This is a genomic window from Acidovorax facilis, from assembly GCF_023913775.1.
Taxonomy (GTDB): domain Bacteria; phylum Pseudomonadota; class Gammaproteobacteria; order Burkholderiales; family Burkholderiaceae_C; genus Acidovorax; species Acidovorax facilis.
Window position 1 is genome coordinate 54270 of the sequence record NZ_JAMXAX010000004.1, and the last position, 55555, is coordinate 109824.

59 protein-coding genes, 1 tRNA gene and 5 pseudogenes (2 of these 65 only partly in view) are annotated in these 55555 nt (G+C 62.3%); 43 read left to right on the forward strand and 22 right to left on the reverse strand.

Annotated elements, in window-relative coordinates; genetic code table 11:
• Window positions 1–3385 carry the 5' portion of a response regulator gene (locus NFX52_RS02650; protein WP_055395647.1) on the reverse strand. It extends 59 nt beyond the left edge of the window, so the window shows 3385 of its 3444 coding nt (coding positions 1–3385); its start codon is at window positions 3383–3385; its stop codon lies beyond the left edge, outside the window.
• A 207-nt stretch (window positions 3386–3592) separates the two neighbouring features.
• Between NFX52_RS02650 and ubiA the strand changes: the two genes are divergently transcribed.
• Both ubiA and NFX52_RS02660 read left to right on the forward strand, forming a co-directional pair.
• Window positions 3593–4489: a 4-hydroxybenzoate octaprenyltransferase gene (gene ubiA / locus NFX52_RS02655; RefSeq protein WP_055395649.1), complete on the forward strand. Its 897-nt coding sequence runs from the start codon at window positions 3593–3595 to the stop codon at window positions 4487–4489.
• Between the two features lie 140 nt (window positions 4490–4629).
• Window positions 4630–4998 carry a DUF1801 domain-containing protein gene (locus tag NFX52_RS02660; RefSeq protein WP_055395651.1) on the forward strand — a complete coding sequence of 123 codons (369 nt, stop codon included), beginning with the start codon at window positions 4630–4632 and terminating at the stop codon, window positions 4996–4998.
• Here NFX52_RS02660 and NFX52_RS02665 read toward each other — a convergent pair.
• The 4 genes from NFX52_RS02665 to NFX52_RS02680 form a co-directional block, all read right to left on the reverse strand.
• On the reverse strand, window positions 4973–5620 hold the full coding sequence (locus NFX52_RS02665; RefSeq protein ID WP_055395653.1) for an AraC family transcriptional regulator: 648 nt from the start codon (window positions 5618–5620) through the stop codon (window positions 4973–4975). The two genes, NFX52_RS02660 and NFX52_RS02665, sit on opposite strands and share 26 nt — an antisense overlap.
• 167 nt (window positions 5621–5787) lie before the next feature.
• The gene (proC, locus tag NFX52_RS02670) at window positions 5788–6624 is read right to left on the reverse strand and encodes a pyrroline-5-carboxylate reductase (protein WP_055395655.1); all 837 of its coding nucleotides are present in this window, start codon (window positions 6622–6624) and stop codon (window positions 5788–5790) included.
• A gap of 72 nt (window positions 6625–6696) precedes the next feature.
• Entirely contained in the window at window positions 6697–8190 is a 1494-nt protein-coding gene (gene glpK, locus NFX52_RS02675) for a glycerol kinase GlpK (RefSeq protein ID WP_055395656.1), read from the reverse strand.
• Between the two features lie 16 nt (window positions 8191–8206).
• A complete protein-coding gene (locus NFX52_RS02680; RefSeq protein ID WP_055395745.1) occupies window positions 8207–8971 on the reverse strand; it encodes a DeoR/GlpR family DNA-binding transcription regulator in 765 nt (254 codons plus the stop codon).
• Between the two features lie 191 nt (window positions 8972–9162).
• On the opposite strand from NFX52_RS02680, the gene NFX52_RS02685 reads away from it, so the two are divergent.
• The 29 genes from NFX52_RS02685 to NFX52_RS02825 all read left to right on the forward strand — a co-directional run bounded on the left by NFX52_RS02685 (window position 9163) and on the right by NFX52_RS02825 (window position 29207).
• The gene (locus NFX52_RS02685) at window positions 9163–10254 is read left to right on the forward strand and encodes an ABC transporter ATP-binding protein (RefSeq protein WP_055395658.1); all 1092 of its coding nucleotides are present in this window, start codon (window positions 9163–9165) and stop codon (window positions 10252–10254) included.
• Between the two features lies 1 nt (window position 10255).
• Window positions 10256–11332: an ABC transporter ATP-binding protein gene (locus NFX52_RS02690; protein WP_055395747.1), complete on the forward strand. Its 1077-nt coding sequence runs from the start codon at window positions 10256–10258 to the stop codon at window positions 11330–11332.
• Window positions 11329–12225 carry a carbohydrate ABC transporter permease gene (locus tag NFX52_RS02695; protein ID WP_055395660.1) on the forward strand — a complete coding sequence of 299 codons (897 nt, stop codon included), beginning with the start codon at window positions 11329–11331 and terminating at the stop codon, window positions 12223–12225. Before NFX52_RS02690 ends, NFX52_RS02695 begins: the two co-directional genes overlap by 4 nt.
• Complete coding sequence (locus tag NFX52_RS02700) at window positions 12218–13030, forward strand: carbohydrate ABC transporter permease (protein WP_055395662.1); 813 nt, start codon at window positions 12218–12220, stop codon at window positions 13028–13030. The genes NFX52_RS02695 and NFX52_RS02700 overlap by 8 nt, the downstream gene beginning before the upstream one ends.
• Window positions 13031–13042: 12 nt before the next feature.
• Entirely contained in the window at window positions 13043–13351 is a 309-nt protein-coding gene (locus NFX52_RS02705; RefSeq protein ID WP_055395664.1) for a DUF2160 domain-containing protein, read from the forward strand.
• A gap of 135 nt (window positions 13352–13486) precedes the next feature.
• Window positions 13487–15220, forward strand: coding sequence for an ABC transporter substrate-binding protein (locus tag NFX52_RS02710; RefSeq protein ID WP_055395667.1), 1734 nt, complete (start codon window positions 13487–13489; stop codon window positions 15218–15220).
• A 191-nt stretch (window positions 15221–15411) separates the two neighbouring features.
• A complete protein-coding gene (locus NFX52_RS02715) occupies window positions 15412–17004 on the forward strand; it encodes a glycerol-3-phosphate dehydrogenase/oxidase (RefSeq protein ID WP_055395749.1) in 1593 nt (530 codons plus the stop codon).
• A 195-nt stretch (window positions 17005–17199) separates the two neighbouring features.
• Complete coding sequence (gene rplN / locus NFX52_RS02720) at window positions 17200–17568, forward strand: 50S ribosomal protein L14 (RefSeq protein ID WP_007861702.1); 369 nt, start codon at window positions 17200–17202, stop codon at window positions 17566–17568.
• 9 nt (window positions 17569–17577) lie between these two features.
• Complete coding sequence (gene rplX, locus NFX52_RS02725) at window positions 17578–17898, forward strand: 50S ribosomal protein L24 (protein ID WP_055395669.1); 321 nt, start codon at window positions 17578–17580, stop codon at window positions 17896–17898.
• Window positions 17899–17907: 9 nt separating this feature from the next.
• A complete protein-coding gene (gene rplE, locus NFX52_RS02730) occupies window positions 17908–18447 on the forward strand; it encodes a 50S ribosomal protein L5 (RefSeq protein ID WP_055395671.1) in 540 nt (179 codons plus the stop codon).
• Between the two features lie 8 nt (window positions 18448–18455).
• The gene (gene rpsN, locus NFX52_RS02735) at window positions 18456–18761 is read left to right on the forward strand and encodes a 30S ribosomal protein S14 (protein WP_055395673.1); all 306 of its coding nucleotides are present in this window, start codon (window positions 18456–18458) and stop codon (window positions 18759–18761) included.
• A gap of 20 nt (window positions 18762–18781) precedes the next feature.
• Complete coding sequence (rpsH, locus tag NFX52_RS02740) at window positions 18782–19177, forward strand: 30S ribosomal protein S8 (RefSeq protein ID WP_008906523.1); 396 nt, start codon at window positions 18782–18784, stop codon at window positions 19175–19177.
• Window positions 19178–19202: 25 nt separating this feature from the next.
• Window positions 19203–19736: a 50S ribosomal protein L6 gene (gene rplF, locus NFX52_RS02745; RefSeq protein ID WP_055395675.1), complete on the forward strand. Its 534-nt coding sequence runs from the start codon at window positions 19203–19205 to the stop codon at window positions 19734–19736.
• Window positions 19737–19747: 11 nt separating this feature from the next.
• On the forward strand, window positions 19748–20113 hold the full coding sequence (rplR, locus tag NFX52_RS02750) for a 50S ribosomal protein L18 (RefSeq protein WP_005793639.1): 366 nt from the start codon (window positions 19748–19750) through the stop codon (window positions 20111–20113).
• 17 nt (window positions 20114–20130) lie between these two features.
• Window positions 20131–20649 (forward strand): 30S ribosomal protein S5, encoded by a 519-nt coding sequence (gene rpsE, locus NFX52_RS02755; protein ID WP_008906520.1) that lies wholly within the window; start codon window positions 20131–20133, stop codon window positions 20647–20649.
• A gap of 14 nt (window positions 20650–20663) precedes the next feature.
• Window positions 20664–20846, forward strand: coding sequence for a 50S ribosomal protein L30 (rpmD, locus tag NFX52_RS02760; protein WP_007861725.1), 183 nt, complete (start codon window positions 20664–20666; stop codon window positions 20844–20846).
• A gap of 10 nt (window positions 20847–20856) precedes the next feature.
• A complete protein-coding gene (gene rplO, locus NFX52_RS02765; RefSeq protein WP_055395677.1) occupies window positions 20857–21288 on the forward strand; it encodes a 50S ribosomal protein L15 in 432 nt (143 codons plus the stop codon).
• Between the two features lie 24 nt (window positions 21289–21312).
• On the forward strand, window positions 21313–22632 hold the full coding sequence (gene secY / locus NFX52_RS02770) for a preprotein translocase subunit SecY (protein ID WP_055395679.1): 1320 nt from the start codon (window positions 21313–21315) through the stop codon (window positions 22630–22632).
• A 145-nt stretch (window positions 22633–22777) separates the two neighbouring features.
• On the forward strand, window positions 22778–22891 hold the full coding sequence (gene rpmJ, locus NFX52_RS02775) for a 50S ribosomal protein L36 (protein ID WP_005793651.1): 114 nt from the start codon (window positions 22778–22780) through the stop codon (window positions 22889–22891).
• Window positions 22892–22914: 23 nt separating this feature from the next.
• On the forward strand, window positions 22915–23280 hold the full coding sequence (rpsM, locus tag NFX52_RS02780; RefSeq protein ID WP_008906516.1) for a 30S ribosomal protein S13: 366 nt from the start codon (window positions 22915–22917) through the stop codon (window positions 23278–23280).
• Between the two features lie 16 nt (window positions 23281–23296).
• Entirely contained in the window at window positions 23297–23701 is a 405-nt protein-coding gene (rpsK, locus tag NFX52_RS02785; RefSeq protein ID WP_005793662.1) for a 30S ribosomal protein S11, read from the forward strand.
• Between the two features lie 90 nt (window positions 23702–23791).
• Complete coding sequence (gene rpsD, locus NFX52_RS02790) at window positions 23792–24415, forward strand: 30S ribosomal protein S4 (RefSeq protein WP_055395681.1); 624 nt, start codon at window positions 23792–23794, stop codon at window positions 24413–24415.
• A 112-nt stretch (window positions 24416–24527) separates the two neighbouring features.
• Complete coding sequence (locus NFX52_RS02795; protein WP_008906514.1) at window positions 24528–25520, forward strand: DNA-directed RNA polymerase subunit alpha; 993 nt, start codon at window positions 24528–24530, stop codon at window positions 25518–25520.
• A gap of 87 nt (window positions 25521–25607) precedes the next feature.
• Window positions 25608–26000 carry a 50S ribosomal protein L17 gene (rplQ, locus tag NFX52_RS02800; RefSeq protein ID WP_008906513.1) on the forward strand — a complete coding sequence of 131 codons (393 nt, stop codon included), beginning with the start codon at window positions 25608–25610 and terminating at the stop codon, window positions 25998–26000.
• A 22-nt stretch (window positions 26001–26022) separates the two neighbouring features.
• Window positions 26023–26099 (forward strand) — tRNA-Met (locus NFX52_RS02805).
• A 360-nt stretch (window positions 26100–26459) separates the two neighbouring features.
• Window positions 26460–26816, forward strand: a complete 357-nt coding sequence (locus tag NFX52_RS02810; protein WP_055395683.1) for a hypothetical protein — start codon at window positions 26460–26462, stop codon at window positions 26814–26816.
• A gap of 150 nt (window positions 26817–26966) precedes the next feature.
• Window positions 26967–27752 carry a HupE/UreJ family protein gene (locus NFX52_RS02815; RefSeq protein ID WP_055395685.1) on the forward strand — a complete coding sequence of 262 codons (786 nt, stop codon included), beginning with the start codon at window positions 26967–26969 and terminating at the stop codon, window positions 27750–27752.
• Between the two features lie 48 nt (window positions 27753–27800).
• Window positions 27801–28151 carry a DUF6488 family protein gene (locus NFX52_RS02820; protein ID WP_055395687.1) on the forward strand — a complete coding sequence of 117 codons (351 nt, stop codon included), beginning with the start codon at window positions 27801–27803 and terminating at the stop codon, window positions 28149–28151.
• A gap of 3 nt (window positions 28152–28154) precedes the next feature.
• The gene (locus NFX52_RS02825) at window positions 28155–29207 is read left to right on the forward strand and encodes a DMT family transporter (protein WP_055395689.1); all 1053 of its coding nucleotides are present in this window, start codon (window positions 28155–28157) and stop codon (window positions 29205–29207) included.
• 125 nt (window positions 29208–29332) lie between these two features.
• Here NFX52_RS02825 and NFX52_RS02830 read toward each other — a convergent pair.
• A pseudogene (locus tag NFX52_RS02830) lies at window positions 29333–30202 on the reverse strand (HAD-IC family P-type ATPase); the annotation flags it as partial.
• 30 nt (window positions 30203–30232) lie between these two features.
• Window positions 30233–30442: pseudogene (locus NFX52_RS30825) on the reverse strand (cation transporter); the annotation flags it as partial.
• A gap of 15 nt (window positions 30443–30457) precedes the next feature.
• On the opposite strand from NFX52_RS30825, the pseudogene NFX52_RS02840 reads away from it, so the two are divergent.
• The 12 genes and pseudogenes from NFX52_RS02840 to NFX52_RS02895 form a co-directional block, all read left to right on the forward strand.
• A pseudogene (locus NFX52_RS02840) lies at window positions 30458–30634 on the forward strand (IS3 family transposase); the annotation flags it as partial.
• Window positions 30635–30698: 64 nt separating this feature from the next.
• Window positions 30699–31661, forward strand: a complete 963-nt coding sequence (locus NFX52_RS02845) for an IS5 family transposase (protein ID WP_055395751.1) — start codon at window positions 30699–30701, stop codon at window positions 31659–31661.
• 153 nt (window positions 31662–31814) lie between these two features.
• Window positions 31815–32599: pseudogene (locus NFX52_RS02850) on the forward strand (IS3 family transposase); the annotation flags it as partial.
• A gap of 265 nt (window positions 32600–32864) precedes the next feature.
• Entirely contained in the window at window positions 32865–33308 is a 444-nt protein-coding gene (locus NFX52_RS02855) for a hypothetical protein (protein WP_055395691.1), read from the forward strand.
• A gap of 160 nt (window positions 33309–33468) precedes the next feature.
• On the forward strand, window positions 33469–33909 hold the full coding sequence (locus NFX52_RS02860; RefSeq protein ID WP_055395693.1) for a hypothetical protein: 441 nt from the start codon (window positions 33469–33471) through the stop codon (window positions 33907–33909).
• Between the two features lie 90 nt (window positions 33910–33999).
• On the forward strand, window positions 34000–35640 hold the full coding sequence (locus tag NFX52_RS02865) for a multicopper oxidase family protein (protein ID WP_252635373.1): 1641 nt from the start codon (window positions 34000–34002) through the stop codon (window positions 35638–35640).
• A 56-nt stretch (window positions 35641–35696) separates the two neighbouring features.
• Window positions 35697–36341, forward strand: a complete 645-nt coding sequence (locus NFX52_RS02870; protein ID WP_055395697.1) for a LemA family protein — start codon at window positions 35697–35699, stop codon at window positions 36339–36341.
• Window positions 36338–37222: a TPM domain-containing protein gene (locus NFX52_RS02875; RefSeq protein WP_370541923.1), complete on the forward strand. Its 885-nt coding sequence runs from the start codon at window positions 36338–36340 to the stop codon at window positions 37220–37222. The genes NFX52_RS02870 and NFX52_RS02875 overlap by 4 nt, the downstream gene beginning before the upstream one ends.
• A 2-nt stretch (window positions 37223–37224) precedes the next feature.
• Window positions 37225–37725 carry a TPM domain-containing protein gene (locus NFX52_RS02880; protein ID WP_055395699.1) on the forward strand — a complete coding sequence of 167 codons (501 nt, stop codon included), beginning with the start codon at window positions 37225–37227 and terminating at the stop codon, window positions 37723–37725.
• Window positions 37726–37773: 48 nt separating this feature from the next.
• The gene (locus tag NFX52_RS02885; RefSeq protein ID WP_082437327.1) at window positions 37774–37962 is read left to right on the forward strand and encodes a DUF2933 domain-containing protein; all 189 of its coding nucleotides are present in this window, start codon (window positions 37774–37776) and stop codon (window positions 37960–37962) included.
• A gap of 21 nt (window positions 37963–37983) precedes the next feature.
• Window positions 37984–38268 (forward strand): DUF5676 family membrane protein, encoded by a 285-nt coding sequence (locus tag NFX52_RS02890; protein WP_055395701.1) that lies wholly within the window; start codon window positions 37984–37986, stop codon window positions 38266–38268.
• Entirely contained in the window at window positions 38268–39572 is a 1305-nt protein-coding gene (locus tag NFX52_RS02895) for an MFS transporter (RefSeq protein ID WP_082437328.1), read from the forward strand. The genes NFX52_RS02890 and NFX52_RS02895 overlap by 1 nt, the downstream gene beginning before the upstream one ends.
• A gap of 41 nt (window positions 39573–39613) precedes the next feature.
• Here the strand turns inward: NFX52_RS02895 and NFX52_RS02900 are convergent, their stop codons facing one another.
• From NFX52_RS02900 to NFX52_RS02970, 15 genes and pseudogenes are all read right to left on the reverse strand, one after another.
• A complete protein-coding gene (locus tag NFX52_RS02900; protein ID WP_055395707.1) occupies window positions 39614–40453 on the reverse strand; it encodes a universal stress protein in 840 nt (279 codons plus the stop codon).
• Entirely contained in the window at window positions 40450–41664 is a 1215-nt protein-coding gene (locus NFX52_RS02905; RefSeq protein ID WP_055395708.1) for an alpha/beta hydrolase family protein, read from the reverse strand. Before NFX52_RS02905 ends, NFX52_RS02900 begins: the two co-directional genes overlap by 4 nt.
• Window positions 41661–42581, reverse strand: a complete 921-nt coding sequence (locus NFX52_RS02910; protein WP_055395710.1) for a ribose-phosphate pyrophosphokinase — start codon at window positions 42579–42581, stop codon at window positions 41661–41663. Before NFX52_RS02910 ends, NFX52_RS02905 begins: the two co-directional genes overlap by 4 nt.
• Entirely contained in the window at window positions 42578–44086 is a 1509-nt protein-coding gene (locus NFX52_RS02915) for a thymidine phosphorylase family protein (protein WP_055395712.1), read from the reverse strand. The genes NFX52_RS02910 and NFX52_RS02915 overlap by 4 nt, the downstream gene beginning before the upstream one ends.
• Window positions 44083–45444 carry an MBL fold metallo-hydrolase RNA specificity domain-containing protein gene (locus tag NFX52_RS02920; RefSeq protein ID WP_207401884.1) on the reverse strand — a complete coding sequence of 454 codons (1362 nt, stop codon included), beginning with the start codon at window positions 45442–45444 and terminating at the stop codon, window positions 44083–44085. The genes NFX52_RS02915 and NFX52_RS02920 overlap by 4 nt, the downstream gene beginning before the upstream one ends.
• 40 nt (window positions 45445–45484) lie before the next feature.
• The gene (locus NFX52_RS02925; RefSeq protein WP_252635374.1) at window positions 45485–46537 is read right to left on the reverse strand and encodes a type II glyceraldehyde-3-phosphate dehydrogenase; all 1053 of its coding nucleotides are present in this window, start codon (window positions 46535–46537) and stop codon (window positions 45485–45487) included.
• A gap of 22 nt (window positions 46538–46559) precedes the next feature.
• The gene (locus tag NFX52_RS31050) at window positions 46560–47312 is read right to left on the reverse strand and encodes a lycopene cyclase domain-containing protein (RefSeq protein WP_055395718.1); all 753 of its coding nucleotides are present in this window, start codon (window positions 47310–47312) and stop codon (window positions 46560–46562) included.
• A 24-nt stretch (window positions 47313–47336) separates the two neighbouring features.
• Entirely contained in the window at window positions 47337–47807 is a 471-nt protein-coding gene (locus tag NFX52_RS02935; protein ID WP_055395720.1) for a hypothetical protein, read from the reverse strand.
• Between the two features lie 39 nt (window positions 47808–47846).
• Window positions 47847–48884 carry a zinc-dependent alcohol dehydrogenase family protein gene (locus NFX52_RS02940; RefSeq protein ID WP_055395722.1) on the reverse strand — a complete coding sequence of 346 codons (1038 nt, stop codon included), beginning with the start codon at window positions 48882–48884 and terminating at the stop codon, window positions 47847–47849.
• 19 nt (window positions 48885–48903) lie between these two features.
• Window positions 48904–51558, reverse strand: coding sequence for a bifunctional acetate--CoA ligase family protein/GNAT family N-acetyltransferase (locus NFX52_RS02945; RefSeq protein WP_252635376.1), 2655 nt, complete (start codon window positions 51556–51558; stop codon window positions 48904–48906).
• A pseudogene (locus NFX52_RS02950) lies at window positions 51555–52210 on the reverse strand (DUF6629 family protein). Before NFX52_RS02950 ends, NFX52_RS02945 begins: the two are co-directional and overlap by 4 nt.
• A gap of 5 nt (window positions 52211–52215) precedes the next feature.
• Window positions 52216–52674, reverse strand: a complete 459-nt coding sequence (locus NFX52_RS02955; RefSeq protein ID WP_082437329.1) for a hypothetical protein — start codon at window positions 52672–52674, stop codon at window positions 52216–52218.
• Window positions 52671–53699, reverse strand: a complete 1029-nt coding sequence (locus tag NFX52_RS02960; protein WP_055395728.1) for a YVTN family beta-propeller repeat protein — start codon at window positions 53697–53699, stop codon at window positions 52671–52673. Before NFX52_RS02960 ends, NFX52_RS02955 begins: the two co-directional genes overlap by 4 nt.
• A gap of 5 nt (window positions 53700–53704) precedes the next feature.
• Window positions 53705–55471 carry a DUF3141 domain-containing protein gene (locus tag NFX52_RS02965; protein ID WP_082437330.1) on the reverse strand — a complete coding sequence of 589 codons (1767 nt, stop codon included), beginning with the start codon at window positions 55469–55471 and terminating at the stop codon, window positions 53705–53707.
• Window positions 55468–55555 carry the 3' end of a heavy metal translocating P-type ATPase gene (locus NFX52_RS02970; RefSeq protein WP_055395730.1) on the reverse strand. 2315 nt of this gene lie beyond the right edge of the window, so 88 of the gene's 2403 nt are visible here — the last part of the coding sequence; its start codon lies beyond the right edge, outside the window; its stop codon occupies window positions 55468–55470. Before NFX52_RS02970 ends, NFX52_RS02965 begins: the two co-directional genes overlap by 4 nt.

Consider the following 55555-nt stretch of genomic DNA (forward strand, 5'->3'; position numbering starts at 1 on the left):
CGATGTAGTCATTGGCCCCGGCGGCCAGGCATTTTTCCTGGTCGTCCTTCATGGCCTTGGCGGTCAGCGCGATGATGGGCAGGCGGCGCCACTCGGGGCGGTTGCGGATCTCGCGCATGGCGGTGTAGCCGTCCATCTCCGGCATCATGATGTCCATCAGCACCAGGTCAATCGCAGGGTGGCCGCCGCTGCCGGCGCGCTCCAGCGCCTGCAGGGCCTCCAGGCCGTTGCGCGCGATCTCCACGCGGATGCCGGTGGGCTCCAGAATGCTGGAGAGCGCAAACACGTTGCGCACATCGTCTTCCACCACCAGCACGTTGCGGCCTTCCAGGGCAGTCTCGCGGTTGCGGGCCACCTGCAGCATCTGGCGGTGCTCTGCCGACAGCTCCGACTCCACCTGGTGCAGGAACAGCGTGACTTCGTCCAGCAGCCGCTCGGGCGAGCGGGCGTCCTTGATGATGATGGACTTGGAGAACCGGCGCAGCTGCTGCTCCTCATCGCGCGACAGGGCGCGGCCTGTGTACACGATGACGGGCGGGAAGGAGACGCCGTCCTGCTCCGTCATTTGCTGCAGCAGTTCGTAGCCGCTCAGGTCGGGCAGGTTCAGGTCCATCACCATGCAGTCAAACGTCGAGTTGCGCAGGTGCGCGAGCGCCTCGGCCGCCGTGCCGGCGCCCACGATCTCTACATCGTCGTTGGTGAGCAGGTGGCGCACGCTCTCGCGCTGGCGCTCGTCGTCTTCCACCACCAGCACGCGCCGCAGGTCCTGGGTGAACTTGGCTTCCAGCCGCTGCAGGGCATGCACCAGCTCGTCGCGCTTGACGGGTTTGAGGGCATAGCCCACGGCGCCCCGGCCCAGGGCCTCTTGCGAGTAGTCGGCCACCGAGACCACGTGCACCGGGATGTGGCGTGTGGCCGGGTTGCGCTTGAGCTGGTCGAGCACGCCCAGGCCCGAGAAGTCGGGCAGGTTCACGTCCAGCACGATGGCGCTGGGCAGGCTGTGCATTGCGTAGGCCAGGCCGTCCGCGGCGTTGTGGGCCAGGTGGCAGTCAAAGTCCATCTCCCGCGCCAGGTCGCTCAGGATTTGTGCAAAGCGCACGTCGTCCTCGATCACCAGGATGCTGCGCGCGCCCGCACGGCGCGGGGCTGCGGGGGCAACTGGGGCCGCCACGGGTGGCAATGCCGGGGCCGAAGGAACGGGTGCGACGACCGGTGCCGCCGCGCGGGCTGGAGCAGGCGCCGCCAGTGGCGCTGTGGGTTCTGCTTCCGGCGACGGTGGCACCAGCTTCTGGGGCAGCACCAGGGTGAAGACGCTGCCGTCGCCCGGTGTGCTCTGCACGTGGATGGACCCGCCCAGCAGATGCGCCAGGTCGCGCGAGATCGACAGGCCCAGGCCCGTGCCGCCGTATTTGCGGTGGGTGCTGCCATCGGCCTGGCGGAAGGCTTCGAAGATCAGTTCCTGCTGGTGCGCCGGGATGCCGATGCCTGTGTCCTTCACCGCGAACGACAGGGTGTCGTCCGGGTTGCGCGACACATGCAGCGCCACCGAGCCCTTTTCGGTGAACTTGAGCGCGTTGGACAGCAGGTTCTTGAGCACCTGCCCCAGGCGCTGCGGGTCGGTGTCCAGCGTGGCCGGTGCGTCGGGTGCGACGGTGGCCGTCAGCGTCAGGCCCTTCTCTTGTGCCAGCGGGCGCAGCGGGTCAATGAGGGTTTGCAGGGCCCTGGACAGCGTCACCGTTTCCACCGACACGGTGGCCTGGCCGGCCTCGATCTTGGACAGGTCGAGGATGTCGTTGATCAGGGCCAGCAGGTCGTTGCCCGCCGCGTAGATGGTCTGCGCGTACTTCACCTGGTCGGCGCTCAAGTTGCCCGGTTTGTTGTCTGCCAACAGCTTGGCCAGGATCAGGGTGGAGTTGAGTGGCGTGCGCAGCTCGTGGCTCATGTTGGCCAGAAACTCGCTCTTGTACTGGCTGGCCAGCTCCAGCTCGCGGGCCTTGTCCGTCATGGCGCTTTGGGCGCGCAGCAGTTGCTCGCGCTGGTATTCCAGTTGCTGGGTCTGCGCCTCCAAGTGGGCGTTAGTCTGCTCCAGCTCGGTCTGCTGCACCTCCATCTGGGCCTGCGACTCTTGCAGGATGCGGCTTTGCTGCTCCAGCTCTTCGTTGCTTACGCGCAGTTCTTCTTGCTGAGTCTGAAGCTCTTCGGACTGGCGCTGGGTTTCTTCCAGCAGGGCTTCCAGGCGGTTGCGGTCGATGCCCGCGCGCACGGCCACCGCCAGCATCTGCGAAGCGCGTTCCATCAGCGTGCGCTCAGGCTCCGTCACCGGGCGTTGAAAGCCCAGCTCGATCACGGCAAACACTTCGCCGTTCTCGATGGCGGGCGTCAGCAACAGTTCGGTGGGGGCGGATTGCCCCGTGCTGGACGACACCATCAGGTGCCCGGCGGGCACGTCGCGCAAATGCAGCATCTGGCGCGAACGCGCCACCTGGCCCACCAGGCCTTCGCCCGGCAGCAGGCGCTGCTCCAGCCGCTCGCGGGGCAGGGCGTAGCCACCAAACAGGGTGAGTGCGCCGTTGCAGTCGGCCACGTAGCCCGCCCCCACGGCGGCGCGCAGGTACTGCGCCAGGTATTCGAGCGTGAGCTGGCCCAGGTCTTCCAGCCGGTGGTCGCCCTGGATGCGCTGGCTCAGCCCGTTGAGACCGGCCGCCACCCACGACTGCTGGGCCTTGAGGCGATAGTCCCGCGCGTTGGCGGCGGCCGACAGGCAGATGAGCACCAGCAGCACCAGGGAGCCGCCCCAGGAGTAATAGGTGGACATGGCCGCCGCTTCCACCCATTGCTTGCGTTCGTTTTCCAGCTGCTGGTTCAGCAGCGTGGACAGGTCCGACGCCAGGTCGCGGATGCGGTCCATCAGCACCCGGCCGGCATCACTGCGGGTCACGGCCACGGCGGCTTCCTGGCCCTTCGAGCGGCGCAGTTCAATGGTCTCGCCCAGCTCGCGCAGCTTTTCGTGGCGCAGGTCGTCGATCTGCACGACGAGGCGGCGCTGCACGGCGCTGTCGTTCGTCAGCTCCTTGAGGCGCGCCATGTTGCGCTCCATGGCGCCCAGGGACAGGTTGTAGGGCTGCAGATAGGTGTCGTCCCCCGTCAGCAGATAGCCGCGTTGCCCGGTCTCGGCGTCTTTCAGCGAAGACACGAACAGGTTGAGGTGGCGCATGGTCACCGTGGTTTCGTCCATGGCTTCCACCGCTTGCGCGCGCACCTGGGCGGTGCGGAAGTTCACCAGCGCGATCAGCACCGTGGCCAGTGCGGCAATCACGAAACCCACCAGCATTCCGCGGGGGACAGCAAAACGCGTGGCGGTCTGGGACGTCGATGTGTGGGGCATGCGGTGGTGCCTCAAATGGGCAGGTGCGTTGCGAGAGGAGCGGAGACTGTAACGGGTTTTTTACGCGCCAGTAGGGCACTGTTACTTGGCCCGGGCACGGTGCAACATCGGTCGGTAGCGCTGCTGCTACATTCTGTGCGCCCGAGGTCTGCCCTGCAGCAGAGCCCTGCTGCAGGGCCTGCTTTTTCTGCTTTCGATCGTCCCGCCATGCCTTCGCAATCTGTTCCTGCCCGTAGCCGGTTTTCGCTCTACCTCGACCTCATCCGCTGGGACCGCCCCGCCGGCTGGCTGGTGTGCCTGTGGCCCACGTTGTCTGCGCTGTGGATTGCGGCCGACGGCTTTCCGGGCTGGCACCTGCTGGTGGTGTTTGTGCTGGGCACCTTCCTCATGCGCAGTGCAGGCTGCTGCGTGAACGACGTGGCCGACCGCGACTTTGACAAGCATGTCAAGCGCACGGCGCAGAGGCCCGTCACGACCGGTGCTGTGTCGGTGAAAGAGGCGTTGAGCCTGGGGGCAGTGCTGGCGCTGGTGTCGTTTGGCCTGGTGCTTACCACCAACGCGGCCGCCATCGCCTGGTCCGTGCCCGCCGTGCTGGTGGCCATTGCCTACCCGTTCACCAAACGCATCATTTCCATGCCCCAGGCGGTGCTGGGTATTGCGTTCAACTTCGGCATCGTGATCGCGTTTGCCGCCGTGCAAGGCCATGTGCCTGCCGTGGCGTGGTGGATGTGGCTCGGTAACCTGTTCTGGGTGCTGGCCTACGACACCGAATACGCCATGGTGGACCGGGATGATGACCTCCGAATCGGCATCAAGACCTCGGCCATCACCCTGGGCCGCTGGGATGTGCCGGGCATCGTGGTGTTCTACCTTCTTTTCTTGTCAATTTGGGCCCTGGCGCTTGATGGATATGCACTGGGCGCTATGTTTTATATAGCAACCGCCCTTGCGCTGGCGCAGGTGCTGTGGCACTTCACGCTGATCCGCACCCGCTCGCGCGAAGGGTGCTTCAAGGCGTTCCGCGTCAACCACTGGCTGGGCGCCACGGTGTTTGCGGGCATTGCGGGCAGCTATCTGCTGCGGTGGTTGGGGCTGACGGGCTGACTGCGGCGCGCGGCCGGGCTGGTCTGTGATGGTTGTGGCGGGTTTTTACAAGCCGGTTTCCACGCCATTCGCTACATTGACTGGGAGCCGCCAGCCCTCCTGCAGCTTTCATTCAGATCCCTCTTTGCACCCCTTCATCCATGACCGAAGACCGCGTCAACCAACTGCTGCAGGACATCCAGCAGCGCCATCCCGAGCAACACAGCGTGCTGCAGGGCGCCCGTGCCCTTGTTCTCGCTCTGGGGCCCGATGTGCGCGAGGAGGTCAAATACGGCGGCATCCTCTTTTCAGCTCCCCAGCCTTTTTGTGGCCTGTTCGCGTACACCCGGCATGTGTCGCTGGAGTTTGGCGATGGCGCCCAGCTGCCGGACGCATTCAAGGTGCTGGAGGGCGCTGGCAAACAGCGCAGGCATATCAAACTGCACACGGCAGAAGACCTGGCTGCCAAGCAGGTGGCCCACTACCTGGGATTGGCGTGCTCCCTCAGCAATAGCCCGAAGCGCCAATAGCCGCCTGCCACTGGGGCGAGGCCACCACTGCTGCGGGCGTGCGGCCCAACCAGCGCCCAAATTCGCGGGTCATGTGAGCCTGGTCGGTGTAGCCATGGTCCGCCGCGCATTCTGCGAGCGAGGCGGCGGCTGGCAGCGCCTGCGCAGCACGGCGGACGCGGGCCAGGCACTTCCAATAGGCCGGGGGGCGCCCGGTGGCGGCCTGTATCAGGCGCTGCAGGGTACGCTCCGACACGCCCAGTTGCCGCGCTGCCTGGGCCACCTCGCTGTGGCGCGCCAGGCTTTGCAGGGCGTCGGCCACCCGCGTATCCAGCACCACGCAGTCGTGCAGCAGGGGCAGGGCATCGTGGGCGTCGTTCATGGGCTGGTTCTGCAGCAGGGCCAGCAGGCGTTGCGAATCTATCTGTGTGCCCGGCTGCATGCGAAACCCCCAGTAGCGCTCGCCCACCGTGCCGGACACGGTGTAGGTGCTGTCTGCCAGATCGGTCACAAACCAGGTGGGTGGCTGGTGGGGGAGGGCGTGCAGGATCAGGTCACGGCATCCGTCCGGAACCACCACGGTGCTGTCGGCTGCGCACGAAGTGTGGTGCCAGGCTTCCCAGGGCTGCAGGAGCTGGGGCATACCTAGTGATGCTCTTCACGAACCATCGCGGCGTGCGCCTCTGCGGGCTCAGGCGGCCTGTCGCGTTGCAAACGCCTCGCGATAGCTACGGCTATCGCTGCGTTTTGCGCCTTGCAGTTCAATCCGATCCGCAGCGCACACAATCGCTCGATTCATGCAGAGCATCCCTAGCCCCCGAACTCATTGCCCAGTTCATCGGCGCGCTGGCGTGCGGCTTCCATGGCGCGTTCAAAGGCTGCGCCCACCCCGTCCGCTTCCATGGATTGCAAGGCCGCATAGGTGGTGCCGCCTTTGGACGTGACGCGTTGGCGCAGCACGGCAGGCGCTTCGTCAGAGCGGCGGGCCAGCTCGGAGGCCCCCACAAACGTGCCCACCGCCAGCTGGTGCGCCTGCTGCTCGCTCAGTCCCATGCTGGTGCCGGCGCGCGTCATGGCCTCAAGGAAATAGAAGACGTAGGCGGGGCCGGAGCCCGACAGGGCTGTGACGGCGTCGAGCTGCTTTTCGGTCTCGACCCACAGGTACTCGCCGGTGGACGCCATGATGGCCTCGACCTGTGCGCGTTCGGCTGCGTCCACGGCGGGGCGAGCGTATAGCGCGCTCATGCCCTTGCCCACCAGCGCCGGTGTATTGGGCATGGTGCGCACGATGCGCTCGGTGGAAAGCCACTGGGCGATGCTGTCCGAGCGGATGCCGGCGGCCACACTCAGGTGCAGGGCGTCCTGGGTGTGCGCCTTGGCCTGGGCGGCGGCGTCCTTGAAGGTCTGGGGCTTGATGGCCCAGACCACGATGCGCGCGCGCTGCAGGGCCGGGCCCGCTTCGGCCTGGGCCTCGATCCCGTAGTTCTTGCGCAGATCCTCCCGCGCATCGGCCCAGGGTTCGACCACCTCGATCTGGCTGGCCGGGTGGCCCTGGCGGATCAGCCCGCCGATGATGGCGCTGGCCATGTTGCCGCCGCCGATGAAGGCGATGGTGGGGAGGGCTGGGGATGCGGCGGTTTGGCTCATGGGACGACAAGGTGGCAACAACAGGGGCCACGATGGTAGCGCCGCTGCGCCGCAATCCGGCGCGCGGCGGGTTCAATCGGCTGTCGTTTGGCGAACGGCGTGTTCCCAGTTCGCCATCAGCTCCTGCGCACGCGCGCTGCTGAGCGTGGGCACAAAGCGGCGGTCGGCGCGCCACAGCCGCGAGAGTTCATCCGTGCTGCGGTACACGCCGCTCGACAGCCCGGCCAGGTACGCGGCCCCGAGCGCCGTGGTCTCGATGACGGCAGGCCGTACCACCGGAATGCCCAGCAGGTCGGCCTGGAACTGCATCAGCAGGTCGTTGATGCAGGCGCCGCCGTCCACGCGCAGTTCGCTCACGGGCGCACCGCCAGCGGCCACGGCGTCGCGGCTCATGGCCAGCAGCAGGGCGGCGCTCTGGTAGGCAATGCTCTCCAGCGCCGCGCGGGCGATGTGGCCCAGTGTGGTGCCGCGTGTGAGGCCCGTGATGGTGCCGCGCGAGTCGGGTTTCCAGTACGGAGCGCCCAGGCCGGTGAAGGCGGGCACCATCATCACCCCGCCCGAATCGGGCACGCTCTGCGCCAGCGATTCGACTTCGTTGCTGGTGGAGATGGCCCGCAGTCCGTCGCGCAGCCACTGCACCACGGCGCCACCCACAAAAACGCTGCCTTCCATGGCGAACTCCGGCTGCACCGTGGCCTGTGCGGCACTGGTGGTGAGCAGGCCGTTTTGCGATGTCTGGAACGTACCGCCTGTGTGCATGAGCATGAAGCAGCCCGTGCCGTAGGTGTTCTTGGCCATGCCGGCGGTGAAGCAGGCCTGGCCGAACAGCGCGCTTTGCTGGTCGCCCGCCACGCCGCCGATGCGGATGCTGTGGCCCAGCAGGTCGGCCGCGATGTCGCCAAAGTGGGCGCTGGACGGCAGCACCTCGGGCATCAGCGCCTTGGGAATGCGCAGCAGCGCCAGCAGCTCGTCGTCCCACTGGTTGGTGTGCACATTGAACAGCATGGTGCGCGAGGCGTTGCTTACATCCGTCACATGCACCTTGCCGTGGGTCAGCTTCCACATCAGCCAGCTGTCCACCGTGCCAAAGGCCAGCTCGCCGCGCTCCGCCGCGTCGCGCGCGCCGGGCACATGGTCCAGCAGCCACTGCAGCTTGGTGCCCGAAAAGTAGGCATCCACCAGCAGGCCGGTCTTGGCCTGGATGGTGGCGGCATGGCCTTGCTCGCGCAGCTGGGCGCAGGCGGGCTCGGCACGCCGGTCTTGCCACACGATGGCGTGGTGCACGGGCTGGCCGGTTTTGCGGTTCCACAGCACCGTGGTTTCGCGCTGGTTGGTGATGCCCACGGCCCGCACGGCGCTCGCGGCAATGCCCGCTTTGGCCAGCGCATCGCGGGCGGTGGCGAGCTGGGTGCGCCAGATCTCCAGCGGGTCGTGCTCCACCCAGCCGGGCTGGGGGTAGATCTGCGGCAGCTCCAGCTGGGCCTGCGCCACGATGTGGCCGCCTTCGTCGAAAACGATGCTGCGGGAGCTGGAGGTGCCTTGGTCGAGTGCGAGCAGGTAGGTCATGGTGAATGTCAGGTGATCAAGCGGCCACAGTGCAAACGACTTCGGCGTCTTGCAGCAACGCCGGAAACGGCTCCGGCGGCGGCGCGTCGGTGAACAGGCGGTCGATTTGCGCCAGTGTGGCCAGTTGCACCATGGCTGGGCGGTTGAACTTGCTGAAGTCGGCCGCCAGCCAGACCTCGCGTGCGTGTTCGATGATGGTTTGCGCCACCTTCACTTCGCGGTAGTCGAAGTCGCGCAGGGAGCCATCGGGCTCGATGCCCGAGATGCCGATGAGCGCAATGTCCACCTTGAACTGGCGGATGAAGTCCACCGCCGCTTCGCCCACGATGCCCCGGTCGCGCGCACGCACCACGCCACCGGCCACGATGACCTCGCACTCGGGGTTGCCGCTCAGGATGGCGGCCACGTTCAGGTTGTTGGTGATCACGCGCAGGCCCCGGTGGTGCAGCAGGGCCTTGGCAATGGCTTCGGTGGTGGTGCCGATGTTCAGGATCAGCGAGCAGTCATTGGGCACTTGTTCGGCCACGGCGCGCGCGATGCGGGCCTTGCCTTCGGCGTGCAGTGTCTCGCGCTGGGTGTGGGCCAGGTTTTCCACCGTGGAGCTGGGCACGCGCACGCCGCCATGAAAGCGCGTGAGCAGGCCGGACTCGGCCAGGCGCTGCACGTCACGTCGCACGGTCTGCAGGGTCACGCCCAGGGTGTCTGCCAGTTGTTCCACCGTGGCGGATTTGCGCGCGCGGACTTCTTCGAGAAGCAGCAGTTGTCGGGGGTTCGTATTCACGCGAATCAATCGGCTTATGGGGTGGAGATACTTTAAATCGAACAAAAAGGAACTCATTAAGGGTAAACCTTGATTCGATACGATCAAAAAAGAACAAAAATGAACGCAATCGAAAACGAGGCACTTTGCTGCGTGCGCAGCAGAAAGCCAGATCCACACAGCCCCCAGGGGGCCATTAGAAAGGTTGCGTGATGCAGCTGGCACTGGACAGCATCAGCAAGAAGGTAGGGCCGCAGACTTGGCTCCACGACATGAGCCTGGCGCTGCATAGCGGCGCCGTCACGGTGCTGCTGGGCGCCACGCAGGCGGGCAAGACCAGCCTGATGCGCATCATGGCGGGGCTCGATACGCCCACGGCCGGGCGCGTGATGGTGGATGGCGTGGACGTGACCGGCATGCCCGTGCGCGACCGCAACGTGGCCATGGTGTACCAGCAGTTCATCAACTATCCCTCCATGAAGGTGGCGGCCAATATTGCGTCGCCCCTGAAGCTGCGCGGCGAAAAGAACATCGACGCCCGCGTGCGCGAAATTGCGAGCCGCCTGCACATCGACATGTTTCTCGACCGCTACCCGGCCGAGCTGTCGGGTGGGCAGCAGCAGCGCGTGGCGCTGGCCCGCGCCTTGGCCAAGGGTGCGCCGCTGATGCTGCTGGACGAACCGCTGGTGAACCTGGACTACAAGCTGCGTGAAGAGTTGCGCGAAGAACTGACCCAGCTGTTTGCTGCCGGCCAGTCCACCGTGGTGTATGCCACCACCGAGCCGGGCGAGGCCCTGCTGCTCGGCGGCTACACCGCTGTGCTCGACGAAGGTCAGTTGCTGCAGTACGGCCCCACGGCCGAGGTGTTCCATGCACCCAACTCGCTGCGTGTGGCGCGTGCCTTCAGCGACCCGCCCATGAATCTCATTGCCGCATCGGCGGTCCCAGGGGGTGTGCGCTTGGAGGGCGGCGCAGAACTGGCCGTGCCCCTGTTCCAAGGTGTGGCCACGGCGGCAGGGCTCACGGTGGGTGTGCGCGCCAGTGCGCTGCGCGTGGTGGCTCGCCCGGGCGACATCAGCGTGGGCGGAGTGGTTGAGCTGGCCGAAATTTCGGGCTCGGACACCTTTGTGCACGCGGCCACGCCCTGGGGCGACCTGGTGGCGCAGTTGACCGGGGTGCATTACTTTGAACTGGGCACGCCCATCACACTGCACCTGGACCCGGCCCAGGCCTATGTGTTTGGTGCTGACGGCCGACTGGCATGGGCGCCCGCGCGCCCGAACGCTGTACAAGGAGGGCGTTGAGATGGCCCGCATCAGTCTGGACTTGGCGCATTCGTACAAGCCGAACCCGCAGCAGGACAGCGACTACGCGCTGCTGCCGCTGAAGATGGAGTTCGAGGATGGCGGTGCCTATGCGTTGCTGGGCCCCTCGGGCTGCGGCAAGACCACCATGCTCAACATCATGTCGGGCCTGCTCGTGCCCTCGCATGGCAAGGTGCTGTTTGATGGCCGCGACGTGACCCGCGCCAGCCCGCAGGAGCGCAACATTGCGCAGGTGTTCCAGTTTCCGGTGATCTACGACACCATGACGGTGGCCGAGAACCTGGCGTTTCCGCTGAAGAACCGCAAGGTGCCCGAGGCGCAGATCAAGCAGCGCGTGGGCGTGATTGCCGAGATGTTGGAGATGAGCCATCAGCTGAACCTGCGAGCCGCAGGGCTGTCAGCAGACCAGAAACAGAAGATTTCACTGGGCCGTGGCCTGGTGCGCGCCGATGTGGCGGCGGTGCTGTTCGACGAGCCGCTCACGGTGATCGACCCGCACCTCAAGTGGCAACTGCGGCGCAAGCTCAAGCAGATCCACCACGAGCTCAAGCTCACACTGATCTACGTGACGCACGACCAGGTCGAGGCATTGACCTTTGCGGACCAGGTGGTGGTCATGACGCGTGGCCGCGCCGTGCAGGTGGGCTCGGCCGATGCGCTGTTCGAGCGGCCCCAGCATGTGTTTGTGGGGCATTTCATTGGCTCCCCAGGCATGAACTTTTTGCCCGCGCAGGTGGACGCAGGCCAGCTCAGCATCGTCGGCCACCGCCTGCACGCCCCTGTGGGACGTACTTTGCCAACGGGCCCGGTGCAGGTGGGTATTCGGCCCGAATATTTGGCGCTGGCATCGGCAGAGCAACCCGGCGCCATTGCCTGCACGGTGGCGCAAGTGCAGGACATCGGCACCTACCTGATGTTGACCGCGAAGGTGGGCGAGCACACGCTCAAGGCCCGCTTCAGCCCCGAGACGCGACTGCCCTCGGCGGGCGACACGGTGTGGCTGCAGGTGCTGGGTGAGCACACCTGCTACTACCAGAATGAGGAGCTTTTGGCATGAGCACGACGACCAAGCCCGTGAACCAGAAGGCCTGGTTCCTGATCCTGCCGGTCATCATCTGCGTGGCCTTCTCCGCCATCCTGCCGCTGATGACGGTGGTGAACTATTCGGTGCAGGACATCATCTCCCCCGAGCGCCGCGTGTTTGTCGGCACCGAGTGGTTTGCCGCTGTGATGCGCGACGAGGAGCTGCACGCGGCCTTGTGGCGGCAGATCACCTTCTCGCTGGCAGTGTTGGCGGTGGAGATTCCGCTGGGCATCCTGCTGGCGCTGTCCATGCCCGCGCAGGGCTGGAAGTCGTCCGCCGTGCTGGTGGTGGTGGCGCTGTCGCTGTTGATCCCCTGGAACGTGGTGGGCACCATTTGGCAGATCTATGGCCGTGCCGATATTGGCCTGATGGGCCGGATGTTGCAGGAGATGGGCATTGAATACAGCTACACCGGCAACGCCACGCAGGCGTGGCTCACGGTGCTGCTGATGGATGTGTGGCACTGGACGCCGCTGGTCGCGCTGCTGGCCTTTGCCGGGTTGCGTTCCATCCCCGACGCGTACTACCAGGCAGCCCGCATCGACGGTGCGAGCAAGTTCGAGGTGTTCCGCTACATCCAGCTGCCCAAGATGCGCGGCGTGCTGATGATTGCGGTGCTGCTGCGCTTCATGGACAGTTTCATGATCTACACAGAGCCCTTCGTGCTCACGGGGGGCGGGCCGGGCAATGCGACCACGTTCCTCAGCCAGTACCTCACGACCAAGGCGGTCGGCCAGTTCGACCTGGGCCCGGCGGCCGCCTTCTCGCTGATCTATTTCTTCATCATCCTGCTGCTGTGTTTCATCCTCTACAACTGGATGCAGCGCGTGGGCACCGTCAGCGACGAAGGAGCCGGCCATGAATGAAAAACGTTTCCAGAAGCGCACGCTGTTCCTGATTGCGTACCTGCTGTTCGCACTGTTGCCCATCTACTGGATGGTCAACATGAGCTTCAAGACGAATGAGGAGATCCTGTCGAGCTTCTCGTTCTTCCCGCAGAACTTCACCTGGGCCAACTACAAGACCATCTTCACCGATGCGTCGTGGTACTCGGGCTACATCAACAGCCTGATCTATGTGGCGATCAACACGGTGATTTCGCTCACCGTGGCGCTGCCCGCAGCCTATGCGTTCAGCCGCTACCAGTTCATGGGCGACAAGCATGTGTTCTTCTGGCTGCTGACCAACCGCATGACACCCCCGGCCGTGTTCTTGCTGCCGTTCTTCCAGCTCTACACCACCGTGGGGCTGATGGACACGCACATTGCCGTGGCGCTGGCCCACCTGTTGTTCAACGTGCCGCTGGCGGTGTGGATTCTGGAAGGCTTCATGAGCGGCATCCCGCGCGAGATTGACGAGACGGCCTACATCGATGGCTACAGCTTCCCGCGCTTTTTCATGACCATCTTCCTGCCGCTGATCAAGGCTGGTGTAGGCGTGGCGGCGTTCTTCTGCTTCATGTTCAGCTGGGTGGAGCTGCTGCTGGCCCGCACGCTGACCAGCGTGAACGCCAAGCCCATCGTGGCCACCATGACGCGCACCGTGAGTGCCTCGGGCATGGACTGGGCGACGCTGGCGGCGGCGGGGGTGCTGACCATCGTGCCGGGTGCCATCGTGATCTGGTTTGTGCGGCACTACATCGCGAAGGGTTTCGCGATGGGCCGGGTTTGAGGAGGCAGCGACATGTTTGACTGGATGGCCTGGACGCTGCCGGTGGCAGTGTTCTTTACGTGCATCGTGCTGATGCTGGTGGGCATGACGGTGTGGGAGCTCAAGTCGCCCACAACCATGCGCAAGGGTTTCCTGCCCCTGGAGACCACGCGCGGCGACCGGCTTTTTATCGGGCTGCTGTCGGCCGCCTACGTGAACCTGATCTTTGTGGGCATCAGCGGCAAGCTGGCCCAGTGGTTCAGCCTGCAGGGCGACCCGTCGATCTGGATCAGCTTTGTGGTGTCGATGGCGCTGCTGGCGCTGATCATGCGCAAGGGTTAAGGAAAAAATGGCCGTTTGCGCTTGATGGGTAAGCATTTGTAGCTATTGTTTTTGTAGTGTCGAAGGCCTGGCCTGGTTCCCCCCCGGGTTGGTGCCGGTCTACCAATGGGGGTCTCAATCTGAGAGGAGACAGCAATGAAGATGCAGTTCAAGGCGATCGCTTTCGCCGCCGCGGCTCTGGCGATGGGGCAGGCTGCCTGGGCCGGCGAGGCCGAGGCCAAGAAGTGGATCGACAGCGAATTCCAGCCATCCACGCTGAATAAAGACCAGCAGATGGCCGAGATGAAGTGGTTCATCGACGCAGCCAAAAAACTCCAGGCCAAGGGCGTGAAGGAAATTTCGGTGGTGTCCGAAACCATCACCACGCACGAATACGAATCCAAGACGCTGGCCAAGGCGTTCGAGGAAATCACCGGCATCAAGGTCAAGCACGACCTGATCCAGGAAGGCGACGTGGTCGAGAAGCTGCAGACCTCCATGCAGTCGGGCAAGTCCATCTATGACGGCTGGATCTCGGACTCGGACCTGATCGGCACGCACTACCGCTACGGCAAGATCCTGAACCTGACCGACTACATGGGCGCTGCGGGCAAGGAATGGACCAACCCCGGCATCGACCTCAAGGACTACATCGGTACCAAGTTCACGACCGGCCCCGATGGAAAGATGTACCAGCTGCCTGACCAGCAGTTTGCCAACCTGTACTGGTTCCGTGCCGATTTGTTCGACCGCAAGGACATCAAGGACAAGTTCAAGGCCAAGTACGGCTACGACCTGGGCGTGCCGCTGAACTGGTCGGCTTACGAAGACATCGCCGAGTTCTTCACCAACGATGTGAAGCAGATCGATGGCAAGCCGATCTATGGTCACATGGACTACGGCAAGAAGGACCCGTCGCTGGGCTGGCGCTTCACCGATGCCTGGTTGTCCATGGCGGGTACAGCCGACATCGGCGCGCCCAATGGCCTGCCGATTGACGAATGGGGCATCCGCGTGGCCGACGACAAGTGCACGCCCGTGGGCGCCAGCGTGGCCCGTGGCGGTGCGACCAACTCGCCCGCAGCCGTCTACGCCCTCACCAAGTACGTGGACTGGATGAAGAAATACGCGCCCAAGGAAGCCACGGGCATGACCTTTGGCGAGGCCGGCCCCGTGCCCGCCCAGGGCCAGATCGCGCAGCAGATCTTCTGGTACACCGCCTTCACGGCCGATATGACCAAGCCCGGCCTGCCCGTGGTGAATGCCGACGGCACGCCCAAGTGGCGCATGGCGCCCGGCCCGAACGGCCCGTACTGGAAGCAAGGCATGCAAAACGGCTACCAGGACGTGGGCAGCTGGACCTTCTTCAAGGACCACGACGCCAACAAGACGGCTGCCGCCTGGCTCTACGCACAGTTCGTGACGGCCAAGACCACGTCGCTGAAGAAGACCATGGTGGGCCTGACGCCGATCCGCGAATCCGACATCCAGTCCAAGGCCATGACCGACATGGCGCCCAAGCTGGGTGGTCTGGTGGAGTTCTACCGCAGCCCTGCCCGTGTGGCGTGGTCGCCCACTGGCACCAATGTGCCTGACTACCCCAAGCTGGCCCAGCTCTGGTGGAAGAACGTAGCCCAGGCCGTGACGGGTGAAAAGACGCCCCAAGGCGCCATGGACACGCTGGCCGACGAGATGGACCAGGTGATGGCTCGTCTGGAACGCGCTGGGATGGCCCATTGCGCTCCCAAGCTCAACCCCAAGAGCGACACCGCCAAGTGGCTGAGCGACAAGCAAGCGCCGTGGGCCAAGTTGGCCAATGAGAAGCCAAAGGGTCAGACGATTGCGTACGGCACCTTATTGCAGGCCTGGAAGGATGGCAAGGCGCGGTAAGCCTGTTTAACCCGCCGTCCTGCTTACTGTGACGATGCTTCAGGCAGCCGTGGCTCACAAGGTCTCTGGCTGCCTTTTCATTCAAGACCGTCCCCAGTGCCTTTGGAGGCCTGGGGCCGGATCTCCCCCCGAAGTGACAAAAATTCAAGGGTAAACCCTTATTTTTTGCTTCGCCCATGGACAATCACCCCATGACTACTGCCTCTGCTCCCCTCCTCACACGGCGTGCCGACCTTTTGGCGCGTTTGGCCCAGCCCCACCACTATGACCTGGCTGTGATTGGCGGTGGGGCTACAGGCCTGGGGGTGGCGCTGGATGCGGCGGCCCGAGGGTTCAGCGTGGTCTTGGTGGACTCGCATGACTTCGCCAAGGGAACCTCGTCCCGGGCGACCAAATTGGTACACGGCGGTGTTCGTTACCTGGCGCAAGGCAACATCGCACTGGTGCGCGAGGCGTTGCATGAGCGCACGACCTTGCTCCACAACGCGCCCCACCTGGCGCAACCCCTGCCGTTTGTGATGCCGTCATACCACTTTTGGGAGACGCCGTTTTACGGTATCGGCCTCAAGATGTACGACGCTTTGGCAGGGAAGGCGGGCTTGGGCGCCACCGAATTCTTGGGGCGCGCACGCACATTGGAGTGCCTGCCCACGGCCCGCCCCGAAGGCCTCAAGGGTGGCGTCAAGTACTGGGACGGACAGTTTGATGACGCCCGTCTGGCCTTGGCCTTGGCGCGAACGGCCGCCAGCCTGGGCGCCCTGGTGGTCAACTACTGCCCTGCGCGGTCGTTGATTCACGAAGCTGGCAAGGTTGCAGGCTTTGTGTGTGAAGACGCAGACAGTGGCCAGCAGTTCACCGTGCGCGCGCGTACGGTTGTGAATGCCACCGGCGTATGGGTGGATGCCCTGCGCCAGATGGACGGAGAGGCCATAGGCCGCCCCGTCAAGCCCATTGTGGCGCCCAGCCAGGGGGTGCATATCGTGGTGGATCGGGAGTTTCTTCCGTCCGACCATGCCCTGATGGTTCCCAAGACGGCCGATGGCCGGGTCCTTTTTGCCGTGCCGTGGCTGGGAAAGCTCATTCTCGGGACCACTGACAGTCCGCGCCAGGACATCGTGCGTGAGCCGCAGCCTTTCCGCGAAGAGGTCCGGTTCATCCTGGACGAATCGGCGCGCTACCTCACCCGTGCGCCCAAGGTGGAAGACATCCGGAGTATCTGGGTGGGCCTGCGCCCGCTGGTGAAGCCGCAGGACGACGATGGTGACAACACCAAGAAAATCAGCCGCGAGCACACCGTGCTCGCCAGTCGCAGTGGCCTGATCACCGTGACGGGAGGCAAATGGACCACCTACCGCGCCATGGCCGAAGATGTGTTGCAAAAATGCTTCACCACGGGCCTGCTGCCGGAAAAACCGTCGGGTGTGACCAATCGTTTGCCCTTGGTGGGAACCCCTGAAGGGGCTGTTCAACATCGCATCAGTGATGCCCAGGGACTGCACTCCTACGGGAGCGAGGCGGCGGTTGTCCGGGACATTGCCGGTGCGCACACCGATCTTGGTGGGGGGCTGACAGAAGCCATGGTACGCTTTGCCGCCCGCTACGAATACGCCTGCACGGTAGAGGATGTGTTGGCCCGCCGCTCCCGGTTATTGTTCCTCGATGCCCGCAAGGCCATCGAGCTGGCCCCTGCGGTGGCCGACATCCTGCGTGCGGAACTGGGTGCCGACCCCCACCTGGATGCCTTTTTGGAACTGGCGCAACAGTATTTGCAGGTTCCGGCCTGATAGGGCGCTTGACTTCGTAGAAGTCTTTTGCAATAATCGAGGGCTTCGCGTTTCCTACGTGAAGTTTCTGCCCAGCGGGAAGTGCTGCAAATGGTTTGCGGTGCGGACGACGGGCCCAAGACTGACTGGCTGATTTGCAGCCCTTGAGAAGTTCTCTGGGGCTGTTGTCTTCTGGTGCAAGTTGGGAATATTGAAATGATCCAGACAGAATCTCGGTTAGAGGTTGCCGACAATACCGGCGCCAAGTCCGTCCTTTGCATCAAGGTGCTGGGTGGCTCGAAGCGTCGCTATGCAAGCGTTGGCGACATCATCAAGGTGAGCATCAAAGAAGCCGCTCCACGTGGCCGCGTCAAAAAAGGCGAGGTTTACAGTGCAGTGGTGGTTCGCACGGCGAAGGGTATTCGTCGCGGCGATGGTTCGCTCGTCAAATTCGATGGCAACGCCGCAGTGTTGCTGAATGCAAAGTTGGAGCCTATCGGCACCCGTATCTTTGGACCCGTGACGCGTGAACTGCGTACCGAGAAGTTCATGAAGATCGTGTCTCTGGCTCCTGAAGTTCTCTAAGGACGCGCCATGAACAAGATTCGCAAGGGCGACGAAGTCATCGTGCTGACCGGCCGTGACAAGGGCAAGCGCGGCACGGTGTCGCTGCGCAAGGATGACTCCTACGTGGTCATCGATGGCATCAACCTGGTCAAGAAGCACGCCAAGCCAAACCCCATGAAGGGTACGACGGGCGGCATCGTTGAAAAGTCCATGCCAATTCATCAGTCCAACGTGGCCATCTTCAATGCTGCTACGGGCAAGGCTGATCGCGTGGGCATCAAGGTGCAGGCTGACGGTTCGCGCATTCGCGTGTTCAAGTCCAGCGGTGCTGAAATCAAGGCGGCCTAAGGGGTAAACATGGCACGACTCCAAGAAATTTACCGCGACAAGATCGCTCCCGAACTGGCTAAACAGTTCGGCTACACCTCGCCGATGCAGGTTCCCCGTCTGACCAAGATCACGCTGAACATGGGCGTGAGCGAGGCAGTCTCGGACAAGAAGGTGATGGACAATGCTGTGGCTGACCTGACCAAGATTGCTGGTCAAAAGCCTGTGGTGACCAAGGCCAAGAAGGCTATCGCTGGTTTCAAGATCCGCGAAGGCCAGGCCATTGGTTGCATGGTCACGCTGCGTGGCGTGCAGATGTATGAGTTCCTGGACCGTTTCGTGACCGTGGCTCTGCCTCGCGTTCGTGACTTCCGTGGTATCTCTGGTCGCGCGTTCGACGGTCGTGGCAACTACAACATCGGCGTCAAAGAACAGATCATCTTCCCTGAAATTGAGTACGACAAGGTCGACGCCTTGCGCGGTCTCAATATCAGCATCACCACGACGGCCAAGTCCGACGAAGAAGCCAAGGCGCTTCTCGCTGGTTTCCGTTTCCCGTTCAAGAACTGAGGCGAAGCATGGCTAAAGTAGCTTTGATCCAGCGCGAACTGAAGCGCGAAAAACTGGCAGCCAAGTACGCAACCAAGTATGCGGAACTGAAGGCAATCGCTGGCGATGCCAAGTGCAGCGATGAAGAGCGCGATGCAGCCCGCTTGGGCCTGCAAAAGCTCCCTCGCAACGCCAACCCGACGCGTCAGCGCAACCGTTGCGAAATCACTGGTCGTCCACGTGGCACCTTCCGTCAATTCGGTCTGGCTCGCGCCAAGATCCGCGAACTGGCTTTTGCAGGCGACATCCCCGGTGTCACCAAAGCCAGCTGGTAAGCAGGCAGGAGAGATTAAACATGAGCATGAGTGATCCCATCGCTGACTTGCTGACCCGCATCCGTAATGCACAGATGGTCGCCAAGGCCACGGTTTTGGTGCCTTCTTCCAAAGTGAAGATTGCCATCGCCCAGGTGCTGAAGGACGAAGGTTATATCGACGGCTTCCAGGTGAAAACCGAAGCCGGCAAGTCCGAACTCGAAATTGCCCTGAAGTACTACGCAGGTCGCCCCGTGATTGAGCGCATTGAGCGCGTCAGCCGCCCTGGCCTGCGTGTCTACAAAGGCCGTGATTCCATTCCACAAGTCATGAACGGTCTGGGTGTGGCAATTGTCACAACGCCCAAGGGCGTGATGACTGATCGCAAGGCGCGTGCTACCGGTGTCGGTGGCGAAGTGCTCTGCTACGTGGCCTAACCCGCGGCATTGAGGAGAAACTGAAATGTCCCGAGTAGGAAAAATGCCCGTGACCATCCCCGCAGGCGTGGATGTGTCCGTGAAAGATGACCAGATCTCTGTCAAGGGTACTGGTGGCGCTCTGTCGCTGGCGCAAAACGCGCTGGTGAAAGTGTCCAGCAATGACGGCAAGCTCAGCTTTGAGCCTGCTAACGAATCCCGCGAAGCCAATGCCATGAGCGGCACGATTCGCCAGTTGGTCAACAACATGGTGGTCGGTGTCAGCAAAGGCTTTGAAAAGAAGCTGAGCCTGGTCGGTGTGGGCTACAAAGCCGCTGCCTCAGGCTCTAAGCTGAATCTGGCTGTTGGCTATTCGCATCCGGTCAATATCGAAATGCCCGCAGGCATCACGGTTGCCACCCCGACGCCCACGGAAGTGGTGATCAAGGGTGCAGATCGTCAGCGTGTCGGTCAGATCGCTGCTGAGATTCGTGCTGTTCGTCCACCTGAGCCCTACAAGGGCAAGGGTATCCGCTACGCGGACGAAAAGATCACGATCAAAGAGACCAAGAAGAAATAAGGAGCTGCAACATGTTGACCAAGAAAGAGCAGCGTCTTCGTCGTTCGCGCCAGACCCGCATCCGCATTGCACAGCAAGGCGTGGCACGTCTCACGGTGAACCGTACGAACCTCCATATCTACGCCAGTGTGATCTCCGGCGACGGCAGCAAGGTGCTGGCAAGTGCATCCACGGCGGAAGCCGACGTGCGCAAGTCGCTCGGCGGTTCGGGCAAGGGTGGCAATGCCGCAGCAGCCCAGATCATCGGCAAGCGTATCGCTGAAAAGGCGAAGGCTGCAGGTGTCGAGAAGGTTGCATTTGATCGCGCAGGCTTTGCCTACCACGGTCGCGTCAAGGCTTTGGCCGACGCAGCCCGTGAAGCTGGCCTGCAGTTCTAAGCGGAGCGGAATACAAAATGGCTAAATTTCAACCCAAAGTGCAGAACGAAGGTCAAGACGACGGTCTGCGCGAAAAAATGATCGCGGTCAACCGCGTGACCAAAGTCGTGAAGGGTGGCCGTATTCTCGGTTTCGCCGCACTGACGGTGGTTGGCGACGGTGATGGCCGCGTGGGCATGGGCAAGGGCAAGTCGAAAGAAGTACCAGCTGCCGTGCAAAAGGCTATGGAAGAAGCTCGTCGCAACATGGTCAAGGTCTCGTTGAAGAACGGCACCATCCACCACAATGTGACCGGCCACCATGGCGCTGCTGTTGTGATGATGGCACCTGCTCCAAAGGGTACCGGCATCATCGCTGGCGGCCCTATGCGTGCAGTTTTTGAAGTGTTGGGTGTGACTGACATCGTGGCCAAGAGCCATGGTTCGTCCAATCCCTACAACATGGTCCGTGCAACGTTTGACGCGCTCGTCAATTCGACCACCCCGTCGAATGTGGCGGCCAAGCGCGGCAAGACAGTCGAAGACATCTTCGCCTGAACCGGAGCTTGAAAATGACAACGCAACAAACCGTCAAGATTCAACTGGTGCGCAGCCCGATTGGCACCAAGGAATCGCACCGCGCCACCGTTCGTGGCCTGGGTCTGCGCAAGCTCAATAGCGTGAGCGAACTGCAGGACTCGCCCGAAGTGCGCGGCATGATTAACAAGATCAGCTATCTGGTCAAAGTCCTCTGAGAGATAGATCATGGAACTCAATAGCATCAAGCCCGCAGACGGCGCCAAGCATGCCAAGCGCCGCGTAGGCCGTGGTATCGGCTCCGGCCTGGGCAAGACCGCTGGCCGTGGTCACAAGGGTCAGAAGTCTCGTGCCGGTGGCTACCACAAGGTTGGTTTTGAAGGCGGTCAAATGCCTTTGCAACGCCGCTTGCCCAAGCGTGGTTTCAAGTCGCACTTGCTCAAGTTCAACGCAGAAGTGACGCTGACGGCATTGGATCAACTCGGCCTGGCCGAAGTGGATGTCCTCGCTCTGAAGCAAGCAGGCCTGGTTGGTGAATTGGCCAAGGTGGTGAAGGTCATCAAGAGCGGTTCCCTGACCAAGGCTGTCAAGCTCAATGGCGTGGGTGCTACGGCTGGTGCCAAAGCAGCGATTGAAGCTGCTGGCGGCAGCGTCGCCTGAGTGTGGCTCTGAAGGAAGGCATCTGTGGCTACTAGCGCGGCTCAAATTGCAAAGACCGGGAAATTCGGCGACCTCCGTCGTCGTCTGGTTTTTCTGTTGCTTGCGCTGGTCGTGTACCGCATTGGGGCTCATATCCCTGTGCCAGGCATCGATCCAGCCCAACTCCAGCAGCTCTTCAGTGGCCAGCAAGGCGGCATCCTGAATCTGTTCAACATGTTCTCCGGTGGTGCGCTGTCGCGCTTCACGGTTTTCGCTCTGGGGATCATGCCGTACATTTCGGCGTCGATCATCATGCAGTTGATGACCTATGTGGTTCCCACATTCGAGCAGTTGAAAAAGGAAGGCGAAGCCGGTCGCAGGAAGATCACTCAGTACACCCGCTATGGCACCTTGGGCTTGGCCCTGTTCCAGTCGCTGGGAATTGCCGTAGCGCTGGAAAGCTCTGCTGGTTTGGTCCTGAGCCCCGGTTTCGGGTTCCGCATGACCGCTGTGGTCAGCTTGACGGCTGGCACGATGTTCCTGATGTGGCTGGGTGAGCAGATCACAGAGCGTGGCTTGGGGAACGGGATCTCGATCCTGATCTTTGCGGGCATTGCCGCTGGTTTGCCTAGTTCGATCGGTGGCCTTCTGGAGCTGGTTCGTACGGGTGCCATGAGTATTCTGGCCGCTATCTTCATCGTCCTCGTCGTTGGTCTGGTGACTTACTTCGTGGTGTTTGTCGAGCGGGGTCAGCGCAAGATACTGGTGAATTACGCTCGCCGGCAAGTAGGCAACAAGGTTTATGGTGGTCAATCGTCTCACCTGCCCCTGAAGCTGAACATGGCAGGTGTGATTCCTCCGATCTTTGCCTCGTCGATCATTCTGCTGCCGGCAACGGTGGTGAACTGGTTCAGTGCAGGTGAATCGATGCGCTGGTTGAAGGATATCTCGGGTGCGTTGACTCCTGGTCAGCCCATCTACGTGATGTTCTATGCTGCAGCCATCATCTTCTTCTGCTTTTTCTACACGGCTCTGGTATTCAACAGCCGTGAAACTGCAGACAACCTGAAGAAGAGCGGTGCGTTCATTCCAGGCATTCGCCCAGGTGAACAGACGGCCCGTTATATCGACAAGATCCTGGTGCGCCTGACATTGGCAGGCGCTGTGTACATCACCTTTGTGTGCTTGCTGCCAGAGTTCCTGATCTTGAAGTACAACGTTCCGTTCTACTTTGGTGGAACCTCGCTGTTGATCATTGTGGTGGTGACCATGGATTTCATGGCCCAGGTTCAGAACTACATGATGTCGCAACAGTATGAGTCGCTGCTCAAGAAAGCCAATTTCAAGGGCAACGCAGGCGGTTGATGATGAGGAAGGCAGTGCTGCACTTGCGACACTGCCTGCAAGGAACTGAATATCGGTTGAGTTGGCGCCCCACGATTTTTCGCGGGCACAAATTGTGTTCCGTGCGAAGCAGCCGGGACGGATGGAAAAGTTTTAGGAGAATGCAATGAGAGTTTCGGCTTCGGTCAAAAAAATCTGCCGCAACTGCAAGATCATCCGCCGCAAGGGTGTGGTGCGCGTGATCTGCACGGATCTGCGTCACAAGCAGCGCCAAGGTTGATTGGAAAGTATTAGAGGACGCATATGGCACGTATCGCTGGCATTAACATTCCGCCGCACAAGCACGCGGAAATCGGTTTGACCGCCATTTTTGGCATTGGTCGCACCCGCGCTCGCAAGATTTGCGAAGCAACTGGTATCGCTTACTCCAAGAAGATCAAAGATCTGACGGACGGCGATCTGGAAAAAATTCGCGAGCAAATCGAGCAGTTCACCATTGAAGGTGACCTGCGCCGCGAAACCACGATGAACATCAAGCGTTTGATGGACATCGGCTGCTATCGTGGCTTCCGCCATCGCCGCGGTCTGCCAATGCGTGGTCAGCGCACCCGTACCAATGCTCGCACTCGCAAGGGTCCGCGCAAGGGTGCAGCTGCACTGAAGAAATAAAGATTGAAAGATCATCATGGCTAAGTCTCCTGCCAATAACGCAGCTCAGCGCGTTCGCAAGAAGGTCCGGAAGAACGTTTCGGACGGTATTGCACACGTGCACGCCTCGTTCAACAACACCATCATCACGATCACCGATCGCCAAGGCAATGCCTTGTCGTGGGCATCGTCCGGTGGACAAGGTTTCAAGGGTTCGCGCAAGTCCACCCCATTCGCAGCCCAAGTGGCTTCGGAAGTGGCTGGCCGCGCTGCCATCGATCAAGGTATCAAGAACCTTGACGTTGAAATCAAGGGTCCCGGTCCTGGCCGTGAATCTTCGGTCCGCGCACTGGGTGCCCTGGGCATCCGTATCACGTCGATTTCTGACGTGACGCCAGTGCCGCACAACGGCTGCCGCCCTCAGAAGCGTCGTCGTATCTAATCTCTCTAAGCCCACCGCCGCCTGTGAACGCGCAAGCGCCTCAGGCGGCTCCCGCAATGGTTTGCGGCAGATGACACAAAGGAAGCTCAAGTGGCACGTTACCTCGGCCCCAAGGCCAAACTCTCCCGCCGTGAAGGCACGGACCTGTTCCTGAAGAGCGCCCGTCGCTCGATCGCCGACAAGTCCAAGTTCGACTCCAAGCCTGGTCAACACGGCCGCACCTCGGGTGCCCGTACTTCTGACTACGGTCTGCAACTGCGCGAAAAGCAGAAGGTCAAGCGCATGTACGGCGTGCTGGAAAAGCAATTCCGCCGTTACTTCGAAGCCGCTGAAGGCAAGAAGGGCAACACCGGCGCCAACCTGCTGTTCCTGCTGGAATCCCGCCTCGACAACGTCGTGTACCGCATGGGTTTCGGTTCGACCCGTGCTGAAGCCCGTCAGCTGGTGTCGCACAAGGCGATTACCGTGAACGGCAAGTCCGTGAACATTGCTTCCTACCTCGTGAAGACGGGCGACGTGGTGGCTGTGCGCGAAAAGTCGAAGAAGCAAAACCGCGTTGTGGAAGCCCTGCAACTGGCCGCACAAGTGGGTATGCCTGCCTGGGTGGAAGTGAATGCCGACAAGGCTGAAGGCATCTTCAAGAAGGTGCCTGACCGTGATGAGTTTGGCGCCGACATCAACGAATCCCTGATCGTTGAGTTGTATTCGCGCTAATCGCTCGGTACATATTTCGAGAAAACCGTCCCTGAACCGCGAGGCATCGCGGTTTAGGCGCTTCACCAGCCTTACCGGTGTAACGAGCTGGGGGTATTGAGAGGAAGTCTGAATGCAAACCAATTTGCTGAAACCCAAGGCGATCAATGTCGAGCAGCTTGGCCACAATCGTGCCAAGGTCGCACTGGAGCCGTTCGAGCGTGGGTACGGCCACACGCTGGGCAACGCCATCCGGCGCGTCCTGCTCTCGTCCATGGTGGGTTACGCAGCGACGGAAGTCACCATTGCAGGCGTTCTGCACGAGTACTCGTCCATCGATGGCGTTCAGGAAGATGTGGTCAACATCCTCTTGAACCTCAAGGGCGTGGTGTTCAAGCTGCACAACCGCGACGAAGTCACGCTGAGCCTGCGCAAGGATGGCGAAGGCGTGGTCACCGCGCGCGACATCCAGACGCCCCATGACGTCGAGATCGTCAACCCCGATCACGTGATTGCCAACCTGTCGGCAGGCGGCAAGCTGGACATGCAGATCAAGGTGGAAAAGGGCCGTGGTTACGTGCCTGGCAGCCTGCGCCGTTATGCCGACGAATCGACCAAGTCGATCGGCCGCATCGTGCTGGATGCTTCGTTCTCGCCCGTCAAGCGCGTGAGCTACACCGTGGAAAGCGCCCGCGTGGAGCAGCGTACCGACCTGGACAAGCTGGTGGTCGAGATCGAAACCAACGGTGCCATCACCGCTGAAGACGCTGTGCGCGCCTCGGCCAAGATCCTGGTGGAACAGCTGGCTGTGTTCGCACAGCTCGAAGGTGGCGAACTGGCTGCGTTCGACGCACCGGCAGGCCCGCGCGGCAATGCCACGTTCGATCCGATCCTGCTGCGTCCTGTGGACGAGCTGGAACTGACCGTGCGTTCCGCCAACTGTCTGAAGGCCGAGAACATCTACTACATCGGTGACCTGATCCAGCGCACCGAGAACGAGCTGCTCAAGACGCCTAACCTGGGCCGCAAGTCGCTCAACGAGATCAAGGAAGTGCTCGCATCGCGTGGTCTCACGCTGGGCATGAAACTGGAAAACTGGCCACCAGCTGGCTTGGACAAGCGTTAAGTTATAATTTTTGGTTCCCCGCCGGGAACAGTGCCTCGGGCAGTACCTGATACGGCTGCCTGATTTAATTACTCAAAGGAAAGCACCATGCGCCACGGACACGGCCTCCGCAAACTCAACCGTACCAGCTCGCACCGCCTCGCGATGCTGCAGAACATGATGAATTCGCTCATCGAGCACGAAGTCATCAAGACCACCGTTCCCAAGGCCAAGGAACTGCGCCGCGTGATCGAGCCCATGATCACCCTGGCCAAGGAAGATTCCGTAGCGAACCGCCGTCTTGCATTCAACCGCCTGCGCGACCGTGATAGCGTGACCAAGCTCTTCAATGACCTGGGGCCTCGTTTCAAGGTGCGTCCCGGTGGCTACACCCGTATTCTGAAGATGGGCTTCCGTGTGGGCGATAACGCTCCCATGGCGCTGGTCGAATTGGTCGATCGTGCTGCTGAAACCGAAAATAATTCGGCAGCAGCTGAATAATAGGGTATAATTTATTTCTTACCGCGCGATGGAGCAGTCTGGTAGCTCGTTGGGCTCATAACCCAAAGGTCGGAGGTTCAAATCCTTCTCGCGCAACCAATAAAATCAAGCACTTAGCTTGTCTTCAAGGCCCACTTCGGTGGGCCTTTTTGTTTTGTGTCGAGGTTTGTGACGAGGTCTGTGTCGTCACAATTGCGGCCCTCCGTGCTAGTGACCTTTGGGTATGGTTCGAGTTTCTGGAGTCAAGAGCTCAAGAGCTCAAGAGTGGCGGAGCTTCGGCTGCTACTAAACATAGGCTCCAGCTCCGTTGGCCTCAAAGTAGAACCGGCGCATCTACTTCGGCATCGCAGCGGTTGCTGCCGTTCGCATCTCGGTGTCGAATGGGCGCTATCGGCCAAGAGCAGTCCGCCAAGCTCCGGTGCGCCGCCTTACGCATAGATGCACTTCTATACTCCAGCAATGCGCCGCATCGTGAGGATTTACTTGCTGATCGCCGTCTTGCTCATGCAGACGGTGGTGTGGCTATCGCCTCTCGCTATCAACGCACAGGCGGAGCAACTCGCCCACATGTCGGTCCATGTCCAAGACATCGACCACCACCACCACGATGACGATTCGCTGCATCTCTCCTCTGACAGCGATAGCAGCGCGCCGCATTTTCATGTGGATGATGGCTTTCATCCGATTGGACTGACTGCGCTCTTTGACGATTCGGGGTTCGCGGCAATGCAGAGCGAACCGCCTCTAGCCGTCATTTCTGAGCCTCCTACCGTTTTCCTGGACGGGTTGCTGCGCCCTCCCAGCCTGACCGCCTAAGGTCTGCGCGACACTCCGCTCGCGTTTGCCGCAGCGGACCAATCCTCAAGAAGTCGCCTGTCTTCACGGGCCTGCTGTGCCGTGCAAGAGCTGAGCCTCAATAGCTCGCTCTCCTGCGCGCGGCGTCGTCAACACTTATCCATTTCAGACATGAATCTTTGCTCTATCAGGCGCTTGCTAGCGCTTGCCCTGGGCGCCGCGCCGTTGCTCGCGGTTGCCCACGGCATTTCCGCCGAGGACCAGCAGCGCATGCTGGACGCTGGCTACTTCCACTACATCGAACTGGGGGCCCGGCACATGCTGACGGGTTACGACCATCTGCTGTTTCTGTTCGGCGTGGTGTTCTTCCTGACGACGTTTCGGGATGTGGCCAAATTCGTGACCGTCTTCACCATCGGCCACTGCATCACCCTCATCTTCGCGACGTACTTCAAAATCACCTGGAACTACTACTTGGTGGACGCCATCATTGCGCTTAGCGTGATGTACAAGGCGTTTGACAACAATGGCGGGTTCCAGAAGCACTTCGCGATGGAATCACCGAACCTGCTTTGGGCGGTATTCGGCTTCGGTTTGCTGCACGGCTTTGGCCTCTCTACGCGTCTGCAGCAGCTGCCGCTGGGTGACGACCCGATTGCCATGCTCTGGCGCATCCTGAGCTTCAATGTGGGTGTCGAGCTGGGGCAAATTGCTGCGCTCACGGTGATGGTGGGTGCTCTGGCGCTGTGGCGACATCGGCCGTCGTTCAAGCGCTTCAGCTACGCGGCCAATCTGGCGCTGTTCTACGGCGGTGTGTACCTCCTGATCACGCAGTTGCACGGCTACCAGCACGACAGCCACCCTGACAGCTTCCGCTTTCCTGCTGCAGAGCACCGGCACGCCCACGAGGACATGGACGTGCAGAACACGGAAGACAAAACCCGCGATGGACTCTGACCCATCAATTTGCCCCTCAATCCCCGAACATCCAACCAAGGACTCATCATGAAAGCAATCATCCTCACCGCCACCCTTGTAGCCCTGCAATCCTTCAGCCCGATGGCCCTTGCCGACAAAGGCAGCAGCTGCCACTTCCATGGCAAAACTCCTGCGACGGAAGCTGTCGTCACTGACTGCGCGACCCAGCGCCGCGATGCGTTGGTCAAGGCAGGCAAACTGGAAAGCTCCTGGCAGTCGGCCAAGCTCGGGACGCTGGAACTGGTGGATGGCAAGAAGGGAAAGGAGTGGAAAGCCACTTTCACAAACCCTGCTGCCACCGACAAGGCGAAGCAAAATCTGTATGTCTTCTTCTCGCATCCGGGTAACTTCATTGCCGCGAACTTCACCGGCCAGTAAGTGATGGCACACGGGTCGCTTTCGCCCGTGCTCAGGGGCGGTCTGCTGGCGCTGCTGGCGGCCGCCCTTTTTGGGCTGAGCACACCCTTTGTCCAGCTGTGGGGCCGGGGCATCGGCCCGTTCACCACGGCAGGGCTTCTCTATGGCGGCGCGGGCCTCGTGGCCTTGTTCATCCGCCGCCCCAAAGAGCGCGAAGCGCAGCTGCAGCGCAGTGATGCCGGTCGCCTGCTGGCAATGGCGCTGTTCGGTGCTGTCATCGGGCCCGTCGCCCTTGTATGGGGCCTGCAGCGCACCAGCGGTACTTCCGCGTCTCTGATGCTCACCCTTGAAGCCTTGTTCACCGCTTTGCTGGCTTGGCGCCTCTACGGTGAGACGGTTGACAGGCGCGTTGTCCTGGCCATGGCCTCCTTGCTGGCCGGTGGGGTGGTCCTCGCGCTAGACCAGAGCCTGCAAGGCAACGTGCAACTGCTCGGTTTGGCCGCCGTCATGGTGACAACGGCCGCATGGGGCGTGGACAACACCTTGTCGCGCGGCGTGGCTGACCGGGACCCTGGACAGGTGGTACTTGCGAAATCAAGCCTGGGCGTCGTTGCGACCTTCTTTCTCGCTGTGTTTTTCGCAGAGCCCTTGCCGAACCTGTTGGCGGCTGGCGTTTTGCTGGGCACTGGCGCTACTGGCTACGGCTTGAGCCTGCGCTTCTATCTGCTCGCCCAGCGCACCTTCGGGGCTGCACGCACGGGCTCTGTGTTCGCGTTCGCACCGTTTCTTGGAGCCCTGGGCGCTTTTGGACTTGGAGAGCGCGCCGCGTCTGGGCTGCTGGTCTTGGGAGGCGTGTTGATGCTGGCCGGGGTGATCTTGCACTTAGTTGAGTCGCACGACCACGCACATGGCCATGAGGCCCTGGAGCACGAGCACGCCCATACGCATGATGATGGTCATCACGACCACGGTCATGAGCCCATGCCGCAAGGGGCTCACAGCCATCTTCACATGCACACGGTGCTGGTACACAAGCACCCGCATGTGCCTGATTTGCACCATGGGCATAAGCACTGAAATTTGTGGTGCTTCGTTGGCGAACGCCCGCACTTGGCCGAGAATGAAGTGCTAGGGTAACTATCCGGTGTGCCACAAACAGAACGGCAAATTCATCTGATCCGGTGTCCAGCGCCGCAGGGGCTTTACCTCTTCCAAGAACGTAGCAACAGCGCGTTGGTCACCACGCTCACGCTGCTGAGGGCCATAGCTGCTCCCGCCACCATGGGATTCAACAGGCCAAATGCAGCCAAGGGGATCCCGACCACGTTGTACGCGAATGCCCAGAAAAGGTTCTGACGGATCTTTGCGTACGTGCGCCGGGAGATGTCGATGGCATCTGCGATCAACGCGGGGTCACCGCGCATCAGAGTGATGCCTGCCGCATGCATGGCCACGTCAGTACCTGTGGACATGGCGATGCCCACATTCGCAGCCGCCAAAGCGGGTGCATCGTTGAGCCCGTCGCCGACCATTGCAACGTGTCTGCCGCCCGCTTTGAGCTGGACAACAATATTAGCTTTGCCCTCCGGCAGCACCTCGGCGCGGACCTGATCTATGCCCAAGGCGCGGGCCACCGCCTCTGCGCTTCCTTTGTTGTCACCGGTGATCAGAACGGTCTGGATGCCAAGGCTGTGCAGCTGTGCAATGGCCTGTTGCGAGCTGCGTTTTACGGTATCTCCGAACGCCAACATACCCATTACGGCAGGGGCATCGGTCACATCGGCGAGCCACGATACGGTGCGTCCCTCTTGCTGCATCTGTGCTGCTGCCGCCGCCAGGGCTGCTGTACTCACGCCCAGCTCATCCATGTAACGGGTACTTCCTAGGCGTATCTGGCGTCCCTTGACGGTAGCGGACATACCCCGGCCAGCAACAGCAGTCACCTCGGTGGCCCGGGGGACGATCAATCCCTTAGCACGCGCTGCATCCATCACCGCCTTTGCCAACGGGTGCTCGCTACCGTTTTGAATGGCCGCAGCAAATGGCAGTAACTGCTCGCCATGCTGATCAGAAGCAATCGCTACCTGTGCCTCGTAGCCCGCCCTCACGACGGCGGCGACCAAGCGGTCGGGCCTCACTCCCGCATCGAAGCGAACCTGCGCTCGCTCAGTCGCCAGATTGACCTCCGCATGTTTAACGCCAGGCACGGCCTTCAGCGCTTTTTCGACCCGGCCGACGCTCGACGCGCACGTCATCCCCTCAATCGAGAGCTCCAGTAACTCTTCAGACACGGCGTAGCCCGCCTTTTCCACCGCTGCCGCTAGGGTGGGTATCCCGGTCGTGGCACGCTCACCAAGTGGATCCGCGAGGCCATTCCTGAGGCCAGGAAAGCAATCGTCGGTCGTGTCGGGCAGCGAAGGTATCCCGAGTCGTTGAAGCAAACGGGAGTGGTGGAACTCTGCACGCGACAGGAAAGCGCTCAGGCTGTTGCCGGCGAGCTAGGAAAATCCTGCAAAACCTCCTGTCAAGTCAGATAGAAGCAGTTCAGTCATGGCATCCTCGCCAGCCATGAAGCAAAGCAGCCTTGACCTGAGCCTGAGCACCAAGAAGACCCGCAAGCAGGAGCTGCTGGCCCAGATGGATCGGGTGGTTCCCTGGGCTGCGTTGGTCGAACTCATTGCCCCGTACTACCCCGAAGGCAAGAACGGACGTCCACCCTTTGCATTGGAGGCCATGCTGCGCACCCATTGCATGCAGCAGTGGTTCACCTTGTCGGATCTGTCAATGGAAGAAGCCTTCTTTGACACCCCGATCTACCGGGAGTTTGCAGGCCTTGATGCCCATGGGCGAATGCCTGACGAGAGCACTATTTTGAGGTTCCGCCATCGACTGGAGAAACACAAGCTGGCCGAGCAGATTCTGGCCACGGTCAACGAACTGCTGGCAGCGCAGGGCTTGCTGCTCAAGGCGGGCACTGCGGTAGACGCCACGCTGATCGCAGCGCCCAGCTCTACCAAGAACAAGGACAGAAAGCGCGATCCAGAGATGCACTCCAGCCAAAAGGGCAACGAATGGCACTTTGGTATGAAGGCTCACATTGGCGTGGACGCAGACTCAGGATTGGTGCACACCGTCATTGGCACCTCGGGCAACGTGGCGGACGTAGTAGAGGGCAACAGCTTGCTGCACGGAGAGGAAAAAGACGGGTTTGGTGACGCGGGCTATCAAGGCGTGCACAAGCGCCCGGATGCCCGGGCTAGCGTGACGTGGCACATAGCGATGCGCCCGGGCAAGCGCAAAGAGCTGGATAAAGAGACCAACCCCGTAGACGCGCTCATAGACCAGATGGAGAAGATCAAGGCAAGTATCCGGGCCAAGGTGGAGCACCCCTTTCGGGTGATCAAGCGGCAGTTTGGATATGTGAAGGTGCGCTACCGGGGTTTGAAGAAGAACACGCTGCAGCTCAAGACGTTGTTTGCGCTGTCCAATCTGTGGATGGTGCGCCACCAATTGCTGGCGGTGCAGGGATGAGTGCGCCTGCAAACAGCAGGCAGCCGCAGCAGCGGCGCAAGCCGCCCGAAAGAAGGTCACAAAACATGGCCCAACCGCTGGCAAAACGGTATCCATGGCCTCATCTGAGAACATCGGCCTTGTAGCACTTACGAATCCGAGTTATTCAGGACATCCCTAGGCGTGTGCCGGCCAACGTTGTACAACTGGAAGAACCAGCTTCTGGGACGTGAGGCACCTGCATCCATGAAACACACCCATCAATCCCCGCAGGCACGTGAGCGCGACGAGCTCGAGAGCCAGGTTGATGCGTTGCGCCGCGAAGTCAGTCAACTGCGACTTGAGCAGGACCTCTTGAATAAGGCCAATGAACTGTTAATAAAGGCCTGGGCGTCGATCTGCAGCTCCTGTCCAACCGGGAGAAGACACTGCTGATTGACGCCCTCAAGGAGCACTACGGCTTGCCAGAGCTCCTTGCACAGTTAGGTCTTGCCAGTAGCTCGTACTTCTACCGTCGCGCCCGTGCAGCGGTGGGCGACAAGTATCTCTCTGCGCGTCGTGCGATCACCGACATCTTTGAGTCGAACCACCGCTGCTATGGCTATCGCAGGCTGCAGGCCTCTCTGCCCAGGCAGGACATGACCATCTCCGAAAAGGTGGTGCAGCGCCTGATGAAGCAAGAGAGCTTGGTCGTTGCAAAGCCCAAGCGGCGGCAGTATGCGTCTTACCTTGGCGAGATCAGCCCGGCACCGGAGAACATCATCAACCGAGACTTCCAGGCTGCAGCGCCCAACGAGAAATGGCTGACCGACATCACAGAGTTCCAAATCCCAGCAGGCAAGGTGTACCTGTCGCCCATCATCGATTGCTTCGATGGAATGGTGGTGAGCTGGACGATTGGCACGAGCCCGGATGCAGCGCTGGTCAACACAATGCTGGATGCAGCCATCGAGACGGTGGCAACAGTGATACGGATGCAACTGCCTTGTAGCTCAGGAACGTCTGGTGCTTGCGTATGGCAACGCACAGACGACGCTTGCCAGCAGGCGCAGTCTGCAAAGCTATCACTTCATTCCCGTTGACATCTTCCATTGATTAGCACTTGGGGTGCAGGGCAGCGCGGGATCGGGTGCCGCTTTTCTCAACTCGGGTCTGGTTTGACATAGATCAAGCGGCTCGCTGCTGCTTCTACATAGCATGGAGCGCAAGTAGCTCGCAATCAACATGAAGTTCTTTATCCACACACGCTCCAAGCGCAACACCGCATTTGTGGTGTTGCTGGTGTGGCTGTTCGCGCTGGGTTCATCAGTCGCCAACGCATGCTTGCTGGAAACCCACGAACCGTACTCTGGCGCAGCTGAGAACTCGGCGACGACGACGAGCCATGCGCCTGCCGAGTTGCTTGCCCAGATGGGCACCGATGCGGCCCACCACGATGACTCGGACGGCACCAAGGAATCGTGCCTGAAGGTCTGCGACGACAGGACGCACGCCTTGCCCAAGGCGAACTCCGGCGTCGATCACACCGACCTCGGCCCGGCGCCTTTGATCGCGACCCTGTGGACCGGATCACCGAATGTCGTCTCGGCGCCCCCCAGACTGGATGACCTGGCAATGCCCGCACTCGGGCCGCCTTTCAGGATTCGCTACTCGCGACTGACGCTGTAGCGGACCCGACGCCAGGCCCGGGGCCATTGTGCACCGGCGTTGGCGTCCGACTGTGATCCTGCTTGGATCTGTCTTCCGTACCTGCGCCGGTGCCCCTGCACCGACCGCGTGCCGATCCCCATCCACCGCCGCCCCTTTGCCAATAAACCAGGAGTTCCCCATGGAGTTCGCTTTTCGTCCTCCTTCTCTCGCCCTTGCACTCTTCGCCAGCGGTGCGCCCAGCTGGGCCGCGCAGCACGACGAGCACAAGGCACATCACCCGGCGGGTGCGGCCCCTGCGGTCGCTTCCAAGTCCGTGCCCGGCAAGTCCACGCCAGAAATGGCTCGGATGGCCAACCAGAGGAAGGCCATGCAAGAGATGCACGACATGATGATGGCCGCCAAGACGCCCGAAGAACGCAATGCACTGATGGCCGAGCACATGAAGACCATGCAGGAAGGCATGGTCATGATGAAAAGCATGGGCGGCATGGCAGGCCCCAAGAGCCCGCCGACCAACATGACCGAGCGCCAGGCCATGATGGAGCAGCGCATGAACATGATGCAGACCATGATGGAGATGATGGTCGATCGTCTCCCGCAGCCCCCGGCCAAACCGTGAGAGGGATGTCATGAACTACCCCCACGAATACGCGTCAGTGGCGTCGAGCTATGGTTTGGGAGGATCGGCATGTTGAGTAGGCGGAAGCTGTTGGCCGGTGGGGTGGTCGTTGCCGGCGTCGCCGGGGCTGGGTTGCTGTACTTCCGACATCGCGCCTCCCAAGCATTGGGCGGCGGGCCGTTTCGCCACTATCCATTCGATCCGGTGGCCGCCGAGAACTTTCAGCAGAAGCTCTTCATTCCGGTTGCCAGCGGGCCGTTCGGCGTGCTGGATGTCGCGGCGCCGCTGAAGCTCCGCGCCACGGCGGCCAGTTTCCCCCTGCTGCCCGGCCCTGCGTCGCAAGCCCCGTCGCCCTTCCTGCTGTACCAGACCGAGCACGGGGGGCAGGCCTACCAGAACCCGATACTGCGCATCGAGCGAGGCGCGCGATTCACAGCCAGCCTGGACAACGCGCTGACTGAGCCGACCATCATTCACTGGCACGGGCTGCACACTCCCGCCAAGATGGACGGACATCCCGGCGACACCATCGGGCCAGGAGCACGCTACGAGTACGACTTCACGGTGCGCAACCGCGGGGGCACCTACTGGTACCACACCCACGCGCACGATCTGACCGCCAAGCAGGCCTATAACGGCCTGGCGAGTTTCTTCCTGGTCGATGATGACGACCAGCGCAAGCTCGCCAAGGCGCTTGATCTGAAGCTGGGTGTGACCGACCTTCCCCTGGTTATCCAGGACAAACAGTTCGACGCTCAAGGCAAGCTGGTGTACCGGCCCAACGCACATGAATCGATGATGGGCTGGCTGGGCGACATCGTGCTGGCCAACCTGACCCCCAATGCCGTCCGCACCGTCACGCCGCGCACGTACCGGCTGCGATTGCTGAACGGATCGAACGCACGTATCTATCGGCTCGCCTTCGTCAAGAGCGACGCGGCGTTGCCTTTCACCGTCATCGGCACCGACGGTGGCTTGATCGAGCGGCCCGAGACGGTGACAGAAGCCTTCCTGGCGCCTGGCGAACGCCTCGATGTGCTGTTCGACGCGGCTCAGGCACAGGCTGGAGAGACAGTGTTCCTCAAGAGCCTGGCGTTCGACCCCATGGAGAACGAGGAGGGGGCGGGCAGCATGGCCGGCATGAGCAGCCAGGGCCATAAGGGCATGAGCCAGATGGCGGCGGCCATGAGCTCGTCACGGCTGTCACTTGGCGCCGCCTTCAACGTGTTGAAGCTGTCGGTCACGGCCGGTGATGGTGTCGCCACGACACTGCCGACGGCGCTGTCAGAGATCAAGCCGATCCGCACCGAAGGGGCGCTTGAGCGAAAGATCGAACTGTCGATGCAGGCCATGCGGTTCCTCATCAACGGGCGCACGTTTCGCATGGACGAGATCGCCTTCGAGGTCAAGCGCGGCGCGGTGGAAATCTGGAGCATCAGCAACCCGACAGTGGGCATGCCACACCCGATGCATATCCACGGGTTTTCGTTTCAGGTAATCGAACGCTTGAACAGCCCGCCGCAGTGGTCAGCCACGGCGCGCTTCGGTAAGGGCCGCGCCGTTAGCGACCTGGGCTGGAAGGACACGTTGCTGGTGTGGCCCGGTGAAACCGTGCGCATCGCCATCGACTTCGCCCACGACTTTCCGGGCAGCCAGACCTACGTCTTTCACTGCCACAACCTAGAGCACGAAGACGCCGGAATGATGATCAATTTTCGTGTTCAGGCGTGACGACAGAACACAACTGTCCAACCCAATTTCTCTGGAGAATGAAAATGCGCAAACAAATGAGAACCATGGCGAGCGCCATAGCGGTCACGTTGGCCGTGGTTTCGACGCTCAGCCTCAGCGGCTGCGGCTACAACAGCTTTCAAACCAACGACGAGCAGGTGAAGGCGGGGTGGGCTGAGGTCGTCAACCAGTATCAGCGCCGTGCGGACTTGATCCCCAACCTCGTCAACACCGTGAAGGGGGAGGCGAAGTTCGAGCAGGAAACCCTGATCAAAGTGATCGAGGCACGCTCGAAGGCCACATCCATCCAGGCCACCCCGGAACTGATCAACGACCCCGCAGCGTTCCAGAAATTCCAGCAGGCGCAGGGCGAACTGACCGGTGCGCTGTCGAGGCTGATGGTGGTGTCCGAACAGTACCCGAACCTGAAGGCCAACCAGGGCTTCCGTGACCTGTCCGCGCAACTGGAAGGCACCGAGAACCGCATCACCGTGGCGCGCAACCGCTACATCAAGGCGGTACAGGAGTACAACGTGACGGTACGATCCTTTCCCTCCAACCTGACTGCGATGGTCTTCGGCTACAAGGAAAAGCCGACCTTCGCCGTCGAGAACGAAAAGGAAATCGCGAAGCCGCCCAGCGTTGGATTCGACACCGCACCGGCAAAGCCCGCTGGCCCGGCATCTGGGATATCGAAGTGATTGCAAGCAGAGCCTTCGGCGGTGCATTCCAGGTCGGCCGAGCGCTGCTGTCTGCAAGCCTGTTGGCGTTTGCGCTCGGATGGTCCGCGATTAGCGCAGCGCAGGTGGCCGTGCCGCCCCTGACGGGGCATGTGATCGACCAGACCGGCACGCTGACTGCGCAGCAGAAGGCCGCGCTGGAACAAACGCTCACCGCCTTTGAAGCCCGAAAAGGCAGTCAGCTGGCAGTGCTGATGGTCGCCTCGTCAGCGCCGGAAGAGATCGAACAGTATGCGCTGCGCGTGGCCGAGCAGTGGAAACTCGGACGCAAGAAAGTCGACGACGGCGCAATCCTCGTTGTAGCGAAGAATGATCGCGCGATGCGCATCGAGGTGGGCTACGGCCTGGAGGGAGCGCTCAACGATCTCACCAGCAAACGCATCATCAACGAGACCATCCTGCCGCGATTCAAGAGCCAGGACTTTTATGGCGGCATCACGGCCGGTGTCGAACAAGTCATCCGCGTCGTCGACGGCGAGCCCTTGCCCGCGCCGAGTGCCCGGACCAGCCAGGGCATTGGAGATGTTCAGCAATACGCACCCATGCTGTTCATTTTGGCGCTCGCCGTGGGCGGGGTGCTGCGCGCCATGCTGGGCAAAGTGCCAGGCTCGCTAGTCACGGGCGGCGTGGTCGCGGTGATTGCCTGGTTCGTCGTTGGGGCCGTCTCGATGGCGTTGCTCGCCGGCGTATTTGCGCTGTTCGTCACCTTGATGGGTGGCGGCATGCTCGGTCGCGGTATGGGTGGCTACTACGGTGGCGGTGGTCGGGGTGGTCATGGCGGGGGCGGCTTCAGCGGCGGTGGTGGCGGTTTCGGTGGCGGCGGTGCGTCGGGAAGGTGGTAGCCATGAACATCAATCGTATCCTGAAGCACTTGTTGGTGACTGACGGACAGGTGAGTCGGACCTTTGGCCGCAGCACCCTGGACAACATCGAAGCGGCCATCAAGGCCAGCGAGGCCGAGCACGTCGGAGAAATCCGGTTTGCGGTAGAGGGAGGGCTGGATGGTGCACCGTTATTCAAAGGGCAATCGGCCCGAGAACGTGCGATAGAGCTGTTCTCGCAACTTCGTGTCTGGGACACCGAGCAGAAGACGGGCGTGCTGATTTACCTGCTGCTCGCGGACCGGGCAGTGGAAATCGTTGCGGACCGGGGCATCCATGCCAAGGTGGATTCGCAGGAGTGGAGCAAGGTCTGCCGCCAGATGGAGGCCGACTTCAGTCAGTCGAACTTCGAGGATGGCGTGGTGGGTGGCATCCAGGCCGTGACGCGGCATCTGAAGCAGCACTTTCCTTCTGACAGCAACGACAGAAATGAACTGCCGGACAAGCCGATGGTGGTGCTGTAAAGCATCGACAGGGCTTTAACAAGACTCACGACTCAATGGAGAAAATTCATGGCATGGCTGACCGAAAACTGGTTCTGGATCCTGACTTTCATTGCCTTCATCGCAATGCACATGTTCGGTCATGGTGGGCATGGAAGTCACGGCGGGGGTGACCGGGAACGAAGTGCGAATACCAAAGAAACCGGCGCAGCGCAGAACCGCTCCGGGGACGCCAGATCAGGCGGACACCACCACTGAAACCCTCAAGGAGCAACTGACATGCTGAATATCAAGGTCGTGAGCTGGTCGCTCGGAATCTTCACTGCCATCAGCTTCGTGCTGTGCGTGATCTATGGGCTAATCGTTCCGCCAAACCTGCACATGGCTCCGTTTCTGGAGATGGTTCTTCCGGCGTTCAAGTGGCTCACTGTCTGGGGCTTCTGCCTGGGCTTGATCGAGAGTTTTCTCTACGGGGCCTACGTCGGACTCGTGTTCGTGCCCATCTACAACTTTCTTGCTCGCCGATGGGAGGCGCCGGCGGGGGGACTGAGCAGGCAGGCGTGATGCAAGCAGCCACTGCGGGCAGAACGAAGGCGGCACAGCCCGCCGGACTGCGGAGTGTGCAGCTGGGGTGGCTGGCGGGCTCTGTCTTCATCGTCTCCGCCGGCTATGGGGCTATCTTGCCTGTGCTGCCAGGGTGGCTGGCCTCGATGATGCCCGGCGCCAGCGCTGGCGATGTCGGTCGCCACGTTGGCTTTCTCAGCGGCGTATACGCAGCTGGCGTGCTGCTGGGTGCGCCTCTGTGGGGGATCGTTTCGGATCGTGTCGGGCGCGGCCGAATCTTGATGATCGGGCTCATCGGGTATGTCGCAAGTTCGCTGCTGCCGTTGGTTCCCTCTATGGTGGGTGAGTCGGGCATCGAAGGCCTGTACGCCCTGCGCGGCACGACAGGCTTCTTTGTCGCCGCAGTAGTGCCTGTGGTCGCCGCGCTGGTGGCCGAGCACACGCCCCAAGACAAGCGGGCACGGCGTTTTGCGTGGCTGGGCGCCATGTCGTTGCTCGGATTTCTGTTCGGCCCCGCATTGAGCGCGGTGGCCAATGAGGTCGGGCCGTGGGTTACTGAGGCTGCGACCTCTCCAGCGCTGTCAGCACGGGTTGTACTGGTTTTGTCGGCCTTGCTCGGTGGGGTGACGATGGTGGGACTGGCTGCAAGCTTGCCCGCTGCACTTGTAGCTGAAACACCAGCTAAAGCCGAAGGGGGGAGTCCTTTGCTAGGCCACCCGGTTGCTTTGCTGTGGCTGAGCGCAACGGTGATGTTCGTGCTGGCGGGCTTCGAGCTGGGCATCGTGCTGCAAGGCCAGCAGCAGTCCGGACAGTCTTCGCGACAGGCAGCGATCATGCTTGCCGAGTGCAGCCTCGTCATGTTGGGGGTCAACGCGCTTCTCTTCATCACCTCGCTGCTCGAGAAGGTGTCGGCACGCATCCTGATCGGCGCGGGCCTTCTATTTGGCGTCGTTGGGTTGGCCGTGCTGGCCGTGGGTCGTGCCGATGCCTGGATGTACGTGGGCGTGAGCCTGACCTCTGCGGGCACCGGCTTGGTATTGCCGGTGATCGCCTACTTGGCCGCAAGTGCTTCACCGAAAAAGTTGGGCGTCGTGATGGGCGGCCTGACCGCCGCAGCCGGCTTCGGCCAGACGCTCGGCTCGGCCGCAGGCGGCTGGCTCTTCGGCGTGCTCGCACATCGCAGCTACGGCGTGCTGGCGCTGCCGCTGCTCGTGATGCTGGGTCTGCTGCTGGCCCGACGGTCATGGTGGTCGGTTAATGCCGCCGCGTCAACAAACCAGCCCCGGCGCCTGGTAGAGCGTTGAAACCGAGGACTCGTCATGAACAACACGGGACCTTCGCGCCGTCAGTGCGCCATGAGCACAGGCACCGTCATGGAAGCGAGGATGGTGCGACTGGCACCGCCCAGTATCCATTCCCGCGCCCGGCTGTGCCCGTAGCAACCCATCACCAGAAGGTCTGCGCCTAAGTCGGAGATGCGGGACAGGAGGATTTCGCCCAGCGCCTCGGGCTCGCTTGCATCGCGGTGCCAGGTCGCCTGAACGCCATGCAACGCTAGGTAGCGGTCAAGCTCCAGCCGCTCGCCGGCCACCGTTGTGTCCTCCGGGTTGCCCCAGCAGAGAACATGCACTTGGCTGGCACGCTGCAGCATGGGCAGCGCCGCGGTAACCGCTCTGGCCGCTTCGCGCGTGGGCTTCCATGCGATGGCGGCGATGGTTCCGGGCGTGTCTGAACAGCCGATGTGCGGAATGACCAGGGCCGGCCGGCCGCTGGTCAGGAGCACATACTCGGGGAAATCGGCGGGCACTGACGCCGCCAGGTCATGACGTTCGCCAGGCTGCCCCAGTACGAGCAGGTCGGCATACAGTGCCTGATGCACGAAGCTGCGGAACATCGAAAGATCCAGAGTGTCGCTCCAGGTCGCCGCGATTCCGCAGGCGCGCACCACCTCGTCGAACATGTTGCGCGCCGCCGCACGCTGCTCTTGATCGACCTCCACCAGCATCGCCATAGCGGCCGCTGCGTCGGGCGGCGCGGAGGCCGCCAGGAACAGTGGCATGGTCGCGTAAAGGGCGGACAGACGCGCGCCTTGCTGTTGCGCGAGGCCGAGGGCGACTTGCAAACGCTGCCGGGCAGCCGGAGTGGGGTCCAGGTGCACGAGCACCTGCTTGATGGAAGAAGTCATGGGGTCTCCAGTCGATTTCGAGCCCACGGGGTGGGCGTTATTGAATCCAGCCAGTCAACAATGGTGTCGAGCGCAAGGCCGTAGTTGCCGGCCTGGCAGTGGTTTTGCGCGCTCTCCGCGCGAGTGAAAAGGCGTGCCGTGACCGATCGTGCATTGGTGAGCAACGCGATCTGGCGATGCCACTGAGCGAGTGGAACGTAATGGTCCTCACTCCCAGCGAGCAACAGCACGTGCTGCGTAACGGAGCTGGAAATGTCTGTAGTGCGGAACTGCCTGATCCGGCGCATGAATTCGTACGGTGAAGTGGTGCCTGTCACGTGCATCCCTTGCTGGATGCCCCATTCAACAACAGCGCTTCGCTTCGCCACGCGCTTGACCATCAGATTAACGATGCCGCCGGCGCCGATTTTGAGCAGCATACCTAGCAGCTTGCGCAGCGCGGGACGTGTCTGGCGCAGCACAACTTCGGAAAAATCGGTCAGGACGTCGAAGGCAACGATCCGTTCTACCCTCGGTTCGCAGGCGGCCCGCAGCGCGAGACAACCTCCTAGCGAGAGTCCGATCAGCGTGACCCTCTCCACCTTGAAGCGGTCAAGCACCGCGGTGACGGCTGTCTGCCACTGTGCAGTCATGGGCAGGCCCGACTCGGCCAGTGCACCACCCTGGCCGGGGCCCTCGAACGCGATGACGTCGTAGCCCGAGTCGCGCAGGAAGAGAAATGCCTTCATCAGTTCTTCGATGGAACTGTCGAAACCGCCGAAGAACACGATGGTGGATTTTGCCTGCACAGGCTTGAAGCGGTAGGCGGGCAGGAACCCACGATGCTGCTGATCGGAGTAGGGGACGGCGTGGCGATCGTCCGGCCCCAGGCCATAGACCGATGTGATCGTCTGAAGGAAACTGTTGCGGGCGCCAGGCCGGTCGGGGTCGTCTGGCGCCATGAAAAATTCGGCCGATCGCCAATAGAATGCTGCGCGCAGCAGATGGCCGCGTCGGCACGCGTCACTCGCCAGTGCGAGAAACTCCCTTTTCCAGTCGGCATAGCTCGCTATGCGTTTTGCCGCCAACCGCATTTCCACAAGCATCTCTGGTTCGCCGACCCATCCAAACCACCGGTTCATCTGGAAATTGAGGCTCACGTCCGGGTGCAGGCTGTGATAGCCGACGGGAAAAGCGATCGGCCCATGCCGACCGGGCGTGCTTTCAGTCATGAGCCTGCCCCGGCGCTCAGGCTTCGCGCCCCCGTGAGCATCTCGCGGACTACGGCGCTGATGGCTGTGGCCAGCGCGATGCGGTTGGAAGGGTGCACGATGGTGTCGCAACTCACGATGTCGGCGGCACCGGCAGCACGAAGATCCTCGAAAGCCGACTCGGCGAAGATCGCGTGAACCGCAACGCAGGCCGGCGCGGCCAGACCGGCCCGGCGCAGGTGGCCGACGGTTTCGATCATGGTTCTTGCCGTGGAGACGATGTCGTCGACCAGCACCGGCGTGTGCGAGAGCCAGCGCTCGACTTCAGGCACCGAGACCACCACGTCGCGGTCTCCGCGTCGTTCCTTGGTCAGGACCACGAAGGGCGCATCGGCCCCACGCGCCACTTCACGGACCCACTGCACACTCTCTTCATCGGGCCCAACCAGCAGCGGCTGCCTCACATTCGCCTGGACCCAGGCGGCGACGTCAGGGGCGGCATGGACCACGCGGGTCGGGATCGAATAAACCTGCGCCAGGTCTGTGATGCGGTGCAGGTGCGGATCGACCGTCACCAGCCAGTCGAGGTGGCGAGCGATCCATCCACTCACATGGACGGCGCTGACAGTCTCGCCCGGGTGGAACTGGCGGTCCTGACGCATGTAGGGCAGGTAAGGCGCGACCAGGCCGACCGAGACGGCGCCGCTCTCGCGCAGCGCATGCGCCAGCAGGAACAGCGGCAACAGCTTGGCATCGGGCCGGTCGAGCGTGCACACAATCAATGCGTGCCGGCCCTGAACCGCGCCGTCGACCCGGACATGCGATTCGCCATCGGGGAAGTGGCGCACTATCACCGCAACCCGATCCAGCTCCAGCGCTGCCGCCAGCTGGTCGGCCAGGACTTTGTTGCCAGGCATCGAAATCACGACGGCGGTCATCGCGCCACCTCGTCGCCGAGCGTGATGATGGGATGTGTGCCGAGGTATTCCTTCGCATAGGTGAGTTCGCCAGGGGCCTGGGCATGGAGCGTGAACAACGGCTGTCCACGCTCCACGGGGTCGCCCAGCCCGACGTGCAGTTCGAGTCCCGCCGTCGCCGCGTCGGGGGCACCGGCCAGCTTCGCGACACGCGCCAGCCGGCGGCTGTCGATCCCCGCGACGTAGCCGCTGCGCTCGGCCACGATCGGGCTGCGTAGCGCCGCGACGCCGGGCGTCCGCAGGCCGCCTTGGGCTTCACAGATCGCCTGGAACTTGTCCCAGGCGGCGCCGCTGTCAAGCAGTCGCCAGGCCTCGGAATGGCCCGTGCCGGGCAGACTGTGGCCACAGAATTCCAGCAGTTCGCCCGCCAGGGCCAGGGACCGCATGCGCAGATCGACGGGCGCCGAGGCAGCGCCGCGCAGCACCGCCAGCACGTCATGGGCTTCGAGGGCCGGACCGATGCCGCGGCCGACTGGCTGGGTGCCGTGGGTTCGGACCACGCGCAGCAGGATGCCGTGGGCGGACGCGACCTGTTCCAGCAGAGTCTGTAGCCGGGCGGCATCCTCGTCGCTGCGTACCTTGGCGGTCGGACCCACGGGGATGTCGATCAGCGCGTGTGTGGCACCCGCTGCGATCTTCTTGGACAAAACCGACGCCACGAGTTGCGCGTCGCTGTCGATGTCGAGCGGCCGCTCGACCCGAATCAGGATGTCGTCGGCGGGGCTCAGGCTCAGCGACCCGCCCCAAACGAAGCAGCCGCCTTCGCGTTCGACCACCTTGCGCATTTGTGGGAGGTCCAGGTCGACTCGGGTCAGCGTCTCCATCACGTCTGCCGTTCCAGCCGGCGAAGTGATCGCGCGGGACGAGGTCTTGGGCATGGTCAATCCGGCTGCCACGGCGATCGCCACCACGATCGGCGTGGTGCGGTTGCCCGGCAGCCCGCCGACACAGTGCTTGTCCGCGATCGGCGAGCGGCCCCAGTCGATTCGGTCGCCGACATCGACCATCGCCCGGGTCAGGTCGATGGTTTCCTGCAGGTCCATGCGGCCGCCGGCGCAGGCGCTCAGGAACGCCGCTATGTGGATGTCGGAGTAGCGGCCGGCCGCCACGTCTCCGATGATCGCTTTCAAGGCTGGCGCGTCCAGCCGGTGGCCGTAGACCTTGGCGCGCATCGAGCTCAGCGAGTCCACGGTCGGCGCATGCGACACATCGACTTCATCCCCCGGGGCTGCGCCGAGGGCCGGCCAGCCGCTGGCCGACAGGCTGGCCTCATCCAGCGCCAAGATGTCGGAGTCGATGACGTTGAGTGTCGCGATGATGCGCCGCTTGCCAAGCGTAACCTGAACCCGGGTCTGGGCCTGAAATCCTTCGGCGCGGCAGACATGGCAGTCGCGCCGCATGTAGATCACGAATTCCCGATGGGTGTCGATCCCGAGCGGCCGCAGCCGCAGTACCGCGGAATTCATTGGCCGATCTCCACCGTCTGGCCCAGCTGAGGCACTGTCGCCGGCCAACCCAACTCTCGCTCGATCCGCTCACGCAGTGCATCGGCGGCCGCGGGCTCGCCGTGATTGAGATAGACGGCCTTAGGCGGCTTCGGTGCAGTCCTGAGCCAAGCCGTGATCTGCTGCGCATCCGCGTGTGCCGACATCCCCGGCAGAGAAACGATTTCGGCATTGACCGGGATGTCCTCGCCATGGATGCGGATGCTGCTCTCTCCGGCCATCATGCGGCCGCCGCGAGTGCCGCCGGCCTGGTAGCCGGCGAACACGACGCTGTTGCGCGGGTCCGGTGCCAGCGCGTTCAGGTGATGCAGCACCCGTCCACCGGTGGCCATACCGCTGGCAGATACGATGACCGCAGGGCGGTGCTGCGCTACCAATGCCTTCGACTCCTCCACGCTGCGGACCATGGTTGCCACCTGGCACATGCCAATGCACTCTTCCTGCGACAAGCGATGCTCCGCCCGATGCCGGTGGTAGATGTCGGTCATTTCGATGGCCATCGGACTGTTCAGGTAGATCGGCAGGTCCGGGATCACGCGCCGCTGCTTCAGGCGGTAGATGGCATACAGCAGCGACTGGGCCCGTCCGACAGCGAAGGCCGGAATCACCACGATGCCGCCGCGTGCTGCCGTGCGGGTGATGACCTGGCCGAGAAGCTGTTCGGCATCGGTCGCGTCGTGCAGGCGATTGCCGTAGGTTGATTCGGCCACGATGTAGTCTGCCCGTTCGATCGGCTCCGGCTCCCGCATGATGAGGTCGTCGGGCCGGCCAAGGTCACCAGAGAACAGCACTGTGTTATTGGCTGCGGTCAGCTCGATGGAACTGGCACCCAGGATGTGACCGGCGCGCCGGAACCGCAGCTGCATGCCATCAGGCAGCGCGCCGACCTGGCCTGAAGGCAGCGGCTCGAGCCGGCGCAAGGCGCGGTCGGCGTCGGCTTCGGTGTACAGGGGCAGGGCCGGCTTGTGCTTCGAGAACTTGCGCCGGTTGGCGTAGTCGGCGTCTTCCTCCTGGATGCGCCCGCTATCCGGCAGCAGCACGCCGCAGACGTCGATGGTGGACGGCGTCGCAAAGACCGGCCCTCGATAGCCGCGCTTGACCAGCAACGGAAGAGCCCCGGCGTGATCCAGGTGGGCATGAGTCAGCACCACCGCATCGAGCTGCTTCGGATCGAAGGGGAATTCATCCCAGTTCATCAGTCGCAGGTTCTTGTAGCCCTGGAACAGGCCGCAATCGATGAGGACTTGCTTGCCCTCGTGTGAAACCAATGTTTTGGAGCCTGTAACGGTGCCGGCGGCGCCGAGGAATGCGAGTTTCATAGTGATCTCCTGTGATGGTGGTAGGGGATGGGCGTAGTCGTCAGGCCTTGGCCTTGGCCGCGAAGGGGGTGCCCATTCCGAGCGCTGAGTCAGTCATGGCGATGGACTCGGAAGCGAGAGCGGGATGTCCGGCCAGCGCCCTGATGGCGTCGATGGTCTCGGGAATCACGATGGCCTGGTTGTCGACCATGTAGGCGTAGAACAGCTCGGTGCCCTGCACCCGCAGCATGTCCGCCCACAGCCCCACTTCGTAAAGGCTGTCGTGCGGCCTGCCGCTGTCCGCCATCAGTTCCTTGACCACGTTCGGCGCGACCAGGCCGGCGTCGCCCCGCAGCAAAGCGATCCGACTGGAACTGGCGAAGGCTGCGCGAACTTCCTCTTCCGTAGCCGCCCGGGTCAGGTCGACCGTCCAATAGTGGACGTGCGCGATCGTCATCGGCACCGCCACGGCCATGGTCACTACGTCGAGTTCGGCATCGACGCTGCGCGCGTCGGGGTCTTGGTGGCTTGGGATCGACGGTTCCGGATGGACCGTGTTCATGAGGCCGCCGAGGTGGCTCTCCCAGGGGTCGGTGGCACGCCGCAGCAGCGTGCCGCGCGCGCGCTTGAGCAAGCCGGCCCGCTTGAGCGCGCCGAGCGTGCGCACGATCGAGGTGGTGTTGCAGGACACCACGCGAGTGGAATCGCGACCAACGGCCGAGGCATAGTTCGCCTCGGCAACGAAGGAATGGCCCGTGATGTCGTGCTTTTCCCCGCCGTGCAGGATGAAGCGCTTGCCAGCGGTGCGATAGCGTTCGGCGTTGCGGGCGCCGACCCGCTTCGGGGTGCAATCAACCACGATGTCGCATACGTCTAGCAGGTCGTCCAGTGAGCCGCGCAGTTCCAGCCCGGCATCGCGCATGGCACTGGTAGCAGATGGATCGGCGGCGTACAGGGGAAACTGGCGGGCCGCAGCGGCCTGGATCCGCCAGTCGGCCACCACATCGGCCACGCCCGCGAGCTCCATGTCGCCCTGGCACGCCACTGCTTGCGCAACACGTTTGCCTATCACGCCGTAACCGACGATTCCCACCCGTGTCTTGCTGCTGATCATTGCTTTCCCCTGAAGATTGACCTTACTCATTGATGAACGCTCCCGATCGCAGCACGCGCGACCCTCGGGCGGCGTCTCGCTGCCGCCAGGTCAGGTGTTCGTAGACGCCGCTCCAGTAGGTGCCGAAAGCAAAGCCGAACAGGAATTCCTCTACCGGCAATCCCCAGGGCCGCCAGGCCAGTAAGTCGTCCAGATTCCAGACGGCTGCGATGTACCCGGGCCAGATCCACTTCAGGCCAAGCAGGAAAACGGTGTAGAGCAGCAAGAAGACTGCACCGCCGAACAGCGAGTTGCGCCAGAGGTCGGGCCGGCAAAAAAGAGTTGCCAGCGAGCCCGCGAGCATCGCCAGAATGCCGGGGTAGATCGGATTCCAGGGCAACAGCACTAGGATTCCAAACACAAGCACCGGGCTGGCCAGGGCCGGCAGATGCCAGCGATGCCGCGGCGAATGGCGGGCGTCGTGATCCATCACCCGCCATGGCACGGGCGCAACAGCCCGATAGGCCGCCACGCCCAGGCCGCCAAGGGCAAAGCAGAAGATCAGGCTTTCAATGTCGAAACCGGTTCGCTGGGCCAGGTCAAACAGTGTGGGCGGGTTCCAGTAGCGCGGCACGAACAGCGGTTCGGTCAGGCCGAAAGGCGCCGTCAGCGCGCTGGCCCACAGCATCGGTCGCCGCAAGTCCGGCCGGGCGACGAAGAGCAATGCCCACGGCAGCAGGAACGCCGAGGCCCAGATGAGCCACGTGAAGTGGAAAGAAGAATAGGTGACAGTCACTCGAGCTCGCTGGATGTGAACATCTCAGCGCTCCCCGCCATGCGACGCGCCGGCACTGACCGAAAATTCGATCTCCGCCGGCCGGCCCGGCAGCTTGACCCAGACCCGGAACCGGTACGGGCCGCTCCTGGACACCATGCTGAACCGCTGTCCGTAGCTCATCTTTCCGTCGATGGGCATGGGCGGCAGGTACTTCGACGCCTCATCGACGATTCCGGATTCGCCCAATTGAGCGCGCACGATGGCGTCCCCGATCCGCCGCCCGCTCGCAGCGTCGAACACCGCGACCAACAGGTGGTGGACCTGACCGCCGTCGTTGCGGGGGCCGCCGTGCAGATCGGCCAGTGCGTGTTTGTCCTCGACGACCGCTCCAGGCACCAGACCCCAGTACAGCGTCACTCCATCGCGCTCCATTCGGGCCTGTGCAAACGCCTGCCATGGCGCCAGGCACAGCAGAACCAGTAGCAGAAGTGCCGAGCGTTTTTGATGCCACATGACGATGTTCCTCAAAGGTGGGCTCTTCGACGCATGTCGCTACGCCTCGATGAGCACCTTCAGCGCCTTGGTGTCCGCAGCCCGGTCGAAGGTGTCGTAGGCCTGCAGGATTTCGGAGAGCTTGAAGCGATGGGTGACGAGTTGCTTCGCATCGATGCGCTTGGACTGCACTGTCTTGAGCAGCATCGGCATCGATACGGTGTCGACAAGCCGGGTCGTGATCGTGATGTTGTGCGACCAGAGGCGCTCCAGGTGCAGGTCGGCCTTGACACCGTGCACGCCTACGTTGGCGATGGTCCCGCCCGCGGTCACGATGTCCTCGCACAGCGTGAAGGTGGCGGGAATGCCCACCGCTTCAATCGCCGTATCCACGCCACGTCCACCGGTCAGAGCCATGACCTGCTGCGCAGCCGTTCCATCGGTGCTGTTCACGGTGGCCGTCGCGCCAAATTGCTTGCCGACGGCCAGCCGATTCTCGTCCAGGTCGATCATGATGATCTCCGAGGGCGAATAGAGTTGCGCAGTGAGCAGCGCGGCCAACCCGATCGGACCCGAGCCGACGATGGCGACCGTGGAGCCCGGCTGGACCTTTCCGTTGAGCACGCCGCACTCGAAGCCGGTTGGCAGGATGTCGCTCAGCATGACTAACGCCTCCTCGTCCGCACCATCAGGAATCGGGTAAAGGCTGGTGTCGGCATGCGGGATCCGCACGAACTCGGCCTGGGTGCCGTCAATGCTGTTACCAAGGATCCAGCCGCCGGTGGTGCAGTGCGAGTACATGCCCTTGCGGCAATACTCACAACGGCCGCAAGCGCTGATGCAGGAGATCAACACCCTGTCGCCCGGCTTGAACGTGACGACGCCCGGACCAACGGAGTCAATGACACCAACGCCTTCATGGCCCAGCGTGGTCCCGGGCTTGCAGGTCGGCACGTCACCTTTGAGGATGTGCAGGTCGGTCCCGCAGATCGTCGTCTTGGTGATTCGGACGACGGCATCGGTGGGACTCTGGACGACAGGCTTGGCGCGGTCATCCAGTTTCTTCTGGCCAGGGCCGTGGTAGACGAGAGCTTGCATGGGGAAGTCCTTTGGTTGGCTAGAGATTCAGTGCGAGGAATACAGCGTCGGCATCGGTGGGAGCGGCTACGGGCTCGAAGCCCAGAGAACGCGCGAGCTTGCGCATCGCCTCGTTTTCTCTCAACACGTACCCAACCATTCGTTGGGTCCCGCGGCCTGAAAGGAAAGCGATCATCTTGCGCATCAGGATGCGACCCAAGCCGCGTGTCTTGAGGTCTGATCGCACGATCACGGCGAACTCGGCGTCCACGTTGTCGGGGTCGATAACGGCACGCACCACACCTATCGTCTGGCTGGTTCCATCGGGCAAGTTGCGCACGGCAATGAATGCCATCTCGCGTGCATAGTCGATTTGCGCAAGGCGGGCCAATTCGCTTCGGGGCAGTTCCCTGCGCACGCTGAAGAAGCGAAGCCGCAGGTCCTCTGGCTGCAACGCCTCGATGAAAGACCTGTGCTGCGGCTCGTCTTCGGGGCGGATCGGTCGGATAAGAATCGTCTCGTCGTTCCATTGCACGGTTTCCGCGAGCTCTTCAGGATAGGGCGTGATCGCGAAGTGCGCGGCGCCTGCATCCTGCTTGCGGCTCACGCGCAGGCGGGCGTCCAGCGCAATGACGCCTTCGTGGTCGGCCAGCAAGGGGTTGATGTCGAGCTCGGCCAGCTCCGGCAGATCTGCGAGCATCTGCGAAACTGCCACCAGAACGTCGTAGATCGCATCGAGCTTGGCCGGGGGATGGTCGCGGTAGCCCGCCAGCAGCTTTGCGACACGGGTGCGTGAAACCGCCTCCCGCGCCAGGACGCGATTGAGCGGCGGCAGGGCGATTGCCCGGTCGCCGAGGACCTCCACCGCTGTCCCGCCCTGACCAAATAGAAGCACGGGGCCAAACACCGGATCGATACTGGCGCCGATGATGAGTTCCTGGGCCATCGGACGAGCCACCATGCTTTGCACGGTGAAGCCGGCGATCGGCGCCTCAGGACGCAATTTGCGTACGCGCTCCAACATCTCCGCTGCGGCCTGGCGCAGCGCGCCTTCGTCACGCAGATTCAAGCTGACGCCCCCGACGTCCGACTTGTGGCTGATGTCGGGGGAAGGGATCTTTAAGACGACTGGATAGGTGAGCGAGCGCCCGGCAGCGGCAGCCGCGTCGGGTGTCGGCCCGGTCGCGAGCGTTTGCACAACCGGAATACCGTAGGCCGTCAGCACTGCCTTTGCCTCCAGCTCATTCAGCATTTCGCGGCCGTCATCGAGGGCAGCCTCTACGCTCGCCCGAGCGGCGATCAGGTCTGGCGGACCGTTCTCGCTCGCCGTCGGAGCCTCCAGCAGCAACGCCTGGTTGCGGCGAAAGGTTGCCAGCAGAGCGAACGCCCGCACGGCCTCTTCTGGAGTGGCGTAGTCAGCGACGCCCGCCTGATCGAAGACTTGCCGGGCGGTCGCGACGGCGGCGTCGCCCAACCAGCACGCCATGACACGGCTCGTGGCTTCCCCGGCGATCGGCGCACAAGCGCGCGCGATATCCTCGCTGCGGACGATTGCGGAAGGCGCATGCATGAAGAGCACCGCGCCGCTGCTGCGATCCTGGAGTACAGCTTCCAGCGTCTGTGTATACCGGGCGACAGGGGCGTCCCCGATGATGTCGATGGGGTTGGCATGCGACCAGGTCGGCGGCAGCACGGCGTCGAGCTGCGTGAGCAGCGGATGACTCAGCTCCTGCAGCTTGATGCCAGCGAGGGCGGCCGCATCAGCAGCCATCACCCCGGCACCACCTCCATTTGTCATCAGCGTGAGAACCTCATCGCGATTGGTGCCAAAACGCGCCAAAGTCTCGACAGCCATGAACAGGTCCTGCAGCGTTTCAACGCGCAGCATGCCGGCGCGGCGGATCGCCGCGTCGAACACGATGTCGGAGCCCGCAAGTGCCCACGTGTGTGAAGCGGCTGCCGTCAAGCCACTTCCTGCCCGTCCAGCCTTCACCACGATCACTGGCTTGTTCCGGGCCGCCGCTCTGGCGGCTGACATGAACTTGCGAGACGCCTCGATCGATTCGATGTACAAAAGAATTGAACGTGTCCGGCTATCGCTTGCCAGGTAGTCGAGCAGGTCCCCAAAATCCACGTCAGCTCGCTCACCGAGTGACACCATGTGCGAAAACCCGATGCGTCGGGACTTGGCCCAGTCGAGCACCGCAGTCACCAGCGCGCCGGATTGGGAAACGAAGGCGACGTTCCCCGCCAGGGCGTCGGTATGCGCAAAGCTTGCGTTCACGCCATGGTGCGGTGATAGCAGTCCCAGACAGTTCGGACCCAGCACGCGAAGTACGTGGGGCCTCGCTGCTTTCAGCATCGCCTCCTTCTGCTCCGCGCTGAGGCCCGCGGTCATGACGATGACGGCGCGGGTGCCCAGGCGTCCCAGTTCCTCAATCAGGCCGGTAACCGTCTCGGGTGGCGTGCAGATCACCGCGAGGTCGGGCACTTCCGGCAGATCCGCCGGCTGCGCGAAGATCGCGACGTCACCCAGGACCTTGTGCTTCGGATTCACTCCATAGATCACCCCCGCGAATTGGCCCACGTGAAGATTTGCCCACACCGTGGCGCCCACGCTACCGGCTCGGATCGATGCACCAATGACGGCAATCGACCTGGGCTCGAGGAGTCGATCAAGGTGCCGAATGCTCATGAGGTCGCCGCGCTTGCTTCAGTTCGCCGCGTCTTCGACGTGAGATGCGCACACAAGACAAGGCTCAAAACAGCGGCAAAGAGGCACCACACTGAGATGAACCATCGTGCGTAAAAGTAGTAGGCCGCCGCAAACGACGCCGCCGCGAGCACGCCAAAGATCTTCACCCACCGATGCGTGGACACCATCGGGCTGATAGCTGTCGACAGCAGATAGACGCTCATCACCGCAGCTGCGAAGAAATGAGGAGAGACGTACTCGATGTGCTGGCCTATAGCGCGAGAGACGACGGGGAACACCATCAAGGTGTACATGAGGTACGCGGCCACGGCCGCGCCTGCTACGGAGAGTCCCCACAACGTGGCGCGGCGCCATCCGGGGGGTTCGATCAGCAGCACGGCCACGGGGACGTACACCGGCCACAGGACGTGGGAGAAAAACGAGTACGCGTGCGTCATCGCGGCGTTCAGCAGCGGCGCCTCATAGCGGAACGTCATCCAGACCACGCCTTCGACTAGCTGCTGGATGGAAAAGAGAAGCGGAATCGCGGCAAGCGGCAGCTCACGCGCGCCGCGCGCCGACCTGACCGTCAGGATGCCGGCTCCCAGCAGCAGGGTGCCCGCCGCAAAGCTTGCGGTGCCGAGAAGCACATTCAGTTCATTTCGCCGCAGCCGACGTAGCCGCTGCATCTTCGCGCATGTAGCACACCAGCCCCGCAAGCCACAGCAGGACAGGCACCAGGAGCAGCCAGCGGAAGTCCGAATGCAGCAGGAAGTTGGTCGCGCTCATCAGCGCGACCCCGGACGCCCCTGCGATTGCGAGCGCCAGAAGCGTTCCCGGAGCCCTTCGGACGAGAAATCGCCAAGCCACAAGGATGGTCATGGTGCCGGCGGCAACCATGAATCCACCCATGACATTGAACACGTGGCCGAGCCAACCCTCGAGACCCGGCGCCGCAGCGCGCAAAGTTTCGATGGTTGTCCCCATGAAGCGCGGATCCTCGGGCAGCAGCGCAGGCCGAAGCAGGATGAAATAGACGCCTAGCAGAAACATCCATAACCCGCAGGCAGCGAACAACTTGCCGGAAAGCCGCATAGGCAGGGGAGGTGGCTTCATGGACTTACGCTAACGCCGTTAGGACCTTTGCCGACACGGACGGTGCTCACCACGGCGCGTGACTTGATGTCGATCACCGATACGGTGTCTGCGTACGTATTTGTGATGTACGCGAGCCCGCCTTCGCGGTCGACGGCCACACCGTGCGCCCCAGCCCCGGTGACGACTGTCTTGGCCAGCTTGAACGTCTGCAGATCGACCATGCTGACGGTATTTCCGGGCTTGCTCCGACTGCCTTGGTTCGCGACCAGGAGGGTTTTTGAATCGGGCGTGGCAAAGAGCTGGATCGGCACCGTGCCCACACTGATCTTGCGCATCACCTTTTGTGTGGCCGGGTCGATCACCGCGACCGCCTTTTCTTCCGACAGCGAGACGAATGCAAGTAGCCCGTCCGGCGTGAAACCAACCTGAGCGGGACCTTTGCCGACCGGTATCTGCGTGATCTCCTTGCGGCTCGCGACATCGATCACCGAGACCGTTCCGCCTTTGAGATTGGCGACGTATGCTTGTCTCCCGTCTGGAGCGAATCGCAGACCATGCGGGAATTTACCCACGGGAATCGTTGCCACGACGCTTCTTGCCACTGCATCGATCACAGTCACCGAATTGTCGCCGCCATTCGTTATGTACGCGAAGCGGCCGTCTGGCGCCAGCACGACGTGGGCGGGGTGCAAGCCGACGGGGATTTTCGCTATGACAGCGTCGGTTCCCGTATCGATCAACCAGACGGCGCCGGGCTTGGCCATCACGGCGTGGTCCGCCTTTTTCATGCCCGAGTGTCCAGGCGCAGCAGCTATATCCGGCTCGCCATTGTTGGTCACCCAAACGACCTTGCCGTCGGGAGAGAGCTGTACGTTGTGGGGCATGTTGCCGACACGGACAGAGGTGAGCACTTTGAAGGACGCTGCGTCGATTACGCTCACCGTATCGGCATTCTCGTTGGCGATGTACACCTTGTCGGCGGCGCTGACTGCGCCGCCCCAGGCCAGCAGGGCGATGGCGACGTAAGTCTTGAGTATTGGCATGGGGTCTAGTTCTTTCCGTAAAGCAAGGAGAAAAGCCGTTCGCTCGCGCCATCCCTGGCGCTTCGATAGTTGTCGAGCGACTGCGATATGAGCTTGCTTGTGTGAGCTTCCATCGCGACGAAAGGGTTGTCCTGCGAGGCCGGCATTCGCTGCTGTGCAAGGAGCGGGGCGAACAGCTTCAGCGGCCGCATCCAGGGATTGAGTTTTTCGGAGAACATCAAGGCGCTGGACCGCATCGGGTGCAGCCACTTCAATGCTTCCGCACTTAAAGGGCTGGAGAGGGCGGTGACCCAGGGACGGAGTGTGTTTTGGTACACCATTTCGTTCCACTCTGAGACTGCTTGGACCTTCTCGAACGACCTCTGCGGGTACTCGTAGTGGATCTGCTCGACCTCGCGTTCTTCAAAGCGAACCGTATATTGCGGCTTGCGACAGTCCGGGTCCCCAGTCGGATTGCTGATCTTCATTTCATAAAGGCCGGGTTTCATCGCACTGAGCTCATCCAGGCTTTCCAGGATCGCGCGGTGCTCCAGTTTGGCCACGCTGCCAGATACAAAGATGCCCAGATGCCCGACATGAGGATTCAGGAGATACACGATTCGCTGCCCCGCCTTTTTGAGGTCCGCAGTGGTGGGGTAGACGGCCGGGACCCAGTTCAGCGCCTGGTGCGGTGGCGAGATGTTGTCACCGCTGGAGGCAAAGATCACCAGCGGGTTGCGGATGCGCTTGAGGTCGACAAAGCAGTGCTCGTCAATCTTCAAGGTGCCACGTTCGAGCTTGTTGCCGATGAAGAGATCTTGGACGATCGACAGGATCTCTTCGCGGCTCAGGAAGTGGTACCCCGTCCACCACCGCTCGAAATCGAGGAAACGCTGGCGCTCAGTGTCGATGTTCGCGAAAACGTTGTAGTTCTTGTCCCAGAGGGTATTGGACGGGCTCAGGTTTTCGAAGTTCTGTACCAACCATGCGCCATCCAGCTTTCCGTTGCCCAGGTCCGCAAGCAGGTGCGTTATCCAGCTGCCCCCCATCAAGCCGCCTGACAGGCGCATAGGATTGATGTCGGACGCACCGGCCCAGTAAGAAAGCGGAGAGCCGCTCAAAACGGTAACACCGGCAAGGCCTTCACAGTCCGCTGCAATGAGTGTCGCCGCCCAGCCAGCCTGGCAATTGCCATAAAGTACCGGCGACATACCGTCGTGCCGGCTGCCCACCTCCTCGATAAATCGCCGCAACACATGCAGTACGTCGGCCAGAGTCTGATTCGGACATGGCAGCGGAAAAAACACGACGAAATAAGTTTCGTGGCCTTCATGCAGAGACATACCAACTTCGGAGTCGTGCTTGAAGCCGCCGATTCCCGGGCCGTGTCCGGCACGAGGATCGATGATGACCACCGGTGGCTTGCTGGCATCCACGCAATCCATGGCGTCATCCTCCTGGCAGCGGGTGATGCGCAGCAGCGCGTAGTTCGCCGGCCGCTCGAACAGCCTGGCATCCAGAATCGTCTCGTACTCGAAATGGAGCGGGGGCGGCATACCGGCTGCCTCATGCGCCAGCATGTTGTTGGCCCGCTCCCTGAAGGTGTCCAGGAGCATCAGGCCACGTTGCCAACGATCCAATTGGTAGCGCAGCGCCTGTTCCATGATGGATGCAGGTGCTTTGGCCGCCACATTAGGTTGTGCGACAGGCACCGGCAGGCTCTTTGCCGACTCGGCCGCCCGGGTTTGCTTAGCCGCCGTTTTGGCTTTGGTCTTCACTGTAGCTGCGGTCATGTCAGCGCCTCTGCTGAGACTCGCGCAGTTTCGGTGCGCGCTTTGGCGGAAGGCGCCAGTTTGATGCCCGCAAGCTTCGTCCGC

Bases quoted from the DNA above. Each gene is read 5' to 3' on its own strand.
- ubiA (WP_055395649.1), top strand. From the start codon at position 3,593: ATGCCTTCGCAATCTGTTCCTGCCCGTAGCCGGTTTTCGCTCTACCTC.
- NFX52_RS02660 (WP_055395651.1), top strand. From the start codon at position 4,630: ATGACCGAAGACCGCGTCAACCAACTGCTGCAGGACATCCAGCAGCGC.
- NFX52_RS02665 (WP_055395653.1), bottom strand. From the start codon at position 5,620: ATGCCCCAGCTCCTGCAGCCCTGGGAAGCCTGGCACCACACTTCGTGC.
- proC (WP_055395655.1), bottom strand. From the start codon at position 6,624: ATGAGCCAAACCGCCGCATCCCCAGCCCTCCCCACCATCGCCTTCATC.
- glpK (WP_055395656.1), bottom strand. From the start codon at position 8,190: ATGACCTACCTGCTCGCACTCGACCAAGGCACCTCCAGCTCCCGCAGC.
- NFX52_RS02685 (WP_055395658.1), top strand. From the start codon at position 9,163: ATGCAGCTGGCACTGGACAGCATCAGCAAGAAGGTAGGGCCGCAGACT.
- NFX52_RS02690 (WP_055395747.1), top strand. From the start codon at position 10,256: ATGGCCCGCATCAGTCTGGACTTGGCGCATTCGTACAAGCCGAACCCG.
- NFX52_RS02695 (WP_055395660.1), top strand. From the start codon at position 11,329: ATGAGCACGACGACCAAGCCCGTGAACCAGAAGGCCTGGTTCCTGATC.
- NFX52_RS02700 (WP_055395662.1), top strand. From the start codon at position 12,218: ATGAATGAAAAACGTTTCCAGAAGCGCACGCTGTTCCTGATTGCGTAC.
- NFX52_RS02705 (WP_055395664.1), top strand. From the start codon at position 13,043: ATGTTTGACTGGATGGCCTGGACGCTGCCGGTGGCAGTGTTCTTTACG.
- NFX52_RS02710 (WP_055395667.1), top strand. From the start codon at position 13,487: ATGAAGATGCAGTTCAAGGCGATCGCTTTCGCCGCCGCGGCTCTGGCG.
- NFX52_RS02715 (WP_055395749.1), top strand. From the start codon at position 15,412: ATGACTACTGCCTCTGCTCCCCTCCTCACACGGCGTGCCGACCTTTTG.
- rplN (WP_007861702.1), top strand. From the start codon at position 17,200: ATGATCCAGACAGAATCTCGGTTAGAGGTTGCCGACAATACCGGCGCC.
- rplX (WP_055395669.1), top strand. From the start codon at position 17,578: ATGAACAAGATTCGCAAGGGCGACGAAGTCATCGTGCTGACCGGCCGT.
- rplE (WP_055395671.1), top strand. From the start codon at position 17,908: ATGGCACGACTCCAAGAAATTTACCGCGACAAGATCGCTCCCGAACTG.
- rpsN (WP_055395673.1), top strand. From the start codon at position 18,456: ATGGCTAAAGTAGCTTTGATCCAGCGCGAACTGAAGCGCGAAAAACTG.
- rpsH (WP_008906523.1), top strand. From the start codon at position 18,782: ATGAGCATGAGTGATCCCATCGCTGACTTGCTGACCCGCATCCGTAAT.
- rplF (WP_055395675.1), top strand. From the start codon at position 19,203: ATGTCCCGAGTAGGAAAAATGCCCGTGACCATCCCCGCAGGCGTGGAT.
- rplR (WP_005793639.1), top strand. From the start codon at position 19,748: ATGTTGACCAAGAAAGAGCAGCGTCTTCGTCGTTCGCGCCAGACCCGC.
- rpsE (WP_008906520.1), top strand. From the start codon at position 20,131: ATGGCTAAATTTCAACCCAAAGTGCAGAACGAAGGTCAAGACGACGGT.
- rpmD (WP_007861725.1), top strand. From the start codon at position 20,664: ATGACAACGCAACAAACCGTCAAGATTCAACTGGTGCGCAGCCCGATT.
- rplO (WP_055395677.1), top strand. From the start codon at position 20,857: ATGGAACTCAATAGCATCAAGCCCGCAGACGGCGCCAAGCATGCCAAG.
- rpmJ (WP_005793651.1), top strand. From the start codon at position 22,778: ATGAGAGTTTCGGCTTCGGTCAAAAAAATCTGCCGCAACTGCAAGATC.
- rpsM (WP_008906516.1), top strand. From the start codon at position 22,915: ATGGCACGTATCGCTGGCATTAACATTCCGCCGCACAAGCACGCGGAA.
- rpsK (WP_005793662.1), top strand. From the start codon at position 23,297: ATGGCTAAGTCTCCTGCCAATAACGCAGCTCAGCGCGTTCGCAAGAAG.
- NFX52_RS02795 (WP_008906514.1), top strand. From the start codon at position 24,528: ATGCAAACCAATTTGCTGAAACCCAAGGCGATCAATGTCGAGCAGCTT.
- rplQ (WP_008906513.1), top strand. From the start codon at position 25,608: ATGCGCCACGGACACGGCCTCCGCAAACTCAACCGTACCAGCTCGCAC.
- NFX52_RS02810 (WP_055395683.1), top strand. From the start codon at position 26,460: ATGCGCCGCATCGTGAGGATTTACTTGCTGATCGCCGTCTTGCTCATG.
- NFX52_RS02815 (WP_055395685.1), top strand. From the start codon at position 26,967: ATGAATCTTTGCTCTATCAGGCGCTTGCTAGCGCTTGCCCTGGGCGCC.
- NFX52_RS02820 (WP_055395687.1), top strand. From the start codon at position 27,801: ATGAAAGCAATCATCCTCACCGCCACCCTTGTAGCCCTGCAATCCTTC.
- NFX52_RS02825 (WP_055395689.1), top strand. From the start codon at position 28,155: ATGGCACACGGGTCGCTTTCGCCCGTGCTCAGGGGCGGTCTGCTGGCG.
- NFX52_RS02845 (WP_055395751.1), top strand. From the start codon at position 30,699: ATGAAGCAAAGCAGCCTTGACCTGAGCCTGAGCACCAAGAAGACCCGC.
- NFX52_RS02855 (WP_055395691.1), top strand. From the start codon at position 32,865: ATGAAGTTCTTTATCCACACACGCTCCAAGCGCAACACCGCATTTGTG.
- NFX52_RS02860 (WP_055395693.1), top strand. From the start codon at position 33,469: ATGGAGTTCGCTTTTCGTCCTCCTTCTCTCGCCCTTGCACTCTTCGCC.
- NFX52_RS02870 (WP_055395697.1), top strand. From the start codon at position 35,697: ATGAGAACCATGGCGAGCGCCATAGCGGTCACGTTGGCCGTGGTTTCG.
- NFX52_RS02880 (WP_055395699.1), top strand. From the start codon at position 37,225: ATGAACATCAATCGTATCCTGAAGCACTTGTTGGTGACTGACGGACAG.
- NFX52_RS02885 (WP_082437327.1), top strand. From the start codon at position 37,774: ATGGCATGGCTGACCGAAAACTGGTTCTGGATCCTGACTTTCATTGCC.
- NFX52_RS02890 (WP_055395701.1), top strand. From the start codon at position 37,984: ATGCTGAATATCAAGGTCGTGAGCTGGTCGCTCGGAATCTTCACTGCC.
- NFX52_RS02895 (WP_082437328.1), top strand. From the start codon at position 38,268: ATGCAAGCAGCCACTGCGGGCAGAACGAAGGCGGCACAGCCCGCCGGA.
- NFX52_RS02900 (WP_055395707.1), bottom strand. From the start codon at position 40,453: ATGACTTCTTCCATCAAGCAGGTGCTCGTGCACCTGGACCCCACTCCG.
- NFX52_RS02905 (WP_055395708.1), bottom strand. From the start codon at position 41,664: ATGACTGAAAGCACGCCCGGTCGGCATGGGCCGATCGCTTTTCCCGTC.
- NFX52_RS02910 (WP_055395710.1), bottom strand. From the start codon at position 42,581: ATGACCGCCGTCGTGATTTCGATGCCTGGCAACAAAGTCCTGGCCGAC.
- NFX52_RS02915 (WP_055395712.1), bottom strand. From the start codon at position 44,086: ATGAATTCCGCGGTACTGCGGCTGCGGCCGCTCGGGATCGACACCCAT.
- NFX52_RS02920 (WP_207401884.1), bottom strand. From the start codon at position 45,444: ATGAAACTCGCATTCCTCGGCGCCGCCGGCACCGTTACAGGCTCCAAA.
- NFX52_RS02925 (WP_252635374.1), bottom strand. From the start codon at position 46,537: ATGATCAGCAGCAAGACACGGGTGGGAATCGTCGGTTACGGCGTGATA.
- NFX52_RS02935 (WP_055395720.1), bottom strand. From the start codon at position 47,807: ATGTGGCATCAAAAACGCTCGGCACTTCTGCTACTGGTTCTGCTGTGC.
- NFX52_RS02940 (WP_055395722.1), bottom strand. From the start codon at position 48,884: ATGCAAGCTCTCGTCTACCACGGCCCTGGCCAGAAGAAACTGGATGAC.
- NFX52_RS02945 (WP_252635376.1), bottom strand. From the start codon at position 51,558: ATGAGCATTCGGCACCTTGATCGACTCCTCGAGCCCAGGTCGATTGCC.
- NFX52_RS02955 (WP_082437329.1), bottom strand. From the start codon at position 52,674: ATGAAGCCACCTCCCCTGCCTATGCGGCTTTCCGGCAAGTTGTTCGCT.
- NFX52_RS02960 (WP_055395728.1), bottom strand. From the start codon at position 53,699: ATGCCAATACTCAAGACTTACGTCGCCATCGCCCTGCTGGCCTGGGGC.
- NFX52_RS02965 (WP_082437330.1), bottom strand. From the start codon at position 55,471: ATGACCGCAGCTACAGTGAAGACCAAAGCCAAAACGGCGGCTAAGCAA.